A 55762-nucleotide genomic window follows, 5' to 3' on the forward strand; every position below is an offset into this window, starting at 1 on the left:
CTGGCCGGGGCGGCCGTGGGCACGGCCGTGGCGCCGGGCGTCGGCACGGCCATCGGCGCCCGCATCGGTGAAACCCTGCGCCGCATCTTCGGTGGCGACGAACCGGAGGTGCCGCCCCCCAAACGCCCGGCTGCGCGCCACTGAGCGCGCCCGGAACCCCGCCACCAGGGCTGGATCTTCTTTTTTCGGTGCGGCATGGATAACCCCATTGAAAATGCCGGTCACCGCAATAAATACTAGGGCATATCGCTATGAATTCAGGAGCAAAACAGCAAGAAGGAGCTTTCGTATGACGGGTCGCAATCCGGCCCCGCCGGGTGTTGGGCGGGTCGCTTTCGATCGCTAGGAAACCGTGCCATGTCCAGCGGCATCCCCACCCATCCCCCTTCGTTCCTCGCCTCCGGCGGCGAGATGGCGCAACGCATCGCCCGCCATGACTGGGCCGCCACGCCCCTCGGCCCCCTGGCCGCCTGGCCGGTCCACATGCAATGGGCCATCTCCACCATGCTGCACGCCGCCGTGCCCATGGCCACGCTGTGGGGCGAGTCCGGCGTGCTGCTCTACAACGACGCCTATGCGGCCTTCTCGGGCCAGCGCCATCCGCAGCTCCTGGGCTGCAACATCGGCGATGCCTGGCCCGAGGCGGAGCAGTTCAACCGCCACGTCGTGAAGACCGTCCTGGCCGGCGGTACCCTGAGCTACCGCGACCAGCCCTTCGTACTGAACCTCAACGGGCGTGCCGAGCCGGTGTGGATCAACCTCGACTACTCGCCGTTGCTCGACGGGAGCGGACGCCCCGCGGGCGTGCTCGCGCTGGTGGTGGACACCACCGCCAAGGTCCAGGCCGAGCGCCAGCTCAAGGGCGAGCGCGAACGCTTCGCCCATCTGTTCGAGCAGTCGCCCAGCTTCATGGCCATGCTGGAGGGCCCCGAGCACCGCATCGTGCTGGCCAACCCCGGTTACCTGCGGCTCGTGGGTGATCGGCCGCTGCTGGGCCTGACCGTGGCGCAGGCGCTTCCGGATGCGACCACGCAGGGCTACGTCGAGCTGCTGGACCGGGTCTATGGCAGCGGAGAAGCCCTGACGGCGCATGCCGCCCGCTACGTCCGCCAGGCCGAGCAGGGCGGGCCGGTGCACGAGCTGTACGTGGACTTCGTCTTCCAGCCGATCCGCGATGCCGCGGGCGCGGTGACCGGCATTTTCGTGGAGGGCGTGGACATCACCGAGCGCATGGCGGCCGAGGCGCGGCGCGAGGCGCTGGCACGGTTTTCCGACCAGCTGCGGTCGCTGGACAGCGTGGACGCCGTCTGCCTGGCCGCGGCCGAAACCCTGGGCCGCACCCTGAAGGTCAGCCGCGCGGGCTATGGCGCGGTGGATGCCGCCGCGCAGGCCGTGCACGTGCACCACGACTGGATGGCGCCCGGCTGCGATCCGCTCGCGCCGGTGCTGCACCTGCCCGATTTCGGCGGCTTCCTGGACGACCTGGCGCGCGACGAATCCGTGTGCGTGGCCGACGTGCGCGGCGACGCCCGCACCCGCGATCGGGCCCCGGCGCTGGAGGGCCTGTGCGCCCGCGCCTTCATGAACATGCCGGTGGTGGAGCACGGCCAGCTGGTGGCCATGCTGTTCGCCCACCACGAGCACGTGCGCGAGTGGACGGGCGAGGAGATCGCCTTCATGCGCGAGGTGGCCGCCCGCACGCGCACCGCCGCCGAGCGCGCACGCACCGAGGCCCAGCTGCGCGAGGTCAACGAGTCGCTGGAGCAGGCGGTGGCGCAGCGCACGCACGAGCTGATAGAGGTCGAGGCCAAGTACCGCCAGGCGCAGAAGATGGAGGCCATCGGCCAGCTGACCGGCGGCATCGCGCACGACTTCAACAACCTGCTGGGCGCCATGAGCGCCAGCCTGCAGGTGCTGGAAAAGCGCATCGCGCTGCAGAAGTTCGACAACGCCGAGCGCTACATCGGCATGGCACAGGCCTCGGTGCGCCGCGCCGCGTCCCTCACCCAGCGCCTGCTGGCCTTCTCGCGCCGCCAGACGCTGGATCCCAAGCCGGTGGACGTCAACCGGCTCATCGGCAGCATCGAGGAGATGGTGCGCCGCACGGTGGGCCCGGGCGTGGAGGTGGAGGTCGTCGGCGCGGGGGGGCTGTGGCTCACCCGGGTCGATCCGTCGCAGCTGGAGAACGCGGTGCTCAACCTGTGCATCAACGCGCGCGACGCCATGTCGCCCCACGGCGGGCGGCTGACCATCGAGACCGCCAACAAGTGGCTGGACGACCGCGCCGCCACCGAACGCGAGCTGGCGCCGGGCCAGTACATCTCGGTGTGCGTGACCGATACCGGCGCGGGCATGGCGCCCGATGTGGCCGCGCGCGCGTTCGACCCCTTCTTCACCACCAAGCCCATGGGGCAGGGCACGGGCCTGGGCCTGTCGATGGTGTACGGCTTCGTGCGCCAGTCGGGCGGGCAGGTGCGCATCTATTCGGTGCCCGGCGAGGGCACCACCATGTGCCTGTACCTGCCGCGCTACCTGGGCGACGCCGATGCCGAGGTGCCCGAGTTGCCGGCCATCGACGGCCACCGCGGCGAGGGCGAGGTGGTGCTGGTCATCGAGGACGAGTCCATCATCCGCGGGCTCATTGCCGAAGAGCTGGAAAACCTGGGCTACCGGGTCGTCTCGGTGGGCGACGGACCGGCCGGCCTGCACGTGTTGCAGTCCGGGCGCCGCGTGGACCTGCTGCTCACCGACGTGGGGCTGCCCGGCGGCCTGAACGGCCGCCAGGTGGCCGATGCCGCCCGGGTGACGCGCCCCGGCCTCAAGGTGCTGTTCATCACCGGCTACGCCGAGAATGCGGCCGTGGGCAACGGCCTGCTGGAATACGGCATGGAGGTGATCACCAAGCCCTTCGACGTGGGCGCGCTGGCCGCCAAGGTGCGGGAGATGATCGAGCGCTGAAGGGCCCGCGCCCCGCGCGCCCTTGTTTCAGGGGCGGACCCGCTGGGTGGCGTGCGTGAAGAACGTGTTGCCGCCCGAGGTCTTGAACTCGCTGAACTCGCGCGACGGCGCCCCCGAGCCGGCGGTGCGCCAGCCGAAGAGCCCGGTCGGGCTGGGGTCGGGCGCAAGGCCCTCCGTCGCCACCTCGAGCGCTGCGTTGTAGAAGGCCGTGTACTGGGTGTTCCAGCGCAGGTTGGTGGCGTCGTTGACGAGTGCCAGCACCCCGTTGATCACCTTTTCCTGGCCCCCGCCCAGCCGGGGATACTGGTCGAATCCCTTGAACTGCACGCCATGGGCGCTGGCGCGCACGATGTCCGTCAGGCTGCGCGCATTGGGAGCGCCGAAGTCCTGCGGCTTGCCCGAAGCGAGCCGGTTGTGGAGCACGCGCCGCATCATGCGCATGCCCTGCTTGGCGTCCTCGATGTCCTTCACGCCGGTGTCGCGCCACGTCTGTGGCGCCGGGGCCTCGGCCAGGAACAGGCGCATCAGCATGCCGGCCTCGGAGGCGGCATCGGGCAGCGACACCGGCTTTCGGATCGTGATGCTGACCAGCGGCGGGGTGATCGTCAGCAGCGGCGCGCCCGCGCCCTGCTGCACCTGGATGGCCAGCTTGGCATTGCCCTCGCGCAGGGCCGTGACCACGAAGGCCCACGAGTCGGCGCGGCTGTTGTGGGTGCTGCTCACCTCCAGCAGGTTGGGGATGTCGCTCACGGCGACGAGCTTCTGGCGCTTGTCGATGGCCTCGAGCTTGACGCGCAGCTTGTTGCCCACCACCAGGGTCAATACGCTGGGCACCGGGTCGTTGTAGGCGAACTTCAGGAGGGCATTGGGCATGGCAAAGGGCTCGGATCGGAAGAGAGAGAAATAAAGGAAAAAAGGGGCTGCGGCAGGCCCGCAGGCAGGTGCCTCGGGCCTCCACACGGAATGCGCCGCGAGTGGCAAGAGGGACGAGAAAAGGGAAGAGGGAACGGGGCAGGGCCGAGACGCCTGGAAGGCGCCCAGGGCGGCCTCAGTGCGGCGTCATGGCGGCGGCGGGCGGAACGCCGGCACGCGCACCGCGGTGCCGATGCGCCGGCACTGGCCCTGGATGCGCTCCACCCAGGGGCGGCTCACGAGGAAGGTGCTGGAACCCACGGCCTCGTCGGTGGGCACCACGTCGGTCCGCAGGTTCACCGATTTGCCATTCGCCAGTGCCGCGCCGCGCTCGGCCGGGTCGTCGTCCTGTGCGGGGTTCGGGGCCCCTGGCGGCACCCGCAGCCGGTAGATGTGTGATCCGGTGGTCCAGACCATCCACACCAGCGCAAAGCCTTCCGGATCGGCCTTGGACGGCGGAAACGCCTGCTGCACGAAGCAAAACGACTGGGGCCGCCGCGTCTGCCGCAGCTCCGTCAGGAACGCGCGGAGCATGGCCGGGCTGGCGATGTGTTCGGTGGCTGGCGTCGAGAAGGCCGGGTCGGCCGCCACGGGCTGCGGTTGCGGCGCGGTGCCCTGGCGGCCCGCGTCGGCCCAGGCGCCGGGCGCCAGGGTCGCCAGCAGGGCCGCAAGGCCCCAGGCGTGCAGCCTCGGGCGCGCCGTGGGGCACAGGGACAAGACAGGGCGCAGCCGGGGTAAGTGCATGGGGCGGTGGGAGGGGAAGCCGGGACCGGCGTAGTGTACGCAGGCGCCCCCAGCCGCTGCGGCGATCGAGCTTCAGTGCGCGCGGCTGGCGAGCGCCCGCTCGATGCGGTGCCGCGCCACGGTGGTCTTGGGCACCTTGAACGGGAACCAGGCGCGCACGTCCTCGTCCAGCCCGATGCCGTGCATGTAGTTGTAGATCGCCTTCTTCAGCGCGCCGCCCAGCGCGTCATGGTCCACGCCCGTGGGGTCGATGAAGGCCACGTCGTTCTTGGCGAAGCCGCCCGGCGGCAGCGGCGCGAGCGTGACGCCGTACTCCCCGGGGTTCTTACCCACGGGCGAGTGCACGGTGCAGGCGAAGCGGTGGAAGAACCCGCTCTGGATGCAGCCGTTGGCGAACAGCTGTCGCACGTATTCGAGCGCATCCACGGTGTCCTGCACTGTCTGGGTCGGAAAACCGTACATCAGGTAAGCGTGCACGAGGATGCCGGCATCGGTGAAGGCCCGCGTCACGCGCGCCACCTGGTCCACCGACACGCCCTTCTTCATGAGCTGCAGCAGCCGGTCCGAGGCCACCTCCAGCCCGCCCGAGATCGCGATGCAGCCGGAGTCGGCCATCAGCTCGGCCAGCTCGGGCGTGAAGGTCTTCTCGAACCGCACGTTGCCCCACCACGAGATGCCGGCGTTGCGTTCGATCAGCTCGGTGGCCAGCGCCTTGAGGGCCTTCGGCGGAGCGGCCTCGTCCACGAAGTGAAAGCCGGTCTGCCCGGTCTCGCGCACGATCTGCTCGATGCGGTCGGCCAGCACGGCGGCGCTCGCGCCCTCGTAGCGGCTGATGTAGTCCAGGCTCACGTCGCAGAAGCTGCACTTCTTCCAGTAGCAGCCGTGGGCCACGGTGAGCTTGTTCCAGCGCCCGTCGCTCCACAGCCGGTGCATGGGGTTGAGCATGTCCAGCAGCGAGAGGTAGCGGTCCAGCGGCAGGCCGTCCCAGGTGGGCGTGCCCACCTCGGCGAAGGCGATGTCGGCCTCCATCATGTTCACGTACTGCACGGCGCCGTCGTCGCCCCGCACGAAGGTGCGCACCAGGCGCTGGCGGCCGCGCTGGCCCTGCACGTGCTCCAGCAGCGCGAGCAGCGGGCGCTCGCCCGCGTCCAGCGTGACGTAGTCGAAATGGTCGAACACGCGGGGCTCGGCCAGTTCGCGCAGTTCGGTGTTCACGAAGCCGCCGCCCAGCACCGTGGCGATGTGCGGGTAGCGCGCCTTGATGGCCTGCGCGATGCGAAAGGCCGCGTACACCGAGCCGGGAAAGGGCACGGACAGCAGCACCACGTCGGGCGTGTGGCGCGCGATGGCCTCGTGCGTGAGCGCCTCGAGCATCTCGTCCACCAGCGTGGGCGGCGCGGCCAGCGCGTCGGCCAGCGGATCGAAGGTGGGCTGGCTGCCGGCCAGCGACTCGGCATAGCGCACGAACTCGAAGCGCTCGTCCACCGCATCGCGCAATACGTCGGCCAGGTCGTTCAGGTACAGCGTGGCGATGTGCTTGGCCTTGTCGTGCAGGCCCAGGGCGCCGAAGGCCCAGCCCAGCGGATCGCCGCCCTCGTCGTCCACATAGACGTCGAGCGAGGCGAAGCGCGGGCCCTCGGGCAGGTAGTGGCGCCCGGCGATGCGGTGCGCGAGCGTCGAGTCGCGCCCCTGCAGGAATGCGATGGCCGGCGCGACCGTGGCGAGGTAGCGGTCCTGCTGCGCGGCGAAGGACTGGACCGCCGGGCTGCGCCGCGCCTCGGGCAGGGCCTGCACCCGCGCGGCCACGGCCTGCAGGCCCTCGGGCGAGAGCAGGCGCAGCACCAGGGCCAGCGCCAGGTCTTCCTGGAACGCGGTGACGCCGCGCGAGCGCAGAAAGCCCGTCAGGTAGGCGCTGGAGGGGTAGGGCGTGTTCAGCTGCGTCATCGGCGGGATGACGGCCAGCACGCGGGGGGTCGAGGCGGACATGGGTGTGGGGCAGGGCGGCCGCGCAAAAAAGGCGGGGGCAGCAAAGCGCGGCGGAAGGCGGGCGAGGGCCGATTATCCCGCCGGGCTCAGGCCGGCGCGCCGCGTGGGGGCTTCGGCCGCCCGGACACGGGCAGTGCGCCCGCCTGCCAGGCGAAGCGGAACGTGGGCACCCGCGTGCCGCCGGGCGCATCCCACTGGTCGGCATGCACGTTCGCGGCCCCGTGGGCGGCATAGAAGCGCTGCGCCTGCAGGTTGCTCTGCAGCACCCAGAGGTACAGCCCCGCCTCGGCGCAGGCGGCGGCGCAGTGGTCCGCCACGGCGGCGAGCAGCTGCGCGCCGATGCCCGACCCGTGCGCCTGCGCACTCACGTGGATGTTGTCCAGCAGGCTGCCCCACACCGGGTCTTCTCCCGGATAGGCGCAGACGAATCCGAGCAGGCGGTCGCCTTCAGCGGCCACGATCACGTGCTGCCCAGCGGGCGGATGCGGTGATTGAAGCCGCTGCGTCCAGAGGGCCAGCCGGTCGGCTTCCACGTCGGTGGCGAGGTAGTGCTCGGACAGGGCGCCCCGGTAGGCGAACCGCCAGCTGGCGGTGTGCAGGGCCGCGATGGCCGGGGCGTCGGCGGGTCGGGCGGGGCGCAGGTGCGCGGTCATGGCCGGCCTTTCTTTGCCGCGCGGTCGAACTTCTGCCAGTAGCGGAATTCGTCTTCGTGCACCTCGATATCGACTTCGGCCACGCGCTGCTGCAGGCGCTCCTGCACGTCGGCCACGGCCTGGTTGTAGACGCTGGGTCCGATCTCCTCCAGAAAGAAGCCCAGCAGGCCGCTGGCGGCGATGTTGCCGATCTTCTCTTCCATGTTGTCGCGGAAATACCGCTCGATCGAGGCCACGGCCTGCTGGTGGACGTCCTTGGGCAATGCGATGGTCATGCGGGCTCCAGTGCGAAGGGGCCGGCTGCGGGAGGGCGGAAAGCCCCAAGCCGGCGACCCGGTCGATTCTGCCCGCCTTCGGTCCCCGCCCGCCCGTGCCCCTTCAGCCGGCCGCCGGCACCACCCGGTGGCCCGCGGCGGCCAGCAGCGCGCAGGCGCGTTCGCCGTCCGCCTGCGACACCAGCAGGTGGTCGCCGTCGAAGGTGGAGACCACGAAGATGCCGATGCCGTTCTCCGACAGCGGGCGGATCACCGACAGGACGATACCCGTCTCGCCGAAGCCGAACGGCCCCACGAAACGGAACGCCACCCAGCCCCGGTCGGCCTGCACGCCGTCCGGCACGCGCGCCTGCAGGCAGGTGATCGACAGTTCCTCGCCGCTGCGCGAGATCGAGACGAACCCCTCGCCATCGGCCCACGGCGGAATGGCCGCCTGCGGCGCGAGCCGGGCGACGGCGTAGAGGGAGGGCAGGGTGGCGAGCGTGATGCTGCGGGTGGAGAGGGGTGGAGCAGTCATGGGGTGGAATGCAGGGGGGTGAAGGCCAGGAACAGCGCGATCGAGAACATGACCGCCGCGATGCCCGCGTCCAGGCAGCGCCAGGCCACCGGCCGGGCGAACCATGGCGCCAGCCGCCGCGCGCCCAGCCCGAGCGTGAGGAACCACAGGGTGGAGGCCGTGGTGGCGCCCAGCGTGAAGCGCAACTGCTGGCCCGCCGGCTGCTGGCCGCCCAGCGCGCCCAGCAGCACCACGGTGTCCAGGTACATGTGCGGGTTGAGCAGCGACACGGCCAGCACCGCCGCGAGCGCCTGCCGCGCCGTGGGGCCCGCGCCCGGCGCGCCCAGGCCAGCGGCCAAGGCGCCATCGGGCCGCAACGCGCGGCGCAGCGCCCCCAGGCCGTACCAGGCCAGGAACGCCGCGCCGCCCCAGCGGGCGATCGCCAGCAGCCACGGCTGGCCCTGGATCAGCGCGCCCATGCCGGCCACGCCCGCGGCGATGGCGATCACGTCGATGGCGATGCAGGTCCCCACCGTGAGGGCCACATGCCGCCCGAGCAGGCCGACGCGCAGCACATGCGCGTTCTGCGCACCGATGGCGATGATCAGGCCGGCCCCGGCGCCGAAACCATGCAGAAAAGGGGTGATGGAAGACCACATCGTTGAATTGTCTGGGGCCGGGGCCGAATCCCATCCTGAATGGGGAAAATATCGACTTGGCTGAGAATTCCTCAGCTTTCAACCCCAAAGGCGCCATGGCACTGGATTCCAAACAATGCGAGGCGTTTCTCGCCGTGGCCGAGGCGGGCAGTTTCGAGCAGGCCGCCGCCGCGCTGCACATCACGCCCTCGGCGGTGTCGCTGCGCGTGCGCGCGCTGGAGACGCGGCTCGGCCAGCCGCTCATCGTGCGCGGGCGGCCCAGCCGCGCCACCCGGGCGGGCCGGCAACTGCTGCAGCACCTGCAGCGCGCCCGCGTCATGGAGCACGACCTGCTGGCGGGGCTCTCGGGCGGCGATGGGGACGGGGATGCGTTCTTCGCCGTCACGCTCGCGGTCAATGCCGATTCGCTCGCCACTTGGCTGCTGCCGGCGCTGTCGGGCGTGCTGCAGCGCGAGCGCATCGCCATCGAACTGGTGGTGGACGACCAGGAGCACACCCACGCGCTGCTGGAGGCCGGCCTGGCCCATGCCTGCGTGTCGGCCCAGCCGCATGCCATGCGCGGCTGCACGGCCGAGCCACTGGGCCGCATGCGCTACCGGCTGGTGGCCTCGCCCGCATTCGCCGCGCAATGGTTCGGGCCGCGCGGCATCACCCGGGCGTCGGCGCGCCGGGCCCCCACGGTGGTGTTCAACCGCAAGGACCCGCTGCAGGCCAATGCGCTGCTCAATGCGTTCGGGCTGCAGGCCAGCGCCTATCCGAGCCATTACGTGCCGGCATCGGAGCCCTTCGTCGCGGCGATCCGGCTGGGGCTGGGCTACGGCATGGTGCCGGAGCTGCAGATCGGCGATGCCATCGCGCGCGGCGAGCTGATCGACGTGCTGCCCGATGCGGCGACGGACGTGGCCCTGTACTGGCACGGCTGGGCGCAGCAGCCGCCCCGGCTGGAGCGGCTCGCCCAGCGGGTGATGCAGGCGGCCCGGGGGCTGCTGTAGGCCGCCGGCCGCCGTTCGCTCACGTGGCGGCGCCTGGCCCGGGCACGGCGTAGAAGCCCAGGAACATGTCCACCGCGTCGTGCAGCACCTGTCGCTGCTGGGCCGGCGTGAGCGGCGGCTGGCCCAGCGCCAGCTGCGGCCAGAAGGCGAAGGCCTTGACCATGCCCTGCAGCTGGTGCGCGGCGTATTGCGGATCGACCCCGCCACGCAGGCGGCCGGCCTGCTGCGCCGCGTGGATCCACGCGGGAACGCCTTCTTCCTTCTCGCCCAGGCGCGCCACCATGGCCTGCGCGCGGGCCGGGGTGTGCAGCATCTCGGCCATGGCCACGCGCGACAGGTCCATGAACGCCGCATCGCCCAGCAGCGCCATCTTGCGCTCCAGCAGCTCCAGCAACTGCGCGCGCAGGGGCCGCTGCGGATCGTGCCCCGGGGCCGCCAGCGACTGGCTGCGGTCCCACAGCTGCCCGAGGATGGCGGCGAACAGGTCGTCCTTGCTGGGGAAATGGTTGTAGACCGTGCGCTTGGAGACCGCGGCCGCGGCGGCCACCCGGTCCATGCTGGTGCCGGCAAAGCCGTGCTCGCGGAACTCGCCGATCGCCGCCTGGACGATGGCATGGCGCTTGCGGTCGGTCAGGCGGGAGGGTGGCGGAGCGATGGCAGTCATAGGCAAAATTTTACACTCGGCAGTTTACTTTTCTGGATCGAACACTACACTGTGCAGTGCAGTTTTTGGGGTGGTTGCTTGCCCCCTCGCTGCCCGCCCGGGTTCTCCGGCCATTTCACTTTCTCATCGCCATGGCTTACCGCATGTCCTCCTGTTCCGAATCGCCGGCCGCTCCGCACGGCCCGTCGCCCCAGTTCGTTGACGGGCGCTTTCGCAATGCGGCGCCCCGGCACCGCCTGGGCATGCTCAAGACGCTCGGCGTGCTGTGGCGGTTCGCCCTCGGCAAGCCCGCGGACACGGTGCCGGACCGGCCCATCGCCGTCCAGCCCCTGACCACCGCCGCACTGCTGCAGGCGCCGGACGACAGTCTGTGGCGGCTGGGGCATTCGACCCTGCTGCTCAAGCTGGACGGCCGGTTCTGGCTCACCGACCCGGTGTTTTCCGAGCGCGCCTCGCCGGTGCAGTTCCTGGGCCCCAAGCGCTTTCATGCGCCGCCGCTGGCCATCGAAGACCTGCCGCCCATCGCGGGCGTGATCCTCTCGCACGACCACTACGACCACCTGGACCACGCGGCGATCCTGAAGCTCGCGCCCAAGGTGGAGCACTTCGTCGCGCCGCTGGGCGTGGGCGACCGCCTCATCGCCTGGGGCGTGCCGGCGGCCAAGGTGCAGCAGTTCGACTGGTGGCAGGGCACGACCCTCGGCGGGCTGCGCCTGGTGGCCACGCCGGCGCAGCATTTTTCGGGGCGCAGCCTGTCGGACGGCAACCGCACGCTGTGGGCGTCGTGGGTGCTGATGACGGCGGACACCCGCATCTTCTTCACCGGCGACACAGGCTATTTCGACGGCTTCCAGGCCATCGGCGAGCGCTTCGGCCCGTTCGATCTCACGCTGGTGGAAACCGGCGCCTACAACGCCGACTGGCCCGACGTGCACATGCAGCCCGAGCAGAGCCTGCAGGCCCATCTGGACGTGAAGGGCCGGCACATGATGCCCATCCACAACGGCACGTTCGACCTGTCGCTGCACCCGTGGACCGAGCCCTTCGAGCGCATCACCGCGCTGGCCGCCGCAGCCGGCGTGCCGCTGGTGGCGCCGGCGATGGGCGAGCGGCTGGACATCCGGGCGCCGGCGCCGTCCCGCCAGTGGTGGCGAGAAGCCGCGGTGCCGCCCGCGCGCTGAAGGGGCGCGCCGCGCGGCGAGGGCTTCAGGCCGCCGCCGCGCCCGCCTGCGGCGCCGCGAGGTAGTTGTTCTTCACGCGCACGTAGTGCTCGGCCGAATACCGCAGGTACGCGATTTCCTGCGGTGTCAGCGCCCGCTGCCGCACGGCCGGGCGGCCCGTGTAGAGGTAGCCGCTCTCCAGCACCTTGCCGGGCGTGACCAGGCTGCCGGCGCCGAGCATCACGCGGTCGCCGACCACCGCGTCGTCCATCACGATGCTGCCCATGCCGATCAGGCACTCGTCCCCGATGGTGCAGCCGTGCAGGATCACCGAATGGCCCAGCGTGACGTGGCTGCCGATCACGAGCGGCGAGCCGTCCGGCTTGCCCGGATGGCGGTGCGACACGTGGCCCATGGCCAGGTCCTGCACGTTGGAGCATTCGCCCACCACGATGCGGTTCACGTCGCCGCGCAGCACCGCGTTGCACCACACCGAGCTGTCGCGCCCCAGGTGCACATCGCCGATCACCTGGGCCGAAGGGTGGAGGTAGACGCCGGCGTCCAGCGCGGGGGCGGTGTCGAGGTAGGGGGCGAGGGGCATGGGGTGCGGTCCGGAGAGAAAGGGCGGGACGTTGGCGTCGGCAGCGATCTTATGCAAGAACCCCGTGCGCCGCGGCGCTCACCGCAGCGGCGCGTCGCCCGGCGCCCCGAGCGGTGCCGGCCGCCACGGACTGCGCCCCGTCAGCTCCCCCACGATGGCCGCCTTCAGCGGGGCCAGCCGCCGGGCGCCCTGCAGCACCAGTTGCCGCACGGCGCGGGGCAGGGGGCGCGCGTCGGTGTACAGCCGCACGATCGCGTTGGTGCCTTCATAGATCGGCCAGGCGCGGCGGTGGTGCGCGCGGGCATAGGGCCGCAGCGCGTCGGCGCTGCCGATGTCCTGGCCGCGCTGCCGTGCGTCGGCGAGGGCGCGTGCCAGGCCCTCCACGCCGGCCAGGCCCAGGTTGTAGCCATGGGCGGTCACCGGGTGCATGCCCACGGCGGCATCGCCCAGCAGTGCGCAGCGGTGCCCGGCGAAGCGGTCCGCATAGGTGGCGACCAGCGGGTAGGCGTGGCGCTCGCCCACCAGCGCCATCGCGCCGAGCCGGCCCGCGAACTGGGCCTGCACCTGCGCGGCGAACGTGGCGGCGTCCTGCGCCATCAGGGCCACCGCCTCGGCCGCGCCGGTGGTGACGACCACGGAGCACTGCGGCGCGCCGTCCGCCGGGTCGTCCGGCAGCGGCAGCACGGCCAGGGTGCGGTCGTGTCCGAAGGCCTCGTGCGCGATGCCGTGGTGGGGCGCTGCGTGGCGCATGCGGCAGACGATGACGGTGCGTCCGAAGTCCGCCATGCGCGCGCCGATGCCCAGTTGCCGGCGGGTGGCGGAAAAGCGGCTGTCGGCGGCCACGACCAGCCGGGCCTGCAGGCGCGTGCGGGGCGCGGCCGGATCGCCTGCATCGCCAGCGGCCGGCGTGGTTTCCACCGCCGCATGGTCGGCCGCCACGGACACCTGCGCCACCTGCGCGCCGGCCAGGATGCGCACGCCCGGCCGCTGCGACGCCACGGCGTGGGCGGTGCGGCGCAGCGCGTGGTTGGGCACGATCCAGCCCAGGTGCGTGACCCCCTGGTCCGCGGCCAGGCCCGGGTGCAGCCGCAGCGGCGCGTGCCGCCCCACCGGGCCGTCATGCACCCGGGCCTCGGCGATGCGGCCGATCTCGTGCGGGGCCAGCAGCGCCCAGGTGCCCAGGCGGCGCAGCGTGTCGCCGCTGGCGTGGGTGAGCGCGATCTCGCGGCCGTCGGGCGCGGGATCGGCGAGCGCGGTGGCGGGTTGCCGGTCCAGCACCGTGCTGGTGAAACCGGCCTGGCACAGGGCGATGGCCAGCGACAGGCCGGCCGGGCCCGCGCCGACGATGAGAACGTCGCAATGCTGCTGGGGCATGGGAGGAAAGACCAAGGAAGGCGAGCGCCCGGCGGGCGCCGGCGGCCATTGTGCGGGCCCCGCCGCGCCTCCGGCTTGCACTGGGTCAAGGGAATGTGGCCGGCCGGGTTGGATCAGTTTGCTATTAATTCAATAGCAACATGCCCTAGTATCAATTGCCTTGGAGGCCCAAAAGGCCCCAATGCCTCGCGGCGGCACCCCGGCGGGCCATGGGGCCACGGCCCGCTGCTTCACACCGCCCGGTAGAAGAACGTGGTGCCGCACGGCGCGCCGTCGGGCATCAGGGCATAGCCCGGTACCTCGCCCACGCGCTGCCAGCCGGCGCGGGCGTAGAGCCGTTCGGCGTCGCCGCCGGTCACCGTGTCCAGCACCATCAGGGTCTTGCCCTCCTGCCGGGCGACCGCGTCCACGGCGTCCAGCAACTGCCGGGCCACGCCCTGGCGGCGGGCGCGGCGGTGCACCAGCATCTTGGCCACGTCGGCCCGGTGCGGCTGGTTCTCGGGCTGTGCCAGCACGAGCTGCACGGTGCCCAGCACCGCGCCGCTGTCCACCGCTTCGGCGATGAGCAGCGCCCGTTCGCCGCGCGCCACGCCCTCGGCCACGCCGCGCCAGAAATCCACGGCCCTGTCGTGCGCCAGCGGGTGCATGAAGCTCACCGAAGCGCCGCCGGCCACGCAGTCGATCAGCACCTCGGCCAGCGCCGGCACGCAGGCGGCGGCTTCGTTCACGCCCAGGCGGCGCACGGTCACGGCAGGGGCGCCGGCGGGGACTTCGGCGGAGGGCGTGGCGAGTGAGGTGGCGGCGGTCATGTCGGGCTCCGGGTCGGGTGGGGTGGAATGGCGGGCAGGGTGGCCAGGGCCACCAGGTAACGCGCGGGGCTGCGCGTGGGGTTGCGGTATTCGATGGCGCCCTCCAGCCGGTGGGCCAGGCAGTCGCCGGCCTCCAGCCGCCAGACCGTGCCATCCAGCGCGATGTCCATGCGGCCGTCGATCATCCAGATCTGCTGGTGGATCTCCGCGCCGCGGTCGGCCCGCTCGTAGGCCACGCGCTGGCCCGGGGGAAACACCACGTCCACGAGCTGCAGCGGCGACGCCACCGTGGGCGACACGTTGCGCCGCAGGTAGCCGGAGGCGGGGTCGGTCCACACGGGCTGCTGCGCCACGCGGGCCACGGGCGAGGGCGCGGCGCGGCCTTCGTCGCCCTCGGCCTGGGGCGCATCGAACAGCGAGGCCAGCGCCACGCCCAGGCCGGTGGCCAGCTTGTCCAGCACGGTGGCGGTGGGGCTGCTTTCGCCGCGCTCGATGAGCGAGATGTTGGAGCGGCTCACGCCGCTGCGTTCGGCAAGGGCGTCGAGCGAGAGGCCGCGCGCATCGCGCAGTTCGCGCACGCGGCGGGCCAAGCGGGTATTGATGTCCATGCCTCCAGTTTAATGGAAATGATTCCAGAAAAATGGATGCGCGCCGGATCAAGGCCGGATCAAGGCCGGATCAAGGCCGGGTCAATGCCGTATCAGGCCCCCTGCGCAGGCATCGCCCGCAGCGTCGCCGCCCAAAAGAGCAGCGCCGCCAGGCTGAGCCCCAAGCCCAGCGCGCACACGCCGGGCCAGCCGGCAAGGCCGTACACCGCGGTCGATGCCACCGCTCCCAGGCCGCTGCCCACCGCGTAGAACAGCATGTAGCAGCCCACCAGGCGGCCGTGCGCCTCGGGCCGGGTGCGCAAGATCAGGCCCTGGTTGACCACGTGGACCGCCTGCCCGCCCAGGTCGAGCAGCACGATGCCCACCGCCAGCGCCCACAGCGTGTGCGCTGCGAACGCAATGGGCACCCACGACACCAGCAGGCATGCCAGCGCGAGGCCGGTGGCCCATTGCCCCCGGCCCCGGTCCACAGAGCGGCCGGCCCGCGCGGCGGCCAGGGCGCCCACCACGCCGACCAGCCCGAACGCGCCGATGGCGGTCTGCGACAGGGCATGGGGCGGCGCGCTCAGCGGCAGCACCAGCGCGCTCCAGAAGACGCTGAACGCCGCGAACATCAGCAGCCCGATCACGCCGCGGATCTGCAGCACGCGCTCGGTCGCCAGCAGCGTGCCCATCGAGCGCAGCAGCGGCCAGTAGCCCAGCGTGGCCGGGCGCGCGCGGGCGTGCGGCAGGGCCTTCCAGAGCAGCGCCAACATCGCCAGCGACAAGCCGCAGGAGACCAGGTACACGGCGCGCCAGCCCGCCAGGTCCGTGACCGCGCCGGCCAGCGTGCGGGCCAGCAGCAGGCCGATGACGACGCCGCCCTGCACGGTGCCGACCACCCGGCCCCGCTCGGCGGGAGGGGCCAGCGTGGCGGCGCAGGCGATCAGCCCTTGCGTCATGGCCGTCCCCAGCAGCCCGATGGCGGCCATGGCCGCCAGCAACAGCAGCGGCGTGGGCGCCCAGGCCACGCCCAGCAGCGCCAGCGCCAGCAGCACCAACTGCCCGCACAGCAGGCGCTTTCGGTCCACCCGATCGCCCAGCGCCACCACGAACAGCAGGGCGATGGCGCAGCCCACCTGGGTGGCGGTGATCACGCCGCCCACCGCCATGGCGGGGATGCCGAAATCCAGCGCGATGGCGTCCAGCAGGGGTTGGGCGTAGTAGACATTGGCAACGCTCACGCCGCAGCACACGGCCAGCAGGCGCACGAGGCCCGGCGGCAGGGGATGGCCGGGGGCGGCGTGCAGGGCGGACGGGTTGGCGGCGGTCATGGGCTCTGATCCAGTTGCTGATTGAAACTGGATCGAGTGTAGTGCCATCCTGTTTTAAAATGAAACCACTTCGGTGCGTGGATCGAATGCCCGGTCCGCCACCGGCACCCAAGGAGTGGCCATGGCCAAAAGAAAAAGCCTCGCGGATTCGCCCTGCCCGGTGGCCCGTTCGCTCGACGTGGTGGGCGACCGCTGGTCGATGCTGATCGTGCGCGATGCGTTCGACGGACTGCGGCGCTTCGGCGAGTTCCAGGCCAGCCTGGGCGCAGCGCGCAACATCCTCAGCGACCGCCTGCGCACGCTGGTGGAAGAGGGCGTGCTGGAGATCGCGCCCGCCTCCGATGGCAGCGCCTACCAGGAGTACGTGCTGACCGCCAAGGGCGAGACGCTGTTTCCGGTGGTCGTGGCCCTGCGCCAGTGGGGCGAGGCGCACCTGTACGCCCGGGGCGAGAAGCACTCGGTGCTCGTCGATCGCGCCACGGGCAAGCCGCTGCCGAAAGCCCTGCTGCGGCTGGAGGACGGGCGGGTCGTCCGGCCGGCGGACACCCTCGTGAAGAAGGTGCGTGCGCGGCCCTGATCCGCGCGGCCGCCGGCATACTGGGCCCATGCCCCGCAACATCGAAATCAAGGCACGCCTGCCGTCGCCCGGCGCATTGGCCGCGCTGGAGGCCCGCGCCGCAGCGCTGGCCGACCGCGGCCCGGAGCGGATCCACCAGGACGACACGTTCTTTCGCTGCGCGGCCGGCCGGCTCAAGCTGCGCGCGTTCTCCGCCGGCGCGGGCGAGCTGATCTTCTACCGCCGCCCCGACGTGCAGGGGCCCAAGACCGCGTTCTACGTGCGCACGCCCACGGCCGATCCCGACGGGCTGCGCGAGGCGCTCACGCTGGCGCACGGCCAGGCGGGGCGGGTGGTCAAGGAGCGCACGCTGTACCTCGTGGGCCGCACGCGCGTGCACCTGGACCGCGTGGCGGGCCTGGGCGAGTTCATGGAGCTGGAGGTGGTGCTGGACGAGGCCGAGCCCGAAGACGCCGGCCTGCGGGAGGCACACGACCTGATGGCCCGGCTCGGCGTGGCACCGGCGCAGTGGGTGGACTGCGCCTACGTCGATCTGCTGCGCGGCCGGGGCGGCTGACGCCCGGGCGCGCGCTGCGCCGCAGGGCTTTGGCCCCGCGGCACCGCCCTTCAGCAGGGCACGCCGTTGCGCTCGATGAGCCAGGCGGGGGCGTCCTGCAGCGCCACGGGGCGCAGGAACCGGGCCAGCGCCGCGTAGCCGACCGAGGTGGTGAACGGCGCGGTGCTGGCGGGGTAGGGGCCGCCGTGCATCTGCGCGCCGGTCACGGCCACGCCCGTGGGCACGCCCGCGAACAGCACGCGGCCGGCCACCTGCGTGGCGGCGCGCACCAGCGCGCGGTGTTCGGCCGTGTCGGCATCGGCGCCCCACAACGTGACGGTGAGCGAGCCGCCGATGGCCTGCAGCACGGCCACGGTCTCCTCGATGGAGGCCACGCGCACCACCAGCGCGGCGGAGCCGAAGACCTCTTCGTGCAGCGCAGGGTCGGCGATGAAGTCGGCCGCCTGCACTTCGCCCAGGAACGGGCGCGGCGTGGCGCCGGCTTCGGCCGTTTCGCTCACCAGGGCCCGGAGCTTGCCGTGGCCGCGCCATGCGGCCACGCCCCGGTCGAACGCGCCGCGGATGCCGGGGGTGAGCATGGCGTGCGGCGCCAGGGGGCGCAGCTTGTCGGCCAGGGCCTGCACGAAGGCATCGCCCGAGGCGTCCTGGCGCACGACGATCACACCGGGGCTGGTGCAGAACTGGCCCGAGCCCAGGCAGATGGAGCCGGCCAGCGTCTCGGCCAGCGCGGCGCCGTTGGCCTGCAGCGCCGAAGGCAGCGCCACCAGCGGGTTCACCGAACCCAGCTCGCCGTAGAACGGGATCGGGCGCTGGCGCTCTGCGGCCACCTTGGCCAGCGCCGTGCCGCCCTTGAACGAGCCGGTGAACGCCACGGCCGCGATGGCCGGCGCCTGCACCAGGCGCACGCCGGCCTCGATCGAGCCGCCCTGCACCAGCTGGAACACGCCGGCCGGCAGGCCGCGCGCGGCCACCACGGATTGCGCCAGCGCCGCGGTCTGGCGCGACAGCTCGGGGTGTGCGGGGTGCGCCTTCACCACCACCGGGCAGCCGGCCGCCAGGGCCGAGGCCGTGTCGCCGCCCAGCACCGAGAACGCGAACGGGAAGTTGCTGGCCGAGAACATGGCCACCGGCCCCACGGGCACGCGCACGCGGGTCAGGCGTGGGCGGCCGGCGGGCGGCGCGCCGGCCACGGCCGCGTCGTCCAGCACGGTGTGGGCCGCGCCGCGCTCCAGCACGTCGGCAAAGCCGCGCAGCTGGAAGGCCGTGCGGTCCAGCTCGCCGTTCAGGCGCACCGGGCCCAGGCCGCTTTCGCGGTCGGCCACGGGCACCAGGGCTTCGCGCTGGGCTTCCAGGGCCTCGGCCAGCGCGCGCAGCAGGGCGGTGCGGTCGGCGGCCGAAGTGGCGGCGAAGGCATCGGCGGCGCTCGCGGCGGCGGCCACGGCGGCATCGATCTCGGCCGGGGTGGATTCGGGCCAGGCGGCGCCGTGGGGCTGGCCGGTGCGGGCGTCGATGGATTGCAGGGTGTTGTCGGGCATGGAGGTTCCTGAAAAGGGCAAGGGCCGTCGCGGCCTGCTGTCTCACTGAATGGAATTGTTCGCTGATCGGCAGGGGCCCGCCGTTGGGAGCCTGCCATCGTAATGAAAGGGCGAGCCGCCTAAAATCCCTGCGGCCCGCCGTCCCTTCCCCGCGCGGTTCTGAATTCCATTTCGTGAGACAAACATGCCTGCATCGCCCGGAGACGGCACCGCCGCGCTCGAAAAAGCCCTCGACGTGCTGGACGCCGTGGGCGCCGCGCCGCAAGGCCTGAGCCACGCCGACCTGGCAGCGCGGCTGGCGTTGCCCCGCACCACGGCCTACCGCCTGCTGGCCACGCTGGTGGCGCGCGGCATGCTGCGCCGCGATCCGCTGCGCAAGGTGTACTGCCTGGGTGTGCGCTGCTTCGAGCTGGCACGCCAGGCCCATGCCATGCCCGATCTGGCCGCGGCGGCCGTGATGGAACTGCGCACGTTGCGCGACCTGACGGGCGAGACCACCTACCTGGCCGCGCTGGATGGGCGCGACGTGGTGTCGCTGGAGCGCTGCGATGGCGCGCACAGCCAGCGCTCGTCCAGCGCGCTGGGCCAGCGCAAGCCGGTGTACTGCACCAGCCAGGGCAAGGCCATCCTCTCCGCCATGGACGGCGCGGCGCGCGATGCCCTGGTGCGCGAACTGGTGCTGCGCCCCCTCACGCCCCGCACGCTGACCGACCGGCGGCGCCTGCTGGCCGAGCTGCGGGTCACGGCGGCGCGCGGTTACGCGATCGACGACGAAGAGATCGTGCCCGGCGTGCGCTGCGTGGGCGCGCCCATCATCGACGGCCTGGGCCAGGTGCGCGGCGCGCTCAGCGTGGCCGGGCCGGCCTGGCGGCTCACGCCCGAGCGGCTGGAGCTGCTGGGCCCCGAGGTGGCCGAGGCCGCGCGCCGCGTGGGCGCGCAGTTGCACGGCGTGCGCCCCACCCTGGGCGATGCCGAGGCCCGCCCCGTGCCCGGCCCCTGGGCGTTCCACGGCGCCCACCCGCGCTGGTGCGCAGCCAGCGGCCGGCTGTTCTGGGCCGACACCCTCGCCCCCGCGCTGCGGGCGGTGGGACCGGGGGACGAAGGCGACACGCTCTGGGCCGAGGCCGAAGGCCCCGTGCACGGCCTGCTGCTGGGGCAGGACGGCAGCAGCGGCGAGGCGCAAGCGACCGGTGCCGGCCCCGCCACCGCGCCCCCGCCCATCGCCTGGTGCGCCCACGGCGCCTTCGCGCTCACCCGGGGCGGGGCGGCGCAGCGCCTGGCCCCCTGGCCCGCGCTGCCGGCCCAGGCCGTCTGCCGCGGTGTCGGCGGCGAGCTGTGGCTGGCCTGCGAGACGCCCGAGGGCGGCAGCGCCGTGGGCTGCCTGCGGCCCGGCGCGCCGCTGGAGGTGCGCTGGCGCCTGCCCGAGCCGGTGCAGTGCCTGCGCTGGCGCGCGGCGGACGGCACCCTTTGGGCCGCCGTGCCGGACACGGGCGCCATCCTGTCGCTGCAGCCCGAGACCGGCGCCGTGCGCCGCCTCGTCTCCGTGCCCAAGGGCTCGGGCCGGGTAAGCGGCTTGGCGCTGGATGCGGAGGGCGGGGTGTGGACGGCCCTGCGCGATGGCTGGAGCGTGGTGCGTTTCCTGCCCGACGGCAGCCTGGACCGCGTCGTCGCGCTGCCGGTGCCTTGTCCCACCGACGTGGAACTGGGCGGGGCCGACGGGCGGCGGCTGTTCATCACCACGGCGCGCCAGCCGGTGCCGCTGGACGTGCTGGCCAAGGCCCCGCTGTCGGGCCGGCTCTTTGAGGTCGCGGTTTAGCGGAGCGCCGTTTTGTTCCCCGTTGATGGCGTCTTTATTGAAACAAAAGGTTGTGTACGGGGTGGTTCATCCTATGGCGCCAAGGCGTTTCGTTACTTTGTAAAGCGGCGGAAGCGGTGGCCAGGCCGTGGATACAACTCGATGCATTCGCAGCGCCACGCCGTATGGCATTTCAAACGCCCGTGAAACAATTTCCGCCTGCCCGGTCCACCCCATGACCGCCAAGGGGCCGCAGAGCCTCCCGAGCACCGCATCCGTCGCCCCATTGGCGCTTGTTTCCAGACCTCAACGAAAGTGTTTCCATGAAGAAGTTCTCACTGAGCGCCGTCGCGCTCGCCCTGCTGCTGTCCGGCTGCGCCACCACGGGCGATGGCAGCAAGAGCGGCTCCGGCACCTCGGCCATCTCCAGCGTGCTGGGCGCGGCCACCGCCGGCGGTTCCAACTCCAGCAGCACCGAGAACAAGGCGGGCGCCGCGCTGGACGTGTTCAAGGCCGTGACCGTGTCCGACGAAGAACTCAAGACCGTCTCGCTGCAGTACCGCAACTACGAAGACCGCACCGAGAACGCCGCCCCGGCCAACAACAAGTACGCGCAGCGCCTGGCGCGCCTGACCAAGAAGCACGTGAACGAAGACGGCATGAAGCTGAACTTCAAGGTGTACCTGAGCAAGGACGTGAACGCCAACGCCACGGCCGACGGCTCCATCCGCGTGTACAGCGGCCTCATGGACATGATGAATGACCAGGAGCTGCTGGGCGTGATCGGCCACGAAATCGGCCACGTCAAGCTGCAGCACTCGCTGTCGGCCATGCGCACGGCCTACATGGCTTCCGCCGGCCGCAAGGCCGCGTCCGCCGCGGGCGGCGTGGGCCGCCTGGCCGACTCCGACCTGGGCGCCCTGGGCGAGAAGCTGGTCAACAGCCAGTTCTCGCAAAGCCAGGAAACCGCCGCCGACGACTACGGCCTGGCCTTCATGAAGAAGCACAAGTACAAGGTGCAGGCCATGGAGTCGGCCTTCCGCAAGATCGCCTCGCTGAGCGGCAAGAGCGGCGGCATGGATGCCATGCTGTCCACCCACCCGGACGCGGGCGGCCGTGCGGACCGCATGCGCGACCTGGCTTCGGCGAAGTAATCGGCCAGCCTGAGGCAGCCAGTCAAGGCAGCCAAACCAGAAAGGCGGCGGGCGAAGGCCCGGCCGCCTTTTTGGTTTTTGCAGGGCGTGCGGGTGGGGCGCCTTCCGGTGCCACCCTCCCGCGAGAGGTGTTTTCCTACGCCCCGCCAGAACCCCGCTCGATAGAGTGGACAGCCTTTGCGTCTCATTTCCGAAAAGGACTCCCACATGCGCGTAGACATCTATCGCCGAGCCGAAGCCGATGGCAAGTTCTCCCACCTCGCCGTGCCCGAAGGGCGCCCCATCCCGCAGGAGGCGATCAACGTGGACTGGGACACCGAAGCCCGCGGCCAGGAGATGGACGAGAACGCCGACCACTGGGACGACTACGGCATCGCGCAGCCGGCCGCGCAGATCGAGGAAAAGGGCTACGCCATCACCAGCGTGCACGAGCTGACCGACTGACCCCGGGGCCCGGCGGGCAACGCCCCGCTGCCGCCTCCCTCGCAAAGCCGCCCGCCGCACCCGGCCGGCGGCTTTGTCCATTCGGGGACGCCTGCCCGGTGACAGCGGCGGTGGCGCACGCTACGCTGCGGCGCCATGGAGACAAAAAACACCCCCCCGTTCGTTCCCCAGATCCGCCTGTACCAGGACTGGCTTCAGGCCCGCCACGGACTGGCCTTCGCGGACTACGACGCGCTCTGGCGCTGGTCGGTCACCGACCTCGATGCGTTCTGGCAGAGCATCTGGGACTACTTCGACCTACAGTCGCCCACGCCGCACACGGCCGTGCTGGCACGCAATGCCATGCCGGGGGCCGTGTGGTTTCCCGGGGCGCAGGTCAACTACGCGCGCCAGGTGCTGCGCCATGTGGACCCGGCGCACGCCGCGGGCCTGCCGGCCGTCGTGAGCCGCAACGAGCGCGGCCTGCACCGCGAGCTGTCCTGGCCCGAGCTGCGCCGCCAGGTCGCCTCACTCGCGCTGCACCTGCGCCGCCAGGGCGTGCGGCGCGGCGACCGCGTGGCGGCCTACCTGCCCAACATCCCCGAGGCCATGGTGGCCCTGCTGGCCACGGCCAGCCTGGGCGCGGTGTGGAGCGTGTGCGCGCCCGACATGGGCACGGCCGCCGTGCTGGACCGCTTCCGCCAGATCGCGCCCAAGGTGCTGATCGCAGTGGACGGCGTGACCTACGGTGGGCGCGACCACGACCGCACCGGCGTGCTGGCCGAGCTGCGCGCGGCGCTGCCCTCGGTCACCCACATGGTGGTGGTGCAGCACTTGCACGCTCCTGAAACGATAGCAGACACGGCAGATTTTTCTAGGGCATGCGGCCAAAACGATGCCGAAGTGGCTGCGTTCGAGCCCGAGTGGCTGCCGTTCGACCACCCGCTGTGGATCGTCTACTCCAGCGGCACCACCGGCCTGCCCAAGCCCATCGTGCACGGCCACGGCGGCATGGTGCTGGTGGCGCTGCAGCTCAAGGGGCTGCACAACGACATCGGCTGCAGCTACGAGCCCAATTCGTTCGGCGAGCGCTACCACTGGTACAGCTCGACCGGCTGGGTGATGTGGAACGCGCAGGTGAGCGGCCTGCTGGCGGGCACGACGTGCGTGATCTACGACGGCAACCCGGGCGGCGGCCGCGAGCGGCCCGACTGGGGCACGCTCTGGCGCTTCGCCGCCGAGACGGGCGTGACGTTCTTCGGCGCGGGCGCGGCCTTCTACGCCAACTGCATGAAGTCGGGCCTGTCGCTCACGGACTGCGGCGACCTCTCTCGCGTGCGGGCACTGGGCACCACCGGCTCGCCGCTCGCGCCCGAGGTGCAGGCCTGGGGCACGGCGCAGTTCCGCGCGCTGGGCGTGTCGGGGCATGCGGACGGCGACATCTGGTGGAACAACATCTCCGGCGGCACCGATTTTTGCGGCGCCTTCATCGGCGGGCACCGCGAACTGCCCCAGGTGCCCGGCGAGATGCAGTGCCGCATGCTGGGCGCGGCGGTCGAGGCCTGGAACGCCGAGGGCCAGCCGGTGATCGACGAGGTGGGCGAACTGGTGTGCGCGCAGCCCATCCCGTCCATGCCGCTGTACCTGTGGGGCGATGGCGAGCCGGGCCCGGCCGGGCGGGGCGGCGACCCGAACGGCAAACGCTACCTGGCGAGCTACTTCGACATGTACCCGCCGGGCCACGGCCGGCGGCCGGGCGGGGGCGACGGGCCCGTGGACATGGGCCCGGTCTGGCGCCACGGCGACTGGATCCGGATCGGCCGCCACGGTGGCTGCGTGATCTACGGGCGCAGCGATGCCACCATCAACCGCCACGGCCTGCGCATGGGCACGAGCGAGATCTACCGCGCCGTCGAGGCCCTGCCCGAGGTGCTGGACAGCCTGGTGGTCGATCTGGAGTCGCTGGGCCGCGACAGCTACATGCCGCTCTTCGTCGCGCTGCGGGGCGGCGTGGTGCTGGACGACGCCCTGCGCGGGCGCATCGCCGCGGCCATCCGCACCGCGCTGTCGCCGCGCTTCGTGCCGGACGAGATCGTGCAGGTGGCCGAGGTGCCGCGCACGCTGAGCGGCAAGAAGCAGGAGCTGCCCATCAAGAAGCTGCTGCTGGGCCAGCCGCTGGACAAAGTGGTCAACCAGGACGCCATGGCCAACCCGGGCTGCCTGCCCTGGTACGTGGCGTTCGCGCAGCAGCGCGCGGCCACCGCTGCGGCGCATTAGCGCTTCAGTGCGTCAGCGCACCGTCACGCGGCCGTGGGGCGGGCGCGCACCAGCGTGCTCTTGCCGAACAGGCTCTGCACCAGGTCCACCACCAGCTCGGCCGTCTGGTTGCGGATGTCGAGCGCGGGGTTCAGCTCCACGATGTCCAGCGAGGCCAGGCGGCCCGTGTCCGCGATCATCTCCATGCACAGCTGCGCCTCGCGATAGTTGGGGCCGCCGCGCACGGTGGTGCCGGTGCCGGGGGCGATCTCGGGGTCGAGGAAGTCCACGTCGAAGCTCAGGTGCAGGTGCACATCGTCGCCGGCCTCGCCCTCCAGCCCGTCGAGCGCACGGCGCATGACCTCGCGCATGCCCAGCTCGTCGATGGAGCGCATGTCGTACACCTCGATGCCCAGCTCGCGGATCAGGCGCTTTTCCTCGTCGTCCACGCTGCGCAGGCCGATCTGGCACAGCTGCGCGCCCTGCAGCGCGGGCACGGCGCCGCCCAGGGCCGACAGCGATTCGGGGCCGTAGCCGTACAGGCTCGCCACGGGAATGCCGTGCACGTTGCCGCTGGGCGAGATGGCGGGCGTGTTGCAGTCCGCGTGGGCATCGAGCCAGAGCACGCGCAGGCGCTTGCCCGTCTGGCGGCAGTGCCGCGCGACCGCGCTGATCGAGCCCACCGCCAGGTGGTGGTCGCCCCCGAGCAGGATGGGCATGCGGCCGGCGGCGAACTGCGCGGACACGGCGTCGTGCACCGCGCGGTTCCATGCCACGCATTCCGCCAGATTGCGCAGCCCGTGGTCGCCCCGGGCGCTTTGCGGGTTGGGCGGGCCGAAGAGGTTGCCGGCATCTTCCACGTCCACGCCGAACCGCGCGAGGGCCGGGCCCAGCTGGGCGACGCGCAGGGCGTCGGGCCCCATGGCCGCGCCCAGGCGCGCGGCGCCGGCGTCGGTGGGGGCGCCGATGAGGGTGGCGCGCGTGTGCGGGGCGGGGGTTGCGGTGTCGGTCATGGGTTCATCTCCTGGAAACGCACGGCGTGCGGGCGCCGTGGCGCCAAAGTTTTCACCCGCATGCGGTTTGGCGGCATGCGGAAAACGGCATGGGGCGCGTGCAGTGTGCACGCGGACGGTGACGATGGGTGGCGTGTCCTGGCGCGGCCCACCCGTGCTTAAAGCGCTTCCGCCAGGTGGGCGGCGGCCTGCACCAGCGGGGGCGCGCCTGCGGGCGTGCCCAGGGCGATCCACGGCTGGATCTGCGCGTACAGGTCCTTGGGGTCGGCCTGGTCGGGAATCAGCTCCAGCGGCTGCAGCAGGCCCGCGCTGCGGCCCAGGGCACGCATGAAGCGCAGGGCGGAATAGTCCTCCAGCGCAAAGCCCACCGAGTCGAACACGGTGACCTGCGCGAGCGACGTGCGGGCCGGCGCCTCGCCGCGCACCACGCGCCAGAACTCGGTCACGGGGAAGTCGGCAGGCATCTGCTGCAGGTCGCCTTCGATGCGGGTCTGGGGTTCGTACTCCACGAACACGCTGGCCGCCCGCAGCACCTCGGCCGCCAGTTCGGTCTTGCCGGGGCAGTCGCCGCCCACGGCGTTGATGTGCATGCCAGGCTCGACCAGGTCGCCGTGCAGGATCGTGGCGTAGGCCTTGTCGGCGGTGACGGTGGTGACGATGTCCGCGCCGCGCACGGCCTCGGCGGTGCTGGCGCAGCGGACGATCTCCAGCTCCCCCCGCGCCACCAGCGGCGCGAGGTTGGCCGCCAGCTTGGCCGTGGCGGCCGGGTCGATGTCGTACAGGCGCAGCTCGCCGATGCCCAGCAGGCCCACGAAGGCCAGGGCCTGGAACTCGCTCTGCGCGCCGTTGCCGATCAGCGCCATGCTGCGGCTGTCCGGGCGGGCCAAATAGCGCGCGGCCATGGCCGACGTGGCCGCGGTGCGCAGCGCCGTGGTCAGGGTGAGCTCGCTCAGGAAGGAGGGGTGGCCAGTGGCCACGTCGGCCAGCGCGCCGAAGGCCATCACCGTGGGCAGGCCGTGGCGGGTGTTGACCGGGTGGCCGTTCACGTACTTGAAGGCGTAGTCGCGGGCGTCGGCGACGGGCATGAGTTCGATGACGCCATTGGGCGAATGGCTCGCGGTGCGCGCGGACTTGTCGAAGTCCTGCCACCGGGCGTAGTCCTCTTCGATGGCCTGCGCCATGCCGCGCAGGCATTCCACCACGCCGGTGCGGCCGACCAGTTGCGCGGCGCGCGTGGCGCTCAGGAATTCGGTGGACATGGTGCCGGGGATGGGGCGTTGGTCGGGGGTCATGGGATCGGCTCCTCGTCGGTGGGCGCGCCACGCGACGGGTGTCGGGGCGGCATGGGGTTCCCAAGCGTCCCACAAGGGCGCGCCAATTCAAATCGGCAAAAATGCACGCATAAGCGCAAAAAACTGGCTTTTTGCTCAAAGGAATTGCCGAAATGGACAATATCGACCAGCAACTGATCGCCCAGCTGCGACACAACGCCCGCGCCAGCGTCGCCACGCTGGCCACGCGGCTGGGCGTGTCGCGCGGCACCGTCACCAACCGCATCCGCCGGCTGGAGGACACGGGCGTGATCGTCGGCTACACGGTGCGGCTGCGGCCCGAGCGCGAGACGGGCGGCGGACTGCAGGCCTGGACCAGCATCTCCATCGAGGGCAACGACGCGCGCCGGGTCACGGCCTCGCTGCTGGGCGAGCCCAGCGTGCTGGCGCTGCACAGCACCAATGGCCGGTGGGACCTGCTGGCCGAACTGCAGGTGGGCAGCCTGGCGGAACTGGCGCACGCGCTGGAGCGCATCCGCCTCATCAAGGGCATCAGCAACACCGAGACCAGCATCCACCTGGAGACCGTGCGTGCGCCCATCGCGTCCGGCGGGCGCGGCACGGCCGGGCCGTAGCGGGCCCGTAGGACATGCCTGACGGTGCGCCCCTCGGGGCGCCGCCCATAATCGGCAGGCATTGCCACCGCCGCCTTCCACGGCGCGCGGCGGCCGCCACCCACCCAGGAGAGTCCATGTCCCAGTCCACCCCCAAGCGCTTTTCGATGATCCGCGAGTTCCACCTCGCCGACTGGTTCACGCTGGGCAACGCCGTGTGCGGCGTGGGGGCGCTGTTCTCGTCCATGACGTTCCTGGAGACCGGCGAGGTGCGCCACGTGTACTTCGCCTGCGCGCTGGTGCTGGCGGCGCTGATCTTCGACGTGCTGGACGGCCGCATCGCGCGCTGGCGGCAAAAGTCCTCGGCCATGGGGCGCGAGCTCGATTCGCTGGCCGACGTGATCTCGTTCGGCGTGGCCCCGGCCATCATCGCCTATGCCTGCGGCATGCAGGGCCTGTACGACCGCATCGTGCTGGCGTACTTCGTGGCCTGCGGCGTCTCGCGCCTGGCGCGCTACAACGTCACCGCCGAAACGCTGTCGGAAGGTTCTGGCAAGGTCAAATACTTCGAGGGCACGCCGATCCCCACCTCCATCGTGCTCGTGGCCCTGATGGCGCTGGCCGCCGCCCTGGGCGCGGTGCGCGAGCACCTGTGGTTCGGCAGCGTGGTGCTGGGCGGGTTCACGCTGCACCCGCTGGTGCTGCTGTTCGCGCTGTCGGGCTCGCTCATGATCAGCCGCATCCGCATTCCCAAGTTCTGATTGGGGGCAACGGGCTTCGGGAGACGAAGTTTTGCTATGAAAATAATAGCTTCATGCCGGTGATTTGATTGCGCTGAGGCCCGATTCGATCCAGGGTGCCGGCGCCTGCCGCACGCGGCCTGCAAGCATGGGCTTGTCCGGCCGGGCCTCGGCGCCAAGGTGCCTGCCCCATGCGGCGCGTGGCGCGCGGATACGTCCCGCGACAGGCACCGGCGGGCCCCCACGGTACACTTCGCGCCTTCGGGCCGGGCGTACCGCTCCCCCTTTTTTCCGCACCACGCACCCCCCTTCCATGGCCGTTGACACGGCGGGCCAGGCCCGCACCAGCTTTGACCTCAAGAGCGCCCAGCTGCCCGTGGTGGCGGTCGTGCTCAAGACCACCGACGTCGGCGTGCTCGCCGCCGACCTGGCCGCACGGCTGGAGAGCGACCCGGACTTCTTCGACAACGACCCCGTGCTGATCGACCTGGCCGGCGTGCGCGAGGCCGGCGACGCCATCGATTTCGACGCCCTGTGCGCCGCGCTGCGCGGCCACCATACCCAGCCCGTGGCCGTGCGCGGCGGCAGCCCCGCGCAGATGGAGGCCGCGCACGCCGCCGGCCTGATCGCCGCGCCCGAGGCGCCCCCGGCCCGCGTGCACGCCCCGGCGGCCGACGCCCCGCGCGACGCGGCCCCGCCCCCGCGCGAGGTGGTGCGCGAAGTGATCCGCGAGGTCGAAGTGGTGCGCGAGGTGCCCGCCGGCGGCCCGACCACCGTGGTGGTGGACAAGCCGCTGCGCTCGGGCCAGCAGGTGTATGCCCGTGGTGCCGACCTGGTCGTGATGGCCGTGGTGAGCTTCGGCGCCGAGGTGATCGCGGACGGCAACATCCACGTCTATGCGCCCATGCGCGGGCGGGCCATCGCCGGCGCGCGCGGCGACACCAGCGCGCGCATCTTCAGCACGTGCCTGGAGCCGCAGCTCGTGTCGATCGCAGGCATCTACCGCACCACCGAGACCGAGCTGCCGGACGCCGTGCGCGGCAAGCCGGCCCAGGTGCGGCTCGACGGCGAGAAGCTGCTCATCGAGCCGCTCTAGAACCCGTTCTGACCGCCTTCTTCTTTCATTCGGACCAACGCAGGGAATTTTCACAACATGGCCAAAATCGTCGTCGTGACCTCCGGCAAGGGTGGCGTGGGCAAGACCACCACCAGTGCCAGCTTCGCATCCGGCCTCGCACTGCGCGGCCACAAGACCGCGGTGATCGACTTCGACGTCGGCCTGCGCAACCTGGACCTCATCATGGGCTGCGAGCGCCGCGTGGTGTATGACCTCATCAACGTGATCCAGGGCGAGGCCAACCTGAACCAGGCCCTCATCAAGGACAAGCAGTGCGACAACCTGTTCGTGCTGGCCGCCAGCCAGACGCGCGACAAGGATGCGCTCACGCAGGACGGCGTGGAGAAGATCCTGAACGACCTGTCCGGCATGGGCTTCGAGTACATCGTCTGCGACTCGCCCGCCGGCATCGAGAGCGGCGCGCTCATGGCCATGCACTTCGCCGACGAGGCGCTGCTGGTGACCAACCCCGAGGTGTCCTCGGTGCGCGACTCCGACCGCATCCTGGGCATGCTGGGCAGCAAGACCAAGCGCGCCATCGCCGGCGGCGAGCCCGTGAAGGAGCACCTGCTCATCACGCGCTACAACCCCAACCGCGTGGAAGACGGGCAGATGCTGTCGCTGGAGGACATCCAGGACATCCTGCGCATCGAGCTGATCGGCGTGGTGCCCGAATCCGAGAACGTGCTGCAGGCCTCCAACCAGGGCACGCCGGCCATCCACATGCAGGGCACCGACGTGTCCGAGGCCTACAAGGACGTGGTGGCCCGCTTCCTCGGCGAGGACAAGCCCCTGCGGTTCATCGACGCGCACAAGCCCGGCTTCTTCAAACGCATCTTCGGCGGGAGGTAACGCATGTCTCTGTTGTCTTTCCTGCTGGGCGAGAAAAAGAAGACCGCCTCGGTCGCCAAGGAGCGCCTGCAGATCATCCTCGCGCACGAACGCAACGGCCGCAACGCCTCCACGCCCGACTACCTGCCCGCGCTGCAGCGCGAACTGGTGGCGGTGATCTCCAAGTACGTGTCGATCCACGCCGACGACATCAAGGTGCACCTGGAGCGCCAGGACAACCTGGAAGTGCTGGAGGTCAAGATCGAGCTGCCCGACGGCGTGAAATAGCCGCCGCCCTGGCCGTTCGCTCCCCGCCGCGCCGCGGTGCCCCCTCGAGAGGGGCCCGCGGCGCCGTCATTTGCGGATCTCGGCCTGCAGCGCGGGCGCGGCGCCCAGCGGGTGCTCGGTGTAGAACGTGCCGCCGTGGTAGAGCAGCGGCGAGGCGCCCGTGCGGTGGCTGCAGCGCTCCACCTCGCCCACGAAGATCGTGTGGTCGCCCTCCACGTACTGGCTGCGGTTGAAGCACTCGAACACCGCCGCGGCGCCGTCCAGCACCGGGGCGCCGGCGATGCCCGGCTGGTGGGCCACGCCGGCCCAGCGGTCCACGCCGCGCGAGGCGAAGCGCTCGGCCAGGGCGCGCTGGTCGGCCGCCAGCACGTTGATCGCGTAGTGGGAGCCGGCCGACAGGGCCGTCAGCGTGGAGGCCTTGTGCGCCAGGCTCCACAGCACCAGCGGGGGCTGCAGCGAAACCGAATTGAAGGAGCTGGCCGTGAGGCCGATGAGCCCGCCGTCCGGGCCGCGCGCGGTGACGATGGTCACGCCCGTGGCGAACATGCCCAGCGCATCGCGGAACTCGCGCGTGGAGAAACCGGGCGGACGGGCGGCGATGGGGCGGTGCAGGGGGCTGTTCACGAAGGCGCGGGCGCGGGCGGCCGGAGGGAAGGGGTCGGCTATTATGGTCCGGCGCCTGGCGATTTGCTGCCGGCGGCCGCGGCGCCTGCCGTTCTCTTCATGGCCCTTCTACCCACTTTCACGACCCTCGGCTCCGGACCCACCGTGCTCATGCTGCACGACGCGGACGGCGACCACCTCACTTTCGCTCCCCAGGTCGAGACCCTGGCGACGGCCGGCTACCGCGCCGTGGCCTGGGACATGCCCGGCTACGGCCGCAGCGCCCCCATCGAGCCCTACAGCTTCAAGGGCTTGGCCAACAGCTGCGTGCAGTTGCTGCAGGCGCTGCAGTGCGGCCCCGCCGTGCTGGTGGGCCACGGCCTGGGCGCCATGATCGCCATCGAGGTGGCGCTGCGCGAGCCTTCGCTGGTGCGCCGGCTGGTGCTGTGCAGCGGCGGGCCGGCCCTGGATGCGCACAGCCTGGACGAATGGGTGGCGCCGCGCCTGGCCGAACTGGATGCCGGCCAGTCGATGGAGCAGATCGCCCAGCGCCTGGTGCCGCGCCACATCGGCACCGGCGCACTGCCCGAGGGCGTGCGCCTGGCCGGCCACGCCATGGGCCAGGTGCACCGCTCGGCCTACCGCCGCGCCCTGGAGGCGCTGCCCACGTTCGCGCGCAGCGCGGCCGAGCTGTCGCGCCTGCACATGCCCACCTTGCTGCTAGGCGGCGAGCAGGACCGCTGCACCCCGCCCGAGGCGCTGCAGGCGCTGGCGCAGGTGCTGCCCGATGCGCGCCACCTGGACCTGCCCCACGTCGGCCACTGGCCGCAGCTGGAAGACCCCGACGGCTTCGATGGCGCGCTGCTGGCGTTCCTGGCTGCTTCCGAGCGGGTGCTGCATTGAGCGCCGCCGACCGCACGCCGCGCGGCGCCGCCGCGGCCGCCCTGCCCTGGCTGCTGCCCCTGGGGGCGGCGCTGGCCCTGGCGCTGATGGGCACGCGCATCTGGAACCCGGACCTGGTGGGCGGCGCGCGCGTGCCGCTCGGCGAGGGGCCGGCCACTGCCCAGGTGACGGTGCCTGCCCGCATGGCCGGCATCCAGTCGGCCGTGATCGTGCAGCCCCGTTCTCCAGAGGCGCCCTTGCCGCAGGCCCGCACGCCCGAACGGGGCGTGGCCCCTTCCCATGCCGGCCCCGGCGCGCCGCACAAGGCGGCGTCCGCACCGGCCCCGGCGCCATCGCCGCCCGGCACGGCCGCCGTGGGCACCGCCGCCGCGGAGCCCGACACCGCCTGCCCGCTGCTCCTGCCCCGCCTGCCCGGCATCTCCAAGGCCCAGTGCCAGTCCGCCCACCTGGTGCCCAGCGGCGCGCTGTCGCGCAACGGCATCCCCCTGTACTGGCGCGACGTGCCGCCGGCCGGCCTGGCCCCGGGCACGGTGCCGCTGCGCGTGCTGGTGGTGGGCGCCATGCATGGCGACGAGCCCACGGCGGCGTCGCTCGCGCTGCGCTGGATCGGGTTCGCCGAGACGCGCCTGCTGCCCACGCGGCGGCCGGTGCACTGGCGGTTCATCCCCGCGCTGAACCCGGACGGCATGCTCGCCAGGCCCGCCACCCGGGTGAATGCGCGCGGCGTGGACCTGAACCGCAATTTCCCCACGCCCAACTGGGAGCGCGACGCCCCCATCTACTGGGAAAAGCGCACCCGCCGCGACCCCCGCCGCTGGCCCGGTCCCGCGGCGCTGTCGGAGCCCGAATCGCAGTTCCTGCACACGCAGATGGCGCAGTTCGAGCCCGATCTGGTGGTCAGCATCCATGCGCCCTACGGCGTGCTCGACTTCGACGGCCCGCAGCCGCCGCCCAGCCGGCTGGGGCGCCTGCGGCTGGACCAGCTGGGCATCTTTCCGGGCTCGCTCGGGCACTACGGCAGCGTGCACCTGGGGCTGCCCGTGGTCACCATCGAGCTGCAGCACGAGCTGCGCATGCCGCAGGACGACGAGGTGCGCGTGATGTGGCGCGACCTGCTGCGCTGGATGGACGAGCACCTGGCCGTCGTGGACGGCCAGGCATCACCGCAGAAATAGCCTCCAGCGCAGATTCGACTAGGGCGTTATGCTATTAAAAATGTAGCAGCCGATGCCAGGGCCTGCGCATCGGACTGCACCGCGCCGGGCGGCCCGCCCTTGCCCCACAGGGCGCCGCCCCAGGGCATGGCCAGGAACTGCGCGCACAGCCGCACCGAATCGATCATGGGCTGCGCCTTGGCGCGGTCGCCGCTGGTGGTGATGAGCCGCAGCGTCTTGGCCGCCATGGGCTCCTTGAACGGCTGGCCCGGAATGCGCATCCAGCCGCTCCAGTGGTCCAGGTAGGTCTTGAGCGGCGAGGGAATGCTGTACCAGTACACGGGTGCGACGAACACGATGTCGGTCGCGGCGAGCGTGGCCTCCAGCAGCGTCTTCATGTCGCCGGTGGGGGCGGGGTACTCGCCGGTGGTGTGGCGCCGGTCCACGAAGGGCGGCAGCGCCATCCGCGCGAGGTTCAGCCAGGTCTGAACGGTGTCCGCCGGCAGGGCCGCGGCGGCCTGCCGCGCCAGCCATTCGGTGTTGCCGACATGGCCGGGCTCTCGGGTGGAGGTGGTGAGGAACAGGGTGTGGGAAGGCATGCCCGGCATGGTAGCGCCGGCCGGCGGTGCCGCCCCCGGTCAGGCCGCCCCGGTCAGGCCGCGACGGGGGCGGACGCGGCGGCACCTGCGGCCACGCCCTGGCCCAGGAAGCCGAAGGCCATGGCCGGCCGCTCGCCGCTGATCAGCTCGGCCACCGCCTTGCCCGAGCCCGCGCCGTGTGTCCAGCCCAGCGTGCCGTGGCCCGCGTTGACCCACAGCTTGCCCACGCGCGTGCGGCCGATGAACGGAATGTTGGTGGGCGTGGCCGGCCGCAGGCCGGTCCAGTACTGCGGGTTGCCGCCTTCCTCGGGCGTGCGGGTGTCGCACACGCCGGGCAGGATGGCCTCGATGCGGCGCGACAGCATGTGGCAGCGCGCCCGCGCCAGGGGGCTGTCCAGCGACAGGTCGTAGCCGCCCAGCTCGATGGTGCCGGCCACGCGCAGCACGTTGCCCAGGCGGCTCATGGCGATCTTCTTGCCGTCGTCGATGGTCGAGACCAGCGGCGCGCCCTCGGGCTTGAGCAGCGGGAAGGTCGCGCTGTAGCCCTTGCCGGGGTAGATCGGCAGGTCCACGCCCACGGTGCGCAGCAGCGGGGCGCTGTAGGTGCCGCAGGCGACGACGATCGCATCGGCGGTGAGGTTCTGGTCTTTCTGGCTTCCAGCGCTGGTGCTGCGTGCGCGGACGGCTACGGATTCGATAGCGCCACCGGCCTGGTTCAGGCGCACCACGTCGTGGCCGTAGAGGAACTGCACGCCGCGCTCGGCGCAGCGGCGCGCGAGCTCCTGCGTGAACAGGCGGGCGTCGCCGCTTTCGTCGGTGCTGGTGTAGGTGCCGCCGGTGATGTGATCGCCGTAGGCGCGGAAGGCCGGCTCGATCTGCAGCAGCTCGTCGCGGCTGACCAGGCGGCGCTGCACGCCGTGCCGGCGCATCACCTCGACCGCATGGCCGGCGGCGTCGAACGATTTCTGGTCGGTGTAGAAGTGGGCGATGCCGCGCTCCAGCCGGTGGTATTCGATGCCGGTGGCGCGCACCACGTCCTTCAGGGCGGCATGGCTGTAGGCGCCCAGGGCCACGATCTGCTGCACGTTGCGCTCGAACGCCGCATCGTTGCACTGCGCGAGGAATTTCAGGCCCCAGCGCCACTGGTCCCAGTCGAGCTGCGGGCGAAACAGCAGCGGTGCTTCCTTGTCGAACATCCACTTGAGCGCCTTGAGCGGCGCATCGCGGTTGGCCCAGGGCTCGCAGTAGCTCACCGAGATCTGCCCCGCGTTGGCGAAGCTGGTCTCCAGCGCCGCGCCGGGCTGGCGGTCCACGACGGTGACTTCATGGCCGCGCTCGAGCAGATGCCAGGCGGTGCTGATGCCGATGATGCCGGCGCCCAAGACGATGGTTTTCATGGGCCGGAGTGTGGATCGCGTTGCGGCGAATTAAAAGCAAAATTAAACTTCATCCAAATTCATCAGAACCTCTAATGCACGCACGCCCATGAGCAGCTTTGATCCCGCCGCACTGGAATGCCTGGCCGCCATCGTGGAGGAGGGCGGTTTCGAGCGCGCCGCCCAGCGCCTGAACGTCACGCAGTCGGCCGTCTCGCAGCGGCTGCGCGCCCTGGAGGCGCAGGTGGGCTCGGTGCTCATCGTGCGCAGCCGGCCGCTCAAGCCCACCACCGCCGGCCAGCTGCTGCTCAAGCACACCAAGCAGCTGCGCCTGCTGCGCGCCGACCTGGAGCGCGACCTGCAGGAACTCGCCCCGAGCGCCCCCGGCGGCGCGCGCGAGGACGAGCGCATCTCGATTGCCATCAACGCCGACAGCATTGCCACCTGGGCGCTGGAGGCGCTGCACGATCTGGTGCGCCAGCGCCTGCCCGTCGAGATCATCGTGGACGACCAGGATTTCACGCAGGAGTGGCTGCGCTCGGGCCAGGTGCTGGGCTGCGTCACCACGCTCAAGCAGGCGCTGCGCGGCTGCAAGGTGGTGCCGCTCGGGGCCATGCACTACGTGGCCGTGGCCTCGCCGGCGCTGGCGGCGCGCTACCTGCCGCACGGGCTCACGCCGCACAACTTCCGCGACGTGCCGTTCCTGTCGTTCAACCGCAAGGACGACATGCAGGCCGAGTTCGTGATGCGCGCCTTCGGCCTCAAGCGCGTGGCGCTGCACCACCTGTTCGTGCCCAGTTCCGAAGGCCAGGTGCGCGCCGCCACCGCCGGCTGGGGCGCGGGCGTGGTACCCGAGCTGCTGGTGCGCGGGGCGCTGGCCGACGGCAGCCTGGTGGACCTGGCGCCCGGCCATTCGCTGCCGATCCAGCTGTACTGGCACTGCTGGAACCTCGAATCGGAGGTGCTGGATGCGTTGTCCGAGGCGCTGACCCGCACCGCGGCCCGCATGCTGGCGGTGTAGGCCCCGGGCTGTCCCGGTACCGGGGGCCGCGGCCGGTCGCTAAGATGCGCCGCATGAACACGCCCCCGTCCCGCCCCTCCTTCAAGGCGCAAATGCACCAGGCACGGGAAGAGGCCATCGTGGCGGCTGCGGGCCGCCTGCTCGGCGAAAAGGGCTTCGAGGCCATGACGCTGGACGACGTGGCCGCCGAAGTGGGCGTGGCCAAGGCCAGCCTGTACAAGCACTTCGCCGGCAAGGACGACCTGTGCGCCGCCGCCATGGTGCATGCCGTGGACCGGCTGCAAGGGTTTTTGCAGAGCGTGCCGCCCGGCCAGTCCGCCATCGAGCGCCTGCAGGCGCTGCTGCGCTGGATGCTGTCGCTGCAGCTGACCGACGAGATGCCCCTGCTGCTGAGCCGCAATTCCGGCCTGGCCGGGCCGCTGCGCGACTGCGAGCGCTACCAGGCGTCGCTGCAGACCGCCAGCGCGCAGATCACCACCTGGATCGTGGAAGCCCAGGAGGCCGGCCAGCTGAGCGCCCAATGGCCGCCCGACGTGGTGCTGTGGGCGCTGCTGGCCCGTTCGGCCGACCCGCTGCCCGCCATGCTGCGCGCCACCGGCCGGTACACCGATGCGCGCATCCTCGACTGGGCGGTGGAAACGTGCTTCGGCGGCCTGGCCGCGCAAGGGGTCAGCGCACCAGCAGCACCGGCACCTGGCTGTTCGCCAGCACCTGGGTACTGACCGAGCCCATCACCAGCTTGCCGAGCGCGCCGTGGCCGTGCGAGCCCATCACGAGCAGGTCGAACTTTCCGGTGTCCGCCACCTTGCCGAGGGTTTCGCCGATGGGACCGGTCTTCACGATCCGTTGGGCCACCACCCCGTGGCGGGCGAGGAACTTGACCACCGGGCCGATGATTTTCTCGGCCTCTTCGGCGTGGTATTTCTCGACGGTTTCCTTGCCCAGGGCCGCGCGGGCGCGGGGCGGCAGGGCGGGCTGCACGGTCACCACGGTGTAATCGTGCGTGCCGGCCAGCAGTTCCTCGTGGGTGGCGAGGTAGGCGAGCATTTTCTTGGTGTACGGGCTGCCGTCGACGGCGAGGAGGATGTTCATGAAGACGTCTCCGAAAGAGAAGGGACCAGACTAATCTGCGCGTGCGCCTGTTGTCTTGACCTGCGTCATCTTTGTATGCCCTGCGCGGCGAAAGCGCCGGCGTGGAAGCCGGCACCTGCGAACGATCATACGGTGGCGGTGAAATGCGGCGAGAAGGTGTCCTGCTCGCCCTTGCGGGCATAGCCCAGCGGGTTGGCCACCACGCGGCAGCGCCAGGGCGTTCCATCGGCCCGCGCGCCCTGCACCGTGTAGTCGCTCGGCGAATGCAGGTGGCCGTGCATCCACAGCTGGGCATGGGGCAGCAGATCGTCCAGCGCATTGCAGAACCCCGCGGTGCCGGGAATCAGCCCGTAGCGCGGGTCGGCGCTTTTCAGGCTCGGGGCGAAGTGCGTCACGGCCACGGTGGGACCGTCGAACGGGCGCGCGAGCGCGTCGCGCAGCCAGGCTTGGCAGGCCAGGGACTGCTCGCGCATCGGCTCGGCCAGGAAGGGCTCGCCGCTGCGGGTGCCGCCGGTCTTGCGCAGGTAGAAGTTGGCGGCGCAAAAGGCCTTCTCGCGCTGGCGCAGGCGGCGCGCGAGGTCGGTGCTGCCTTCGTCCTCGGCCAGCGCGTCGAAGTCGCTCCAGAGGGTGGTGCCGACGAAGCGCACGCCCTCCAGCACCACGCTTTCGCGTTCCAGCCAGATCAGGCCCAGGCGGTCGCACACCTGGCGCAGGCGCTGCTGGGCGGCGTCGAAATCCTGCATGTCGTATTCATGGTTGCCGGGCACGAACAGCACGGGGGTCGGCCAGCCGGCGAACTGCGGCAGCGGGGAAAAGCGCGCCAGCCCGAAGTCGTCGTCGGCCAGCTGCGAGCCGGATTGGTAGGAGCCGATGTCGCCGGCCAGCACGAGCACGTCGGCGCCCGGGGCGGGGCTGGGGGCGAAGGCGGGGTGGGCTTCCAGGTGCAGATCGGACAGCAGTTGAATCTTCATGCGCCGATTGTGGAGGCTGGCGCGGTGCCGCCGTCAGGCCACGGGAGGGCGCCGGGCCGTGGGCAGGGCCGAGCGCGCCATCGCGCCCCGCAGCCAGCGGTGGGCCGCATCGTGCAGGCGGCGGCGGTGCCACAGCGCATCGACATGCACCGTGGGCAGCGGCATGGGCAGCGGGCGCCACACCAGTTCGCCGGCGATGCTGGCCACGCCCACGAAGTGGCGCGGCAGCACGGTGAGCAGGTCGGTGGTGGTCACCACGCGCCCAGCGGTGAAGAACTGGTTCACCGTGAGCACGATGCGCCGCTCGCGGCCCAGCGCGGTGAGCGCCTCGTCGATGAAGCCGTAGGGCTTGCCGGAAAAGCTCACCAGCAAGTGGCGCGCGCTGCAGTACAGGTCGAGCGTCATCGGCACCTGGGCGAGCGGGTGGCCGTGGCGCATCACGCACACGTATTCGCCGTCGTACAGGCGCACGCTTTCGAAGGCCACCACGCTGTCGGTCTGGGCGCGCGCGGTCAGGTCGGCCATCACCGCGGGGAAGTAGCCCACGGCCATGTCGGCGGATTCGTCGTCCAGCATGCTGCGCGGGTCGCGCGTGGTGAGCGGCACCACGCGCACGGACACCCCGGGCGCCTCGCGCTCGATGATTTCCACCAGCGGCGGGATCAGCGTGGCGCCCGTGGCGTCGGCCATGGCCAGCACGAACGTAGAACTGGCGGTGGCAGGGTCGAAATCCCCCGGCGCCAGCGACTGTTGCAATTGCGCCAAGGCCTGCCGCACCGGCGGCCACAGCGTGAGCGCCCGGGGCGTGGGCTGCACGCCCTGCCCGCTGCGCACCACCAGGTCGTCGCCCAGCACCTCGCGCAGGCGCCGCAGCGCGTTGCTCACGGCCGGCTGGGTGAGCGACAGCTTGTGCGCCGCACGGGTGAGGTTGCGCTCGGTCATCACCTCATCGAACACGCGCAGCAGGTTCAGGTCAAGCGAGCGGAAGTTGAGAGGCAGCATGTTGAACCATCACTTCAGTGAATGACTGAGATTCAAAATATAAAGTGGAACAGCCATGGGGTAAACCCTAAGATTCACCCATTCGCCCGGCAATTTCGCCAAAAGCGTCTGAAAAGGGTCCTCATCATGGCAAATTTTGTACACATCGAATACCGCACCGAACACCCCGGCGTGCAGCGCGCAGAGCGCTTCGCCGCTTCCCTGAAGGGCGCTGCCGCCAGCCTGGACGGCGCACGGGGCGCATCCTCCCTCCTGCTGGCCGCCGTCGTGGCCGCCGTGCTGGTGGTTGCCAACCAAGTGGTCGACACCCGCGCCGAAGGCCACATGCTGGCCGCCTGGATGGTCATGTGGGTGATCGCCTTCGCCGCGCTGGCCCTGCTGGCCGGTCCCGCCCGCCGCGCCAGCGCTGTGTTGCGCTCCGGCTACAAGGCCTGGGCCGAAGCCCGCCGCCGTGAAGCCGAAGACGAAAAGACCTGGAACGCCGCACTGTACGACGCCCGCATCATGGCCGACCTGAGCCGTGCCATGAACGGCATCGCGGTGGACAACATCCGCCGCTACTACTGAGATCGGCGGCCGGACCGGCCGCGAAGTCTCCCCATCAAGGGCGCCTCACCAGGCGCCCTTTTTCTTTTTCATGGCGCGCCGGGTACGGGCTCCCCACCCCTTGCCAGCCACCGCTGGCGCCAGCGCTCCAGGCCGTAATAGATGACAGGGGTGGTGTACAGCGTGAGCAACTGGCTGACCGCCAGCCCCCCCATGATGGCCAGGCCCAGCGGCCGGCGCAGCTCGGAGCCTTCGCCAGTGCCGAGCACCAGGGGCAGCGCGCCGAGCAGGCCTGCCAGATTGGTCATCAGGATCGGGCGCAGCCGCAGCGCCGCCGCACGGCGGATCGCCTGTTGTGGCGGCAACCCCTCGCGGCGCTGGGCGTCGAGCGCGAAGTCGATCATCAGGATGGCGTTCTTCATGACCACGCCGATGAGCAGAAACAGCCCCAGCAGCGCCATGAGGCTGAACGGGGTGTTGGTCAGCCACAACGCCAGCAGCGCGCCAACGCCCGCCGACGGGACGGTGGAGAGGATCGTGAGCGGGTGCACCAGGCTCTCGTACAGCACCCCAAGCACCAGGTACACGGCCAGCACCACGCCCAGGATGAGCCAGGGCTGCGAGCGCACCGCGCTGGACCGTGCCGCGTCTTCCCCGGACGGTGCCAGGTGCACCGAGGCGGGCAGCATGACGCGCGCCATCACGGTGTTGATTGCACGCTGGCCCTGCTCCTGCGTCACGCCGGGGGCGAGGCTGTAGCCGATGTACATCGACGCGAACAGCGCGTCGTGCCACACCTGGTCCTCCGCCAGCCCGTAGCGCCACGTGGCAAAGGCCGTGAGCGGCACGCGCGATCCGTTCGGGGTGAGCACCTGCATCTGCGCCAGCGATTGCGGCTGCGAAGTGAAGCGCGGGTCCACCTCCATCACCACGCGGTACTGGTTGAGCCGGTCGTACAGCGTGGTCACCTGGCGCTGGGCGTAGGAGTTGTTCAACACGGACGCCACGGCCTGCATGTCCACCCCCAGCCGCTGCGCGGCCTCGCGGTCGATGTCCACCACCACCTGCTGCGCGCCACCGTCGCTCACGGCCTGCACGTCGGTGAATTCCGGTGCCTCGCCCATGGCCAGCGACACCTTCCGGGCCCAGGTGCGCAGCGAGCGAACTTCGCCCGAGCGCAGGATGACGGCCGTATCGGCCTCGCCGAACGACACGCCGCCGATCTGGATGTCCTGCTCGATGCTGGGGCTCAGCACCCCGCCTGGCACGGCTGGCGCCTTCTCGCGAAGCCGGTTGACCACGGCTTGCGTCGGCTCGCCGCCACGCTCCGCCAGGGGTTTGAGGCTGACGATGAAAAAACTGTTGGCGATGCTGCCGCTGCCGCCGCTGGTGCCGGCCACGTGGGCCACGGCCGGGTCGGCCAGCAGCAGGCGGCGGTAGGCCTCGATCTTGGGCTGCATGACCTGGAACGAAAAGCCATCGTCGCCGCGGATGAAAGCGTGGACGATGCCGGTGTCCTGACGCGGCATCATGATCTTGGGCAGCGACTGGTAGAGCCACACGTTCACGCCCACCACGGCCAGGAAGGCGAGCAGCACCAAGAAGCTGTGGCGCAGCGCCCAGCCCAGGCTGCGGTCGTAGCCGTGGCGCAGGTCGGCCAGCATCGCGGCGCTGGCGGCCCCCACGCGAGCGGTCCAGGCATGCCGCGCCTGTGCCTGGCGTGCGCTGCGCTGCCCGCGCAGCCCATAGGCGCACAGCACGGGCGTGAGCGTCAGGGACACCACCAGCGAGATCACCACCGCCGCCGCCAGCGTGATGGAGAACTCGCGGAACAGCCGCTGCACCACGCCGCCCATGAACAGGATCGAGACGAAGACCACCACGAGGGCGAGGGTCATCGCCACCAGCGTGAAACCCACCTCGCCCGCGCCGCGCAGCGCGGCGCGCAACGGCGTCATGCCGCGTTCGATGTAGCGCTCCACGTTCTCCAGCACCACGATCGCGTCGTCCACCACCAGGCCGGCCGCCACGATGAGGGCCATGAGCGACAGGTTGTTGAGCGAAAAGCCCGCCAGGTACATCACCGTGAACGTGCCGATGAGCGACACCGGGATCGCCACGGTGGGAATGAGCGCCGTGCGCAGCCGCCCGAGAAAGGCCGCCACCACGGCCACCACCAGCGCCACCGACAGAGCGAGCGTGAGATGCGCCTCGCGCAGCGTGGCCCGGATGCCCTGCGAACGCTCGACGACGATGTCCAGCCGCGCGCTCGCAGGCACCAGCGTGCGCAGGTAGGGCAGCTGCGCACGGATCGCGTCCACGGTCGCCACCGTATTGGCGCCGGGCTGGCGCCGCACCTGCAGGATGACGGCATCGCGCTCGTTGTGAAAGCCGCTGCTGTAGCGGTTCTCGGTGGAGTCGGTCACCCGCGCCACGTCGGACAGGCGCACTGGCGCGTTCTCGGCCCAGCGCACCACGAGCGACGTGTAGTCGGCCGCGCGGGCCGGCGCGCCATCCAGCGCCAGGGGCCAGTGGCGGGCGCCTTCTTCCACCGCGCCCAGGGGCTGCACCGAGCCGGCCCGCACGATGGCCGACCGCACCTCGTCCAGCGACAGCCCCTGGTGCGCCAGGGCGCCCGGATCGAGCTGCACCCGCACCGCCGGCAGCGAGGCGCCCCCGACCGAGACATCGGACACACCCGGCACCTGCGCGATCTTCTGCGCCAGGATCGTGGAGGCGGCGTCGTACAGCGCCGAGGGCGCCAGGTCCGGCGACGACAGCGCCAGCACCACGATGGGCCGCTGGGACGACTGGATCTTGCGGAAGGTCGGGTTGCCCTTCATGCCCGCCGGCAACTGGCTGCGCACGGCGTTGATCGCCGCCTGCACGTCGCGCGCGGCCGCATCCAGGTCGCGGCCCAGCACAAATTCGAGCTTCACCTCCGTCGTGCCCTGGTTGCTGCTGGACGAGATGGCCGCCACGCCGGCAATCGCACCGAGGGCGCGCTCCAGCGGGGCGGCCACGGTGGCGGCCATGCTTTCGGGGCTGCCGCCGGGCAGGCTGGCGCTCACGCGGATGACGGGGTAGTCCACCTGCGGCAGCGCCGCCACCGGCAGCAGCCGCCAGGCCAGCAGGCCCATCAGCACCAGCGCCAGCGACAGCAGCGAGGTGGCCACCGGGCGGCGGATGCACAGGCGCGCCAGGTTCATGGCCCGCTGCCCGCCGTGCCGTCCTGCCAGGCCGCACGGCGGCGCGAAAGCCGCTGGCCCAGCCGGTCGAAATACAGATACACCACGGGGGTGGTGAAGAGCGTGAGCACCTGGCTGACCACCAGCCCGCCCACCATCACGATGCCCAGCGGCTGGCGCAACTCCGCGCCCGAGCCCTGTGCGAGCATGAGGGGCAACGCGCCCACCAGGGCGGCCAGCGTCGTCATGAGGATGGGGCGCAGGCGCAGCAGCGCGGCACGCCGGATGGCCTCGTGCGCGGGCAGCCCGAGGCGGCGCTGCGCATCCAGGGCGAAGTCCACCATCATGATCCCGTTCTTCTTCACCAGGCCGATGAGCAGCACGATGCCGATCACCGCGATCAGGTCCAGCGGGCGGCCGCTGACGAGCAGGGCCAGCAGCGCGCCGACGGTGGCCGAGGGCAGCGTGGAGAGGATGGTGATGGGGTGGATGGTGCTTTCGTAAAGCACCCCGAGCACGATGTACATGGTGACCACCGCTGCCAGCACCAGCCACAGCGTGTTGGACAGCGATGCTCGGAACGCCTCGGCCGCGCCCTGAAAGCGCGTCTCGATCTGGGGCGGCAGGCCGGTGGCCGCAAGCTCCCGTTCGATGGCCGCCACGGCCGCCCCGAGCGAGTGGCCCGCGCCCAGGTTGAACGACACCGTGGCCGCCGGAAACTGGCCTTGCTGCAGGACCTGCAGCGGCGCTGGCTGCTGGGTGATGCGCGCCACGGCCGCCAGCGGCACGCTGCGCCCGGACGGCGTGGACACGAACGTGGTCTGCAACGCATCCAGCCCGCGTGCGTGGCGCGGATCGACCTCCAGCACCACGCGGTACTGGCTGGCCTGGGTGAACAGCGTGGCGATCTGCCGCTGCGCATAGGCGTTCTGCAAGGCGGTGGCGATGTCGGCCACGGTGAGGCCCAGGCGCGCGGCGGCGTCGCGGTCCACCTCCACGTGCGCCTGCCGGCCCTGTTGCTGCAGGTCGCTGGCCACGTCCGCCAGTTCGGCGCGGGCGCGCAGCCGCTCCACCAGGCGGGGCACCCAGGTGTCGAGCAATGCCGGGTCCGGCGTGGTGAGGGTGAACAGGTACTGCGTGCGGCTCACGCGGTCTTCGATGGAGAGTTCTTGCACCGGCTGGAACCAGGCCGTGATGCCGCCCACCTGGCGCGCGCGGGCGCGCAGGCTGTCCAGGATGGCGCGGGCACTGGCCTGCCGTTCTCCATGGGCGCGCAGGTTGATGAGCATGCGCCCGCTGGAGAGCGAGGCATTGCTGCCGTCCACCCCCACGAAGGACGAAAGGCTCGCCACATCCGGCTCCTGCAGCAGTGCGTCGGCCAGCGCCTGCTGGCGCTGCGACACCACGGTGAACGAGCTGTCGGGCGCCACCTCGGTCACCACCTGGACCACCCCGCTGTCCTGCACCGGAAAGAATCCCTTGGGCACGGCCAGGTAGAGCAGGACGGTGAGGACCAACGTGGCCAGCATCGCCAGCATCGTCAGGCCCTGGTGCGCGAGCACCGCATCGATCGCGCGGCCATAGCGTTCGAGCACGCGGTCCATGAAGCCCGTGCCCTTGCCTTCGCCGGGCGGCGCGTGCAGGGGGGCCTTGAGCAGCCGGGCGCTCATCATCGGCGTGAGCGTGAGCGATACCAGCAGCGAGATTCCGATGGCCACGGCCAGCGTGAGTGCGAACTCGTGGAACAGCCGCCCGACCACGTCGCGCATGAACAGCAGCGGAATCAGCACGGCCACCAGCGACACGGTGAGCGAGACCAGGGTGAACCCGATCTCCGACGCGCCCTTGAGCGCTGCCTGCAGCGGCGGCAAGCCCTGCTCGCGGTGGCGCGCGATGTTCTCCAGCATGACGATGGCATCGTCCACCACGAAGCCCGTGGCGATGGTGAGCGCCATCAGGCTCAGGTTGTTGACCGAAAAGCCCAGCAGATACATCACGCCGAAGGTGCCCACCAGCGACAGCGGCACCACCACGCCCGGAATGAAGGTGGCCGTGGCGCTGCGCAGGAACAGGAAGGTCACCAGCACGACCAGACCCACCGCGAACACCAGCTCGAGCTGCACGTCGCGCACCGAGGCGCGGATGCTCTGCGTGCGGTCGGTGAGCAGCGCCACGTCCACGGCGGCGGGCAGGGTGGCGGTGAGCTGGGGCAGCAGGGCACGCACCCGGTCGGCGACGTCGATCACGTTGGCACCCGGTTGCCGCTGCACGTTGAGCAGCACGGCCGGCTGCCGGTCGGCCCATGCGGCCAGAAAGCGATCTTCCGGGCCGGATTCGACGGTGGCCACGTCGCCCAGGCGGATCGGAGCGCCCGGCGGCGCAGTGCCCGTGCCGGCGACGGCCGGGTTGGACGCCACCGTGCCGGTGGGAGTGCGCCAGGCGACGATGAGCCGGCGGTAGGCGTCCGGCGAGGTGATCTGGTCGTTCGCGTCCAGCAAGGTGGTGCGGTACGGGCCGTCGAAGCTGCCCTTGGGCTGGTTGGCATTGGCGCCCGCGATCGCCCGGCGCACGTCTTCCATGCCCAGTTGCTGCGCCGCCAACGCCGTGGGGTTGACCCGCACCCGCAGAGCCGGGCGGTGACCGCCGGCCAGGCTCACCAGACCCACGCCCGACAGCTGCGCGAGCTTTTGCGCCATGCGCGTTTCCACGAGGTCGTGCACCTCGTGCAGCGGCAGGCTCGTCGAGGTGATGGCCAGGGTGAGGATGGGCGCGTCGGCCGGGTTCACCTTGCGGTAGATCGGCGGTGCGGGCAGGTCGGCGGGCAGCAGGCTGGCCGCGGTGTTGAGCGCGGACTGCACGTTCTGCTCGCCCACGGCCAGGTCCGCGTCCAGCATGAACTGCAGCGTGATGACCGAGGCACCGCTGGAGCTGGTGGACGACATTTGCCGCAGCCCCGGGATCTGCCCGAGCCGGCGCTCCAGCGGCGCGGTGATGGCACGGGCCGTGACATCCGGGCTGGCGCCCGGGTGGAAGGTGAACACCTGGATGACGGGGTAGTCCACCTGCGGCAGCGCCGCTACCGGCAGCAGGCGCCAGGCGATCGCCCCTGCGATGAGCAACGCCAGCATGAGCAGCAGCGTCGCCACCGGGCGCAGGATGAACGGGCGCGAAAGATTCATGGCGGCGGCAGTACCAGGGCGGCGGTGGTTCGGGCGTTGCGGTGCAGCGCCATCAGCGCGCCGTGCTGGCGGAGGTGGAAGCTGCCGCGGCCTGCGCTTTTGCGCGCTGCTGCAGCTTATGCGCGGTCTGAGGGGGCTCGCCATCCACCACCTGCGCCACGTCGATGCCGTCCCGCAGGCGATCCAGCCCTTCCAGCACGACGGAATCGCCTTCGGCCAAGCCCTGGGTCACGACCAGGCGCTCGCCATCGCTGGCACCCAGCGCCACGCGGCGCAGCACGGCTTTACCGTCCCGCACGGTGTACACGTAGGGCCCCTGGCTGCCGTGCTGAACCGCATCCGCCGGCACAACGAGGGCATTCTCCAGCGTGCGCACTTTCAGCCGCACGTTGACGAATTGGTTGGGAAAAAGCGCGTCGTCGGCATTGTCGAACTGGGCCTTGAGCCGCAAGGTGCCGGTGGCCGTGTCGATCTGGTTGTCCAGGGTGGTCAGCCGCCCGGTTCCCAGCAGGGCGGCTTCGGCGCGGTCCCAAGCCTGCACCACCAGGGGCCGGGCACCGCGTGCGCCGGCACGTACGGCCGGCAGCTGGGTTTCGGGAATGGCGAACAGCACTGTGATGGGGTGCGTCTGCGTGATGGACACCAGGCCCTGGGCATCGGCCGTCGCGACCAGATTGCCCGCATCGACCCGCCGCATGCCCAGACGGCCGGCCACTGGGGCCTCGATCCGCGTGTACGACAGCTGCAACTGGGCCTCCTGCACCTGGGCGCGCGCAGTCGCCAGGCTGCCGCGCAGTTGGGCCACCAGGGCTTCCTGGGTTTCCAGCTGCTGCCGCGCGATGGAGTCCTGCTGCAGCAGCGTGCGGTAGCGCGCCACGTCGCGCTCCGCGCTTTGCAGTTGCGCCTGCATCTGCTGCTGCAGGCCCTCGGCCTGTGCCAGCTTCACGCGGAAGGGCGCGGGGTCGATCTCGGCCAGCACCTGGCCACGCCGCACCTCCTGGCCCTCCTGGAACAGCACGCGCGCCAACTGGCCGTCCACGCGGCTGCGCACGGTCACGCTTTGCAGCGCAGTCACGGTGCCGATGGCCTTGATCTGCTCGTCCATGGCCTGCCGCTGCACACCCACGAGGCGCACCGGAATGGGTCCGCTCCAGGGACTGGGCCCCGTTTCCTGCAGCGCAGGTTGGCGCCATATGAGATACCACGCCACCCAGGCCAGCAACACCAGCACCACGCAGCCCAGCAGCCGCAGCCAGAGACGGCGTGTGGATGCCGCCGGCATCCGCTCAGAAACCATTTCAACCATGTCGGGCCCGTCGAGGGGAGAAGAGTGCCAGCGCCGCGGGCGCAGGAAGCCGGTGCGCAACCCGGCGAACCGGGAGTTGCAGCGGCATTGTCGGTCCCATGCGAAGACGGGGCGGTGGGGACGTGTGCGGTGCGATGCCCGGTCAGGGTTGGCCGCCTGCGAATTTAGCCGAAAGAACGGTCTAAATGATAATGACTTTTAATTGGAAGGTGATCTGTGCCACCACGAAAAAGCGCCCGGGCCGCTGTGCGGACCAGGCGCTTTACATCGAACGGCCATTCGGTGGCGTGGCGCCACCAAACCCCGTGCGCGAAGGGATCAGCCAGCCAGACGCTTTTCCAGCGCGGCCTTCGTGTCGAGCAATGCGGCAGGCAGGTGGTAGGCCAGTTGATCGAAATGGGCCGTGTGCAGCTTCAGTTCGTCGGCCCAGGCGGCGGCATCGATGCGGGTGACCGTGTCGAACTGCGCCGGGGTGAATTCGATGCCCGTCCAGTTGATCTCGCCGTACTGGGGGGCGGTGCCGATCGGCGTGTCCTGACCGCTGGCCTGGCCTTCGATGCGGTCGATCATCCACTTGAGCACGCGCATGTTGTCGCCATAGCCGGGCCAGACGAACTTGCCATCGTCGCCCTTGCGGAACCAGTTGGTGGTGTAGATCTTCGGTTGTTGTGCGCCGGCGGCCGCGATTTTTTCGCCCATGTTCAGCCAGTGCTGGAAGTAGTCGCTCATGTTGTAGCCCATGAAGGGCAGCATGGCGAACGGGTCGCGGCGCACCACGCCCTGCTGGCCGGCGGCAGCGGCCGTCGTCTCGGAGCCCATGGTGGCTGCCATGTAGACGCCTTCCGTCCAGTTGCGGGCTTCGGTCACCAGCGGCACGGTGGTGGAGCGGCGGCCGCCGAAGATGAACGCGTCGATCTTCACGCCCTTGGGGTCGTCCCAGGCTTCGTCGAGCGCGGGGTTGTTGGTGGCAGCCACGGTGAAGCGCGCGTTGGGGTGTGCGGCCTTGGCGCCGGTTTCCTTGGCGATCTGGGGCGTCCAGTCCTTGCCTTGCCAGTCGATCAGGTGGTCGGGCAGCTTGCCGGTGTCCTTTTCCATGCCTTCCCACCACACGTCGCCATCGTCGGTCAGCGCGACATTCGTGAAGATCACGTTCTTGTCCAGGCTGGCCATGCAGTTGGGGTTGGTGTGGTAGTTCGTGCCCGGGGCCACGCCGAAATAGCCGGCTTCGGGGTTGATGGCGCGCAGGCTGCCATCGGCCTGGGGCTTGATCCAGGCGATGTCGTCGCCGATGGTGGTGACCTTCCAGCCTTCGAACGCCTTGGGTGGAACCAACATGGAGAAGTTGGTCTTGCCGCAGGCGCTCGGGAAGGCGGCGGCCACGTGGTACTTCTTGCCTTCGGGGTTCGAGACACCCAGGATCAGCATGTGCTCAGCCAGCCAGCCCTGGTCGCGGCCCATGGTGGAAGCGATGCGCAGCGCGAAGCACTTCTTGCCCAGCAGCGCGTTGCCGCCGTAGCCCGAGCCATACGACCAGATCTCGCGCGTTTCGGGGTAGTGCACAATGTACTTGGTCTTGTTGCAAGGCCAGGACACGTCCTTCTGGCCGGCCTGCAGCGGGGCGCCCACGGTGTGCACGCAGGGCACGAAGTCGCCTTCCATGCCCAGCACGTCGTACACGGCACGGCCCATGCGGGTCATGATCTTCATGTTCACGGCGACGTAGGGGCTGTCGGACAGTTCGATGCCCACGTGTGCGATGGGCGAGCCCAGCGGGCCCATGCTGAACGGCACCACGTACATGGTGCGGCCCTTCATGCAGCCGTCGAACAGCGGCTGCAGCGTGGCGCGCATCTCGGCCGGTGCCATCCAGTTGTTGGTGGGGCCGGCATCTTCCTTCTGGGCGGAGCAGATGTAGGTGCGGTCTTCCACGCGGGCCACGTCGCTCGGGTCAGACCAGGCAAGGTAGCTGCCAGGGCGCTTGGCGGGATTGAGTTTCTGGAACGTGCCGGCATCGACCAGTTGCTGGCAGAGGCGGTCGTACTCTTCCTGGGAACCGTCGCACCAGTAGATGGCGTCGGGCTTGCAGAGGACGGCCATGTCGGCCACCCAGGCGAGCAGGCGGGCGTTTTTGACGTAGGCGGGGGCTTTGAGATCCAGGCCTTGCATGGTGGGTGCGTTCATCGGGAGCTTCCTGAAGTTGAAAAACAGTTTTTTCAAAGGAAGCTGCCGACGAGCGGCGCGACGTGGGGGCCTGCGCATGGGTCTTCTGAGCGCTGCCTTTGAAAAAACGGCTGGATGCTCAGTCGGCGGGCGGGGAGTGCGGCGAGAGCTGCAGGGTCCGCGGGTCGGCTGGGATGACGATTTTATGAATCCCACCCGCGCCTGTCTGTCAGACAGGCATTACTTTCATGCAAAAAAGGCATGAGGTTATGTGGGTGTTGAGCATGATCTGGACTGCCATGTCGCTGCCGGGACAAATCTGCCGGTTTTTCCGTAGTCGCCTGCTTGCGTGCCCTGCGGATTTCTCCGAAAGTTCAATTACCGCCCGGCAGGTAAAAAATGGATTGCAGTGTTTTGGCCGTGGCGAGATTTCATGCCACACAAGGAGATATATGGACTTCCAGACCTTGCAACTCGCGGTGCAGGACCGCATCGCCGTCGTGACGCTGAACCGGCCACCGGTCAATGCCCAGAACGCGGAGCTGCGTGCCGAGATCACGCAGGTATTCGATGAATTGTCGGATTGGGAGGACGTCTCGGTCGTGGTGCTGACCGGCGCAGGCAAAGTTTTTTCCGCAGGTGCCGACATCCGCGAGCGCCCCAACCTCGGCGCGACCGCGGGCGCTTACGGCCGCCACAACCGGCTGGTGCGCGAATCGTTCTACGCAGTTGTCGAATGCTCCAAGCCCGTCATCGCGGCCATCAACGGGCCCGCCATGGGTGCGGGCTTCGGTCTGGTGATGGCCTCTGACATCTGGGTGGCTTCCGAAGACTGCTATGTGTCGATGCCTGAGATCAACGTAGGGCTCGCAGGGGGCGTGACTTTCCTGCAGGAGGTGTTCGGCCGTTCACGCGCACGTCGCATGTTCTTCACCGGCATGAAGGTCAGTGGCGCCGAACTCTATCGCCTGGGCCTGGTGGAGGCCTGCCTGCCTGCAGAGGAGCTGATGCCCTACGCGATGGACCTGGCGCGCGAGATCGCATCCAAGAGCCCCATTGCGCTGCGGCTGGCCAAGGAGGCCGCGCGACTGACGCAGTTGATGCCATCGCGCGATGCCTATCGCTACGAGCAGGGCAACACCGTCGCGTTGTCCAAGACGGAGGATGCCAAGGAGGCCCAGCGCGCCTTCCTGGAAAAGCGCGCTCCGGTTTACGTGGGCCGCTGATGGACACAGAGAGCAGCCGGGCCTGCGCCCAGGACGCTGCTGCAAAATGGAGGCTGCAAGACACCATCCCCATCGCAGCGATGCGAGGGGTTTGTGGCACCGGGGTGGCGCCGATCCGCCGCCCGGCCGGGTGCCAGAACTACAAAAGAGAGGAGGCCTCCCCCTATGGCAAACCGTCCAGCCGCTTCGGCGAACGACCCCGTCGACACTACGCCCACGACCCGCTCCGACACCCGGCAGGAACAGCTCATCGACATTGCATGCCGCCTGTTTGCGCAGCGCGGGTACGAGGGCACTTCGCTGCGTGACATCGCCGAAGAGGCCAAGATCACCAAGGCGGCGCTGTACTACCACTTTCCCAACAAGGAAGCGCTCTACGAGCGCATCGTGCTGGAATCCATGCAGGCGCTGGTGGACTCCGTGCGCGAGGCGATGGCCGAGGGCGCCACGCCGGTCGACAAGGTGCGCTTGTTCATGCAGTCGTCGGCCGACTTCCTCGACCGCAGCCGCCATTCCTGGATCGCTGGCTCCAACGCCTTCTGGTCCGGCAGCGCGGTTGACCCGCGTGCCATGGCCGTCTATCTGCGCGACGAGTACGAACACCTGCTGCGCGACAGCATCGCGCAGGCCATCGCGGCAGGGCAGTTCCGTGCGGTGGACCCGGCCATGGCCGGGCGCATGCTGCTGTCCATGCTGAACCACATCGCGCGGTGGCATTCGCCCGGAGGTCGCCTTACCACCCGGCAGGTGATCGAGCAGTACCTCGACATGGCGTTCGGCGGCCTGCTGCAGTAAAGCGCGCCACCTTCTCCCGGGCACCCCCCAAGCCGCCCCGGCCTGCGCCGGGGCGGCTTGTTCGTTTCTGGCCTTCCTGGCGCGTGGCGCGGGTTTTCCCTGTTCATTTACTTGCCGGCCGTTTAGTAGACTTTTCGCAGGAGTCTACCCATGCGCACTGACCGACGCCATTTCCTCTTGTTGCCCTGGAGTGCAGGCCTGGCCTGTGCCCAGGCGCGGGCGCAAGGCGTGGTGGGCGCTGAGGGACTGGTGGGGGCCAGGCCCGTCCAGATCGTCGTGCCTTACGCCGCTGGAGGCCTGACGGACAACCTGGCACGCCCGATCGCGTCGGCCCTCTCGGCGCGGTGGTCCCGGCCAGTGGTGGTCGACAACCGCAACGGCGGGGGCGGCACCATCGGCACGGCGGTGGTGGCGCGCGCGCCGGGCGATGGCCATGCGCTGCTGCTCACGGCATTCGGCTACATCGCCAATCCGCTGTTGATGAAACAGCTGCCTTACGATCCACGCGCCCTGGCTCCCCTCGCCATGGTGGGCGATACGCCCAGCGTCCTGTACGTGAGCACGCACCTGCCCGTGACGTCGGTGGCCGAGTTGGTGGTGTACGGCAAGGCACACCCGGGCAAGCTGGTGTTCGCTTCGTCCGGCAACGGATCCAGTCCGCACATCGCCGCAGAACTGCTGGCGTCCCTCACGGGCATGGACATCGTGCATGTGCCTTACCGCGGCAATGGGCCCGCGCTGAACGATCTGCTGGGCGGGCAAGTGCATGCCATGTTCGATTCGGTGGCGTCGTTGTCCCATGTGCGCAGCGGACGGCTGCGGGCGCTGGGTGTTGCGAGCACCGCCCCGCTGGCCCGGGCGCCCGAGTTGTTGCCCATTGCCCAGTCCGGCGTGCCGGAGCTGGCCCATTTCACTGCAGGGGGCTGGTTCGGCTTTTTCCTGCCGGCATCCACTGCGCCGGCATTGCAGCGATGGCTGCATGCCGAATTGCGCCAGGTTCTGGAGCAGCCCGCCGCGCGCGAGGCCGTGGAGCGTGCCGGTGTCGAGCCCCGCAACCTAGACCTGGAGGCCTTCGCGGCCTACCTGCGCGCGGAGAGCGAGCGCTGGGCCCCCGTTTTCCGTGAACGCAACATTCAACTGGATTGATGCGTGCCGTGGCCTCCACCCCGCTTGCGCGCGCAGCTGCCACGCCGCGGCCTTCTACCGCATGGTCCAGGGCTGTGGCTTCCTTCTTTTCTGCAATGAACCGGGGCTAGCGCCCCAGCACTTCCAAGCACCATGACGATCTCCCTCCCTTCATCGCACACCCTCGACCCCTACGATGCCTTCCGCGAGGAACTGCGCCAGTTTGCCGAGTCCGAATGCCCGTCGGCCCTGAAGGAGGTCGTTCGCAACAACCAGAAGGTCACTCGCAACGAGTACCGCATCTGGCAGGAAAAGCTCTTCGCGCGCGGCTGGGGTGCGCCCAACTGGCCGGTGGAATACGGCGGCACGGGCTGGGACCTGCAGCAGCGCTATCTGTTCGAGGAGGTCACCGCGCAGGCCGACTGCCCGCCCCAGTACCACCACGGCCTGGGCCACATCGGCCCGGTAATCATGCACTTCGGAACGCCCGAGCAGAAGGCGCGCTTTCTGCCGCGCATCCTGGACGGCAGCGAGTGGTGGTGCCAGGGCTACTCCGAACCCGGCGCGGGCTCCGACCTGGCGTCGCTCAAGACGGCGGCGGTGCGTGACGGCGACCACTACGTGATCAACGGCCAGAAGATATGGACCTCGCACGCGCAGGAGGCCGACATGATGTACACGCTGGTGCGCACGTCGAACGAAGGGCGCAAACAAGCCGGCATTTCGCTGCTGCTCGTGCCCATGGACACGCCGGGCATCGAGGTGCGGCCCATCCCCACGATCGACCACTGGCACCACGTCAACGAGGTGTTCCTCCACGACGTGCGCGTGCCTGTCGCCAACCTCCTGGGCGTGGAAGGCGAGGGCTGGAAATGCGCCAAGTTCCTGCTCGACCGCGAGCGGCTCTCGCCCGCGACGGTGCCGCGCCTGGCCCGGCTGGCCGAGCAGGTCAGGGAACTGCTGCGCGCGCGCGGCGCTGGCGGATCGGCGCCCAGCGCGAGCCAGCATGTGCTGCTCGAACGCCTGTACCTGGCCCAGGCCGGCGTGGCGGGCGCGCGCGAGATGCTGCTGAGCGCCATCCAGGAGGAGATGCAAGGCACGCTGGCAGCCTCGAAATCGTCGGCGCTCAAGCTCTACTGCTCGGACCTGTCCCAGCAGCTCATCGGCATCGCGCTGGACATCGCCGGCCCCGAGTACGCCGCGCGCCTGGTCGACACGGTCGCGGCCACAGGGCAGGAAGTGGCGGGCGATTCAGACGACCCCCTGCGCCAACTCATCCACACCTACCTGTTCTACCGCTCGCGCACCATCGCCGGGGGCACCAGCGAAGTGCAGAAGAACGTGATCGCCCGCGACCTTTTCGGAGCCTGACCCATGACATTCCACGCCACGCCGATGTTCCCCGGCGACCTCTATGACACCACCTCCCGCGTGGCCGCTGCGGCGCCCGTGGCAGAGACCTTCGAATCCCAGGAGCCCAGCGAGACATGGAACCAGTTCCTGCAGCTGGGCTGGCAGGGGGTGCTGATTGACGAGACGCACGACGGTGCCGGCGCCTCGCTGGGCGATGTGGCCGCCATCGCCGAAGCCGCGGGCCGGCATGCCCTGGCGCAGCCCCTGGCCGCGCGCTGCGCCGTGGTGCCCCTGCTGCTGGCCGGCCTGCCGGGCGCCAGCAACGTGCTGCGGGCCATGGCCGCGGGCGAGGCCTCGGTCTGCCCCGTGCTGGACATGGGCCCGGTGCCCCTGGCTGCCGTGCGCGATGGCGATCGCCTCACGCTCAACGGCCGCCTGCATGGCGCCGACCTGACCGAGCCCGCCACGCACTTCGTGTTCGTCGCCATACAGGACGATGGCCAGCCGCTGCTGGTGCTGGCACCGCGCGATGCGGTGCCGGGCCACGCCAGTACCTGGCTGGGCATCGACGGGCGTCAGACGGCCGACATCGCCCTGACCGGCGTCACGCTGGCGGCGTCCAGCGTGCTGGCGCAGGGCGAGGACGTGTGCACCCGCGTGGAGCGCGCCAGCGCGGTCGGTGGCCTGCTGGCCTGCGCCCAGACCGTGGGCGCTATCGGCGCGATGATCGAGCAGACCATCGAGTACCTCACCACGCGCGTGCAGTTCGGCGTGGCGCTGGCCACGTTCCAGGCGCTGCGCCACCGCGTGGTGGAGATGTACGTGGCCTACGAGAACGTGCGCGGCATGGTGCGCCGGCAGGTGCTGGACCTGTGTGAGGGCTCCGCCAGCGGCTCGCCGCGCGACATCGCGCTGGTCAAGCTCTACCTGTCCGTCACGGGGCGCCAGGTGGCCGAGTCCGCGATCCAGCTGCACGGGGGCATCGGCATGTCGCGCGAACTGCCCGCGGCGCGTCTGGCCATGCACGCGCTGGCCTGCAGCCTGCAATGGGGCGATCGCTTCGCGCACCTGGACCGCCTGGCGCGGCCCGCGCTGCACTGAGCCGCCCTGGCCACGCCAGCCTTCCGAACCGACCAGACAGAGACCCCGTACAGAAGGACGCTTTCCCATGCATTCGTTGCACCCGCTGTTCCACCCCACGTCGGTCGCCCTGGTGGGCGCCTCGTCGGACCCCGAACGCATCGGCGGCAGGCCGCTGCGTTTCATGCTCGAAGGGGGCTTCGAGGCGCCGCTGTACCCCGTCAACCGCAGCGGCGACACCATCCAGGGCCTGCCGGCCTACGCCAGCGTGCGCGACATCCCGCACCCGGTGGACCACGCCATCATCTGCGTGCCCGTGGCGGGCGTGGAGGCGGCGGTGCGTGACAGCATCGCCAAGGGCGTGAAGGCCATCCAGGTGCTCACGGCCGGGTTCGCCGAGGTGGACGCCGAGGGACGCGCGCTGCAGGACCGCATCGTGGGCCTGTGCCGCGATGCCGGGGTGCGCATGGTCGGCCCCAACTCCCTGGGCCTGCTGAACGTGCCCACGCGCTTCTTTGCCACCTTCTCCACGGCGCTCAATGGCTTAAAGCCGCGCCCCGGCCCCATCGCCCTGGCCACACAGAGCGGTGCCTTCGGCTCGGCCGCCTACGGCGCGGCATCGTTGCGCGGCCTGGGCTTCAGCAAGATCGTGGCCACGGGCAACGAGGCGGACGTGGATGTCGCCGAGTGCATCGACTACCTCGTGGAC

The 55762-nt window shown here is 70.6% G+C and carries 52 protein-coding genes (2 of these 52 running past the window's edge); 26 read left to right on the forward strand and 26 right to left on the reverse strand.

Annotation, left to right across the window (positions count from 1 at the left end; genetic code table 11):
• On the forward strand, positions 1-144 hold the 3' end of the coding sequence (locus R1Z03_RS03715) for a hypothetical protein (RefSeq protein WP_317356988.1). Its footprint begins 1152 nt before the window's first position; 144 of the gene's 1296 nt are visible here — the last part of the coding sequence; the start codon falls outside the window, past its left edge; the stop codon is at positions 142-144.
• Positions 145-357: 213 nt separating this feature from the next.
• Complete coding sequence (locus R1Z03_RS03720) at positions 358-2958, forward strand: ATP-binding protein (RefSeq protein WP_317356990.1); 2601 nt, start codon at positions 358-360, stop codon at positions 2956-2958.
• 27 nt (positions 2959-2985) lie between these two features.
• Here R1Z03_RS03720 and R1Z03_RS03725 read toward each other — a convergent pair whose 3' ends face one another.
• From R1Z03_RS03725 to R1Z03_RS03755, 7 genes are all read right to left on the reverse strand, one after another.
• Positions 2986-3831 carry a hypothetical protein gene (locus tag R1Z03_RS03725; RefSeq protein WP_284397084.1) on the reverse strand — a complete coding sequence of 282 codons (846 nt, stop codon included), beginning with the start codon at positions 3829-3831 and terminating at the stop codon, positions 2986-2988.
• Between the two features lie 186 nt (positions 3832-4017).
• On the reverse strand, positions 4018-4614 hold the full coding sequence (locus R1Z03_RS03730; protein ID WP_317356992.1) for a hypothetical protein: 597 nt from the start codon (positions 4612-4614) through the stop codon (positions 4018-4020).
• A gap of 72 nt (positions 4615-4686) precedes the next feature.
• Entirely contained in the window at positions 4687-6600 is a 1914-nt protein-coding gene (locus R1Z03_RS03735) for a radical SAM protein (RefSeq protein WP_317356994.1), read from the reverse strand.
• An 86-nt stretch (positions 6601-6686) separates the two neighbouring features.
• On the reverse strand, positions 6687-7253 hold the full coding sequence (locus tag R1Z03_RS03740; protein ID WP_317356996.1) for a GNAT family N-acetyltransferase: 567 nt from the start codon (positions 7251-7253) through the stop codon (positions 6687-6689).
• A complete protein-coding gene (locus R1Z03_RS03745; RefSeq protein WP_272566177.1) occupies positions 7250-7528 on the reverse strand; it encodes a DUF2164 domain-containing protein in 279 nt (92 codons plus the stop codon). Before R1Z03_RS03745 ends, R1Z03_RS03740 begins: the two co-directional genes overlap by 4 nt.
• 103 nt (positions 7529-7631) lie before the next feature.
• Complete coding sequence (locus R1Z03_RS03750) at positions 7632-8045, reverse strand: ACT domain-containing protein (RefSeq protein WP_284425200.1); 414 nt, start codon at positions 8043-8045, stop codon at positions 7632-7634.
• The gene (locus tag R1Z03_RS03755) at positions 8042-8683 is read right to left on the reverse strand and encodes a LysE/ArgO family amino acid transporter (protein ID WP_272566175.1); all 642 of its coding nucleotides are present in this window, start codon (positions 8681-8683) and stop codon (positions 8042-8044) included. The genes R1Z03_RS03750 and R1Z03_RS03755 overlap by 4 nt, the downstream gene beginning before the upstream one ends.
• 95 nt (positions 8684-8778) lie before the next feature.
• Here R1Z03_RS03755 and R1Z03_RS03760 point away from each other — a divergent pair, with 95 nt between their 5' ends.
• Complete coding sequence (locus R1Z03_RS03760) at positions 8779-9675, forward strand: LysR family transcriptional regulator ArgP (RefSeq protein WP_317357000.1); 897 nt, start codon at positions 8779-8781, stop codon at positions 9673-9675.
• Positions 9676-9694: 19 nt separating this feature from the next.
• Here R1Z03_RS03760 and R1Z03_RS03765 read toward each other — a convergent pair whose 3' ends face one another.
• Positions 9695-10339 (reverse strand): TetR/AcrR family transcriptional regulator, encoded by a 645-nt coding sequence (locus tag R1Z03_RS03765; protein ID WP_284425203.1) that lies wholly within the window; start codon positions 10337-10339, stop codon positions 9695-9697.
• 143 nt (positions 10340-10482) lie between these two features.
• On the opposite strand from R1Z03_RS03765, the gene R1Z03_RS03770 reads away from it, so the two are divergent.
• Positions 10483-11520, forward strand: coding sequence for an MBL fold metallo-hydrolase (locus tag R1Z03_RS03770; RefSeq protein ID WP_317357003.1), 1038 nt, complete (start codon positions 10483-10485; stop codon positions 11518-11520).
• A gap of 25 nt (positions 11521-11545) precedes the next feature.
• On the opposite strand, the gene R1Z03_RS03775 is transcribed toward R1Z03_RS03770, so the two are convergent.
• The 5 genes from R1Z03_RS03775 to R1Z03_RS03795 all read right to left on the reverse strand — a co-directional run bounded on the left by R1Z03_RS03775 (position 11546) and on the right by R1Z03_RS03795 (position 16204).
• Positions 11546-12100: a gamma carbonic anhydrase family protein gene (locus tag R1Z03_RS03775; RefSeq protein ID WP_284425205.1), complete on the reverse strand. Its 555-nt coding sequence runs from the start codon at positions 12098-12100 to the stop codon at positions 11546-11548.
• 78 nt (positions 12101-12178) lie between these two features.
• Positions 12179-13474: a 5-demethoxyubiquinol-8 5-hydroxylase UbiM gene (gene ubiM / locus R1Z03_RS03780; protein WP_317357006.1), complete on the reverse strand. Its 1296-nt coding sequence runs from the start codon at positions 13472-13474 to the stop codon at positions 12179-12181.
• Positions 13475-13704: 230 nt separating this feature from the next.
• Positions 13705-14283: a GNAT family N-acetyltransferase gene (locus tag R1Z03_RS03785; RefSeq protein WP_284425207.1), complete on the reverse strand. Its 579-nt coding sequence runs from the start codon at positions 14281-14283 to the stop codon at positions 13705-13707.
• Entirely contained in the window at positions 14280-14891 is a 612-nt protein-coding gene (locus tag R1Z03_RS03790; RefSeq protein WP_317357009.1) for an XRE family transcriptional regulator, read from the reverse strand. Before R1Z03_RS03790 ends, R1Z03_RS03785 begins: the two co-directional genes overlap by 4 nt.
• A gap of 92 nt (positions 14892-14983) precedes the next feature.
• Positions 14984-16204, reverse strand: a complete 1221-nt coding sequence (locus R1Z03_RS03795; protein WP_317357011.1) for an MFS transporter — start codon at positions 16202-16204, stop codon at positions 14984-14986.
• A gap of 121 nt (positions 16205-16325) precedes the next feature.
• On the opposite strand from R1Z03_RS03795, the gene R1Z03_RS03800 reads away from it, so the two are divergent.
• Complete coding sequence (locus R1Z03_RS03800) at positions 16326-16781, forward strand: helix-turn-helix domain-containing protein (protein ID WP_284397038.1); 456 nt, start codon at positions 16326-16328, stop codon at positions 16779-16781.
• A gap of 28 nt (positions 16782-16809) precedes the next feature.
• Complete coding sequence (locus tag R1Z03_RS03805; RefSeq protein WP_317357014.1) at positions 16810-17337, forward strand: class IV adenylate cyclase; 528 nt, start codon at positions 16810-16812, stop codon at positions 17335-17337.
• Between the two features lie 50 nt (positions 17338-17387).
• Here the strand turns inward: R1Z03_RS03805 and R1Z03_RS03810 are convergent, their stop codons facing one another.
• A complete protein-coding gene (locus R1Z03_RS03810) occupies positions 17388-18872 on the reverse strand; it encodes an aldehyde dehydrogenase (NADP(+)) (RefSeq protein ID WP_317357016.1) in 1485 nt (494 codons plus the stop codon).
• 184 nt (positions 18873-19056) lie between these two features.
• Between R1Z03_RS03810 and R1Z03_RS03815 the strand changes: the two genes are divergently transcribed.
• From R1Z03_RS03815 to R1Z03_RS03830, 4 genes are all read left to right on the forward strand, one after another.
• Positions 19057-20688 (forward strand): IclR family transcriptional regulator C-terminal domain-containing protein, encoded by a 1632-nt coding sequence (locus R1Z03_RS03815; RefSeq protein WP_317357018.1) that lies wholly within the window; start codon positions 19057-19059, stop codon positions 20686-20688.
• Positions 20689-20990: 302 nt separating this feature from the next.
• Positions 20991-21821, forward strand: coding sequence for a M48 family metallopeptidase (locus R1Z03_RS03820; RefSeq protein ID WP_284425214.1), 831 nt, complete (start codon positions 20991-20993; stop codon positions 21819-21821).
• Positions 21822-22028: 207 nt separating this feature from the next.
• Positions 22029-22265, forward strand: coding sequence for a DUF6139 family protein (locus tag R1Z03_RS03825; protein ID WP_272566159.1), 237 nt, complete (start codon positions 22029-22031; stop codon positions 22263-22265).
• Positions 22266-22400: 135 nt separating this feature from the next.
• A complete protein-coding gene (locus tag R1Z03_RS03830) occupies positions 22401-24521 on the forward strand; it encodes an acetoacetate--CoA ligase (RefSeq protein WP_317357022.1) in 2121 nt (706 codons plus the stop codon).
• 23 nt (positions 24522-24544) lie between these two features.
• Here the strand turns inward: R1Z03_RS03830 and rocF are convergent, their stop codons facing one another.
• Together rocF and R1Z03_RS03840 are read right to left on the reverse strand one after the other, a co-directional pair.
• Positions 24545-25513 (reverse strand): arginase, encoded by a 969-nt coding sequence (rocF, locus tag R1Z03_RS03835; protein ID WP_317357024.1) that lies wholly within the window; start codon positions 25511-25513, stop codon positions 24545-24547.
• A 158-nt stretch (positions 25514-25671) separates the two neighbouring features.
• The gene (locus R1Z03_RS03840; protein WP_284430413.1) at positions 25672-26805 is read right to left on the reverse strand and encodes an ornithine cyclodeaminase; all 1134 of its coding nucleotides are present in this window, start codon (positions 26803-26805) and stop codon (positions 25672-25674) included.
• 152 nt (positions 26806-26957) lie between these two features.
• Here R1Z03_RS03840 and R1Z03_RS03845 point away from each other — a divergent pair, with 152 nt between their 5' ends.
• From R1Z03_RS03845 to minE, 5 genes are all read left to right on the forward strand, one after another.
• Positions 26958-27419, forward strand: coding sequence for an Lrp/AsnC family transcriptional regulator (locus R1Z03_RS03845; RefSeq protein ID WP_284397018.1), 462 nt, complete (start codon positions 26958-26960; stop codon positions 27417-27419).
• A gap of 116 nt (positions 27420-27535) precedes the next feature.
• The gene (gene pssA, locus R1Z03_RS03850) at positions 27536-28159 is read left to right on the forward strand and encodes a CDP-diacylglycerol--serine O-phosphatidyltransferase (protein WP_284430412.1); all 624 of its coding nucleotides are present in this window, start codon (positions 27536-27538) and stop codon (positions 28157-28159) included.
• A 292-nt stretch (positions 28160-28451) separates the two neighbouring features.
• A complete protein-coding gene (gene minC / locus R1Z03_RS03855; protein ID WP_272566149.1) occupies positions 28452-29234 on the forward strand; it encodes a septum site-determining protein MinC in 783 nt (260 codons plus the stop codon).
• Positions 29235-29291: 57 nt separating this feature from the next.
• The gene (gene minD / locus R1Z03_RS03860) at positions 29292-30107 is read left to right on the forward strand and encodes a septum site-determining protein MinD (RefSeq protein ID WP_284397011.1); all 816 of its coding nucleotides are present in this window, start codon (positions 29292-29294) and stop codon (positions 30105-30107) included.
• 3 nt (positions 30108-30110) lie between these two features.
• Entirely contained in the window at positions 30111-30374 is a 264-nt protein-coding gene (gene minE / locus R1Z03_RS03865) for a cell division topological specificity factor MinE (protein WP_092744488.1), read from the forward strand.
• A gap of 66 nt (positions 30375-30440) precedes the next feature.
• Here the strand turns inward: minE and R1Z03_RS03870 are convergent, their stop codons facing one another.
• The gene (locus R1Z03_RS03870; protein WP_272566146.1) at positions 30441-30998 is read right to left on the reverse strand and encodes a flavin reductase family protein; all 558 of its coding nucleotides are present in this window, start codon (positions 30996-30998) and stop codon (positions 30441-30443) included.
• 99 nt (positions 30999-31097) lie between these two features.
• Here R1Z03_RS03870 and R1Z03_RS03875 point away from each other — a divergent pair, with 99 nt between their 5' ends.
• Both R1Z03_RS03875 and R1Z03_RS03880 read left to right on the forward strand, forming a co-directional pair.
• Positions 31098-31880 (forward strand): alpha/beta fold hydrolase, encoded by a 783-nt coding sequence (locus tag R1Z03_RS03875; RefSeq protein ID WP_272566145.1) that lies wholly within the window; start codon positions 31098-31100, stop codon positions 31878-31880.
• Positions 31877-33055, forward strand: a complete 1179-nt coding sequence (locus tag R1Z03_RS03880) for a M14 family zinc carboxypeptidase (protein WP_317357032.1) — start codon at positions 31877-31879, stop codon at positions 33053-33055. The genes R1Z03_RS03875 and R1Z03_RS03880 overlap by 4 nt, the downstream gene beginning before the upstream one ends.
• A 26-nt stretch (positions 33056-33081) precedes the next feature.
• Here the strand turns inward: R1Z03_RS03880 and R1Z03_RS03885 are convergent, their stop codons facing one another.
• The gene (locus R1Z03_RS03885; RefSeq protein WP_284430409.1) at positions 33082-33642 is read right to left on the reverse strand and encodes an NAD(P)H-dependent oxidoreductase; all 561 of its coding nucleotides are present in this window, start codon (positions 33640-33642) and stop codon (positions 33082-33084) included.
• A 44-nt stretch (positions 33643-33686) separates the two neighbouring features.
• Positions 33687-35030 carry a D-amino acid dehydrogenase gene (locus tag R1Z03_RS03890; protein ID WP_317357035.1) on the reverse strand — a complete coding sequence of 448 codons (1344 nt, stop codon included), beginning with the start codon at positions 35028-35030 and terminating at the stop codon, positions 33687-33689.
• A gap of 88 nt (positions 35031-35118) precedes the next feature.
• Here R1Z03_RS03890 and R1Z03_RS03895 point away from each other — a divergent pair, with 88 nt between their 5' ends.
• Positions 35119-36030: a LysR family transcriptional regulator ArgP gene (locus R1Z03_RS03895; protein ID WP_272566141.1), complete on the forward strand. Its 912-nt coding sequence runs from the start codon at positions 35119-35121 to the stop codon at positions 36028-36030.
• A gap of 53 nt (positions 36031-36083) precedes the next feature.
• Complete coding sequence (locus tag R1Z03_RS03900) at positions 36084-36752, forward strand: TetR/AcrR family transcriptional regulator (protein ID WP_317357037.1); 669 nt, start codon at positions 36084-36086, stop codon at positions 36750-36752.
• Here the strand turns inward: R1Z03_RS03900 and R1Z03_RS03905 are convergent.
• From R1Z03_RS03905 to R1Z03_RS03915, 3 genes are all read right to left on the reverse strand, one after another.
• Positions 36700-37122: a universal stress protein gene (locus R1Z03_RS03905; RefSeq protein WP_272566139.1), complete on the reverse strand. Its 423-nt coding sequence runs from the start codon at positions 37120-37122 to the stop codon at positions 36700-36702. The two genes, R1Z03_RS03900 and R1Z03_RS03905, sit on opposite strands and share 53 nt — an antisense overlap.
• Positions 37123-37247: 125 nt before the next feature.
• On the reverse strand, positions 37248-38093 hold the full coding sequence (locus R1Z03_RS03910) for a metallophosphoesterase (RefSeq protein WP_317357039.1): 846 nt from the start codon (positions 38091-38093) through the stop codon (positions 37248-37250).
• A gap of 33 nt (positions 38094-38126) precedes the next feature.
• Entirely contained in the window at positions 38127-39095 is a 969-nt protein-coding gene (locus tag R1Z03_RS03915) for a LysR family transcriptional regulator (protein WP_284430404.1), read from the reverse strand.
• Between the two features lie 126 nt (positions 39096-39221).
• Here R1Z03_RS03915 and R1Z03_RS03920 point away from each other — a divergent pair, with 126 nt between their 5' ends.
• Complete coding sequence (locus R1Z03_RS03920) at positions 39222-39662, forward strand: hypothetical protein (RefSeq protein WP_272566134.1); 441 nt, start codon at positions 39222-39224, stop codon at positions 39660-39662.
• Between the two features lie 68 nt (positions 39663-39730).
• Here the strand turns inward: R1Z03_RS03920 and R1Z03_RS03925 are convergent, their stop codons facing one another.
• The 4 genes from R1Z03_RS03925 to R1Z03_RS03940 all read right to left on the reverse strand — a co-directional run bounded on the left by R1Z03_RS03925 (position 39731) and on the right by R1Z03_RS03940 (position 49495).
• Positions 39731-42850, reverse strand: coding sequence for an efflux RND transporter permease subunit (locus R1Z03_RS03925; RefSeq protein WP_317357042.1), 3120 nt, complete (start codon positions 42848-42850; stop codon positions 39731-39733).
• Positions 42847-46008: an efflux RND transporter permease subunit gene (locus tag R1Z03_RS03930; protein ID WP_317357044.1), complete on the reverse strand. Its 3162-nt coding sequence runs from the start codon at positions 46006-46008 to the stop codon at positions 42847-42849. The genes R1Z03_RS03925 and R1Z03_RS03930 overlap by 4 nt, the downstream gene beginning before the upstream one ends.
• A gap of 52 nt (positions 46009-46060) precedes the next feature.
• A complete protein-coding gene (locus tag R1Z03_RS03935) occupies positions 46061-47314 on the reverse strand; it encodes an efflux RND transporter periplasmic adaptor subunit (protein WP_317357046.1) in 1254 nt (417 codons plus the stop codon).
• Between the two features lie 318 nt (positions 47315-47632).
• The gene (locus R1Z03_RS03940) at positions 47633-49495 is read right to left on the reverse strand and encodes a phosphoenolpyruvate carboxykinase (GTP) (protein WP_317357048.1); all 1863 of its coding nucleotides are present in this window, start codon (positions 49493-49495) and stop codon (positions 47633-47635) included.
• A 431-nt stretch (positions 49496-49926) separates the two neighbouring features.
• Between R1Z03_RS03940 and R1Z03_RS03945 the strand changes: the two genes are divergently transcribed.
• The 6 genes from R1Z03_RS03945 to R1Z03_RS03970 all read left to right on the forward strand — a co-directional run.
• A complete protein-coding gene (locus tag R1Z03_RS03945) occupies positions 49927-50700 on the forward strand; it encodes an enoyl-CoA hydratase/isomerase family protein (protein ID WP_317357051.1) in 774 nt (257 codons plus the stop codon).
• 165 nt (positions 50701-50865) lie between these two features.
• On the forward strand, positions 50866-51495 hold the full coding sequence (locus R1Z03_RS03950; RefSeq protein WP_317357053.1) for a TetR/AcrR family transcriptional regulator: 630 nt from the start codon (positions 50866-50868) through the stop codon (positions 51493-51495).
• A 150-nt stretch (positions 51496-51645) separates the two neighbouring features.
• Positions 51646-52641 (forward strand): tripartite tricarboxylate transporter substrate binding protein, encoded by a 996-nt coding sequence (locus R1Z03_RS03955; protein ID WP_317357054.1) that lies wholly within the window; start codon positions 51646-51648, stop codon positions 52639-52641.
• Positions 52642-52773: 132 nt separating this feature from the next.
• Entirely contained in the window at positions 52774-53991 is a 1218-nt protein-coding gene (locus R1Z03_RS03960; protein ID WP_317357055.1) for an acyl-CoA dehydrogenase family protein, read from the forward strand.
• Between the two features lie 3 nt (positions 53992-53994).
• Positions 53995-55074, forward strand: a complete 1080-nt coding sequence (locus tag R1Z03_RS03965; RefSeq protein WP_317357057.1) for an acyl-CoA dehydrogenase family protein — start codon at positions 53995-53997, stop codon at positions 55072-55074.
• Between the two features lie 67 nt (positions 55075-55141).
• Positions 55142-55762, forward strand: the 5' portion of a protein-coding gene (locus R1Z03_RS03970) for an acetate--CoA ligase family protein (protein ID WP_317357059.1). It continues 1491 nt past the right edge of the window; only the first 621 of its 2112 coding nucleotides appear in the window; the start codon lies at positions 55142-55144; its stop codon lies beyond the right edge, outside the window.

This window comes from Acidovorax sp. BLS4, assembly GCF_032929295.1.
Taxonomy (GTDB): domain Bacteria; phylum Pseudomonadota; class Gammaproteobacteria; order Burkholderiales; family Burkholderiaceae_C; genus Paracidovorax.

Coding starts and splice junctions, on each gene's coding strand:
- R1Z03_RS03720 (WP_317356990.1), top strand. CDS start 358: ATGTCCAGCGGCATCCCCACCCATCCCCCTTCGTTCCTCGCCTCCGGC.
- R1Z03_RS03725 (WP_284397084.1), bottom strand. CDS start 3,831: ATGCCCAATGCCCTCCTGAAGTTCGCCTACAACGACCCGGTGCCCAGC.
- R1Z03_RS03730 (WP_317356992.1), bottom strand. CDS start 4,614: ATGCACTTACCCCGGCTGCGCCCTGTCTTGTCCCTGTGCCCCACGGCG.
- R1Z03_RS03735 (WP_317356994.1), bottom strand. CDS start 6,600: ATGTCCGCCTCGACCCCCCGCGTGCTGGCCGTCATCCCGCCGATGACG.
- R1Z03_RS03740 (WP_317356996.1), bottom strand. CDS start 7,253: ATGACCGCGCACCTGCGCCCCGCCCGACCCGCCGACGCCCCGGCCATC.
- R1Z03_RS03745 (WP_272566177.1), bottom strand. CDS start 7,528: ATGACCATCGCATTGCCCAAGGACGTCCACCAGCAGGCCGTGGCCTCG.
- R1Z03_RS03750 (WP_284425200.1), bottom strand. CDS start 8,045: ATGACTGCTCCACCCCTCTCCACCCGCAGCATCACGCTCGCCACCCTG.
- R1Z03_RS03755 (WP_272566175.1), bottom strand. CDS start 8,683: ATGTGGTCTTCCATCACCCCTTTTCTGCATGGTTTCGGCGCCGGGGCC.
- R1Z03_RS03760 (WP_317357000.1), top strand. CDS start 8,779: ATGGCACTGGATTCCAAACAATGCGAGGCGTTTCTCGCCGTGGCCGAG.
- R1Z03_RS03765 (WP_284425203.1), bottom strand. CDS start 10,339: ATGACTGCCATCGCTCCGCCACCCTCCCGCCTGACCGACCGCAAGCGC.
- R1Z03_RS03770 (WP_317357003.1), top strand. CDS start 10,483: ATGTCCTCCTGTTCCGAATCGCCGGCCGCTCCGCACGGCCCGTCGCCC.
- R1Z03_RS03775 (WP_284425205.1), bottom strand. CDS start 12,100: ATGCCCCTCGCCCCCTACCTCGACACCGCCCCCGCGCTGGACGCCGGC.
- ubiM (WP_317357006.1), bottom strand. CDS start 13,474: ATGCCCCAGCAGCATTGCGACGTTCTCATCGTCGGCGCGGGCCCGGCC.
- R1Z03_RS03785 (WP_284425207.1), bottom strand. CDS start 14,283: ATGACCGCCGCCACCTCACTCGCCACGCCCTCCGCCGAAGTCCCCGCC.
- R1Z03_RS03790 (WP_317357009.1), bottom strand. CDS start 14,891: ATGGACATCAATACCCGCTTGGCCCGCCGCGTGCGCGAACTGCGCGAT.
- R1Z03_RS03795 (WP_317357011.1), bottom strand. CDS start 16,204: ATGACCGCCGCCAACCCGTCCGCCCTGCACGCCGCCCCCGGCCATCCC.
- R1Z03_RS03800 (WP_284397038.1), top strand. CDS start 16,326: ATGGCCAAAAGAAAAAGCCTCGCGGATTCGCCCTGCCCGGTGGCCCGT.
- R1Z03_RS03805 (WP_317357014.1), top strand. CDS start 16,810: ATGCCCCGCAACATCGAAATCAAGGCACGCCTGCCGTCGCCCGGCGCA.
- R1Z03_RS03810 (WP_317357016.1), bottom strand. CDS start 18,872: ATGCCCGACAACACCCTGCAATCCATCGACGCCCGCACCGGCCAGCCC.
- R1Z03_RS03815 (WP_317357018.1), top strand. CDS start 19,057: ATGCCTGCATCGCCCGGAGACGGCACCGCCGCGCTCGAAAAAGCCCTC.
- R1Z03_RS03820 (WP_284425214.1), top strand. CDS start 20,991: ATGAAGAAGTTCTCACTGAGCGCCGTCGCGCTCGCCCTGCTGCTGTCC.
- R1Z03_RS03825 (WP_272566159.1), top strand. CDS start 22,029: ATGCGCGTAGACATCTATCGCCGAGCCGAAGCCGATGGCAAGTTCTCC.
- R1Z03_RS03830 (WP_317357022.1), top strand. CDS start 22,401: ATGGAGACAAAAAACACCCCCCCGTTCGTTCCCCAGATCCGCCTGTAC.
- rocF (WP_317357024.1), bottom strand. CDS start 25,513: ATGACCGACACCGCAACCCCCGCCCCGCACACGCGCGCCACCCTCATC.
- R1Z03_RS03840 (WP_284430413.1), bottom strand. CDS start 26,805: ATGACCCCCGACCAACGCCCCATCCCCGGCACCATGTCCACCGAATTC.
- R1Z03_RS03845 (WP_284397018.1), top strand. CDS start 26,958: ATGGACAATATCGACCAGCAACTGATCGCCCAGCTGCGACACAACGCC.
- pssA (WP_284430412.1), top strand. CDS start 27,536: ATGTCCCAGTCCACCCCCAAGCGCTTTTCGATGATCCGCGAGTTCCAC.
- minC (WP_272566149.1), top strand. CDS start 28,452: ATGGCCGTTGACACGGCGGGCCAGGCCCGCACCAGCTTTGACCTCAAG.
- minD (WP_284397011.1), top strand. CDS start 29,292: ATGGCCAAAATCGTCGTCGTGACCTCCGGCAAGGGTGGCGTGGGCAAG.
- minE (WP_092744488.1), top strand. CDS start 30,111: ATGTCTCTGTTGTCTTTCCTGCTGGGCGAGAAAAAGAAGACCGCCTCG.
- R1Z03_RS03875 (WP_272566145.1), top strand. CDS start 31,098: ATGGCCCTTCTACCCACTTTCACGACCCTCGGCTCCGGACCCACCGTG.
- R1Z03_RS03885 (WP_284430409.1), bottom strand. CDS start 33,642: ATGCCGGGCATGCCTTCCCACACCCTGTTCCTCACCACCTCCACCCGA.
- R1Z03_RS03890 (WP_317357035.1), bottom strand. CDS start 35,030: ATGAAAACCATCGTCTTGGGCGCCGGCATCATCGGCATCAGCACCGCC.
- R1Z03_RS03895 (WP_272566141.1), top strand. CDS start 35,119: ATGAGCAGCTTTGATCCCGCCGCACTGGAATGCCTGGCCGCCATCGTG.
- R1Z03_RS03900 (WP_317357037.1), top strand. CDS start 36,084: ATGAACACGCCCCCGTCCCGCCCCTCCTTCAAGGCGCAAATGCACCAG.
- R1Z03_RS03905 (WP_272566139.1), bottom strand. CDS start 37,122: ATGAACATCCTCCTCGCCGTCGACGGCAGCCCGTACACCAAGAAAATG.
- R1Z03_RS03910 (WP_317357039.1), bottom strand. CDS start 38,093: ATGAAGATTCAACTGCTGTCCGATCTGCACCTGGAAGCCCACCCCGCC.
- R1Z03_RS03915 (WP_284430404.1), bottom strand. CDS start 39,095: ATGCTGCCTCTCAACTTCCGCTCGCTTGACCTGAACCTGCTGCGCGTG.
- R1Z03_RS03920 (WP_272566134.1), top strand. CDS start 39,222: ATGGCAAATTTTGTACACATCGAATACCGCACCGAACACCCCGGCGTG.
- R1Z03_RS03925 (WP_317357042.1), bottom strand. CDS start 42,850: ATGAACCTGGCGCGCCTGTGCATCCGCCGCCCGGTGGCCACCTCGCTG.
- R1Z03_RS03930 (WP_317357044.1), bottom strand. CDS start 46,008: ATGAATCTTTCGCGCCCGTTCATCCTGCGCCCGGTGGCGACGCTGCTG.
- R1Z03_RS03935 (WP_317357046.1), bottom strand. CDS start 47,314: ATGGTTGAAATGGTTTCTGAGCGGATGCCGGCGGCATCCACACGCCGT.
- R1Z03_RS03940 (WP_317357048.1), bottom strand. CDS start 49,495: ATGAACGCACCCACCATGCAAGGCCTGGATCTCAAAGCCCCCGCCTAC.
- R1Z03_RS03945 (WP_317357051.1), top strand. CDS start 49,927: ATGGACTTCCAGACCTTGCAACTCGCGGTGCAGGACCGCATCGCCGTC.
- R1Z03_RS03950 (WP_317357053.1), top strand. CDS start 50,866: ATGGCAAACCGTCCAGCCGCTTCGGCGAACGACCCCGTCGACACTACG.
- R1Z03_RS03955 (WP_317357054.1), top strand. CDS start 51,646: ATGCGCACTGACCGACGCCATTTCCTCTTGTTGCCCTGGAGTGCAGGC.
- R1Z03_RS03960 (WP_317357055.1), top strand. CDS start 52,774: ATGACGATCTCCCTCCCTTCATCGCACACCCTCGACCCCTACGATGCC.
- R1Z03_RS03965 (WP_317357057.1), top strand. CDS start 53,995: ATGACATTCCACGCCACGCCGATGTTCCCCGGCGACCTCTATGACACC.